61 protein-coding genes (1 of these 61 running past the window's edge) are annotated in these 57,671 nt (G+C 38.3%); 32 read left to right on the top strand and 29 right to left on the bottom strand.

Annotation, left to right across the window (positions count from 1 at the left end; all coding sequences use genetic code 11):
- The 10 genes from DBR40_RS24030 to DBR40_RS23985 all read right to left on the bottom strand — a co-directional run.
- Positions 1-32, bottom strand: partial view of a hypothetical protein gene (locus tag DBR40_RS24030; protein WP_124562274.1) — the 5' end (the start) only. The gene continues 541 nt to the left of window position 1, outside the view; only the first 32 of its 573 coding nucleotides appear in the window; the start codon lies at positions 30-32; its stop codon lies beyond the left edge, outside the window.
- A 39-nt stretch (positions 33-71) separates the two neighbouring features.
- Complete coding sequence (locus DBR40_RS24025; RefSeq protein ID WP_124562273.1) at positions 72-641, bottom strand: Maf family protein; 570 nt, start codon at positions 639-641, stop codon at positions 72-74.
- A gap of 69 nt (positions 642-710) precedes the next feature.
- On the bottom strand, positions 711-1,097 hold the full coding sequence (locus DBR40_RS24020) for a hypothetical protein (protein WP_124562272.1): 387 nt from the start codon (positions 1,095-1,097) through the stop codon (positions 711-713).
- Positions 1,098-1,197: 100 nt separating this feature from the next.
- The gene (locus DBR40_RS24015) at positions 1,198-2,028 is read right to left on the bottom strand and encodes a universal stress protein (protein WP_158674126.1); all 831 of its coding nucleotides are present in this window, start codon (positions 2,026-2,028) and stop codon (positions 1,198-1,200) included.
- A 616-nt stretch (positions 2,029-2,644) separates the two neighbouring features.
- Positions 2,645-3,172, bottom strand: coding sequence for a KdsC family phosphatase (locus DBR40_RS24010; RefSeq protein WP_124562270.1), 528 nt, complete (start codon positions 3,170-3,172; stop codon positions 2,645-2,647).
- A gap of 75 nt (positions 3,173-3,247) precedes the next feature.
- Positions 3,248-3,490 (bottom strand): Fe-S cluster assembly protein IscX, encoded by a 243-nt coding sequence (gene iscX / locus DBR40_RS24005; protein ID WP_124562269.1) that lies wholly within the window; start codon positions 3,488-3,490, stop codon positions 3,248-3,250.
- Between the two features lie 66 nt (positions 3,491-3,556).
- Positions 3,557-3,889, bottom strand: a complete 333-nt coding sequence (locus tag DBR40_RS24000) for a 2Fe-2S iron-sulfur cluster-binding protein (protein WP_124562268.1) — start codon at positions 3,887-3,889, stop codon at positions 3,557-3,559.
- Positions 3,890-3,929: 40 nt separating this feature from the next.
- Entirely contained in the window at positions 3,930-4,694 is a 765-nt protein-coding gene (locus DBR40_RS23995) for a Rossmann-like and DUF2520 domain-containing protein (protein ID WP_124562267.1), read from the bottom strand.
- A gap of 4 nt (positions 4,695-4,698) precedes the next feature.
- Positions 4,699-7,164 (bottom strand): heme lyase CcmF/NrfE family subunit, encoded by a 2,466-nt coding sequence (locus DBR40_RS23990; RefSeq protein WP_124562266.1) that lies wholly within the window; start codon positions 7,162-7,164, stop codon positions 4,699-4,701.
- Positions 7,165-7,169: 5 nt separating this feature from the next.
- Entirely contained in the window at positions 7,170-7,604 is a 435-nt protein-coding gene (locus DBR40_RS23985) for a cytochrome c maturation protein CcmE (protein ID WP_124562265.1), read from the bottom strand.
- A gap of 257 nt (positions 7,605-7,861) precedes the next feature.
- On the opposite strand from DBR40_RS23985, the gene DBR40_RS23980 reads away from it, so the two are divergent.
- The 3 genes from DBR40_RS23980 to DBR40_RS23970 all read left to right on the top strand — a co-directional run bounded on the left by DBR40_RS23980 (position 7,862) and on the right by DBR40_RS23970 (position 12,156).
- Entirely contained in the window at positions 7,862-8,542 is a 681-nt protein-coding gene (locus DBR40_RS23980) for a hypothetical protein (protein WP_124562264.1), read from the top strand.
- A 60-nt stretch (positions 8,543-8,602) separates the two neighbouring features.
- Entirely contained in the window at positions 8,603-10,600 is a 1,998-nt protein-coding gene (locus DBR40_RS23975; protein ID WP_124562263.1) for a hypothetical protein, read from the top strand.
- 155 nt (positions 10,601-10,755) lie between these two features.
- The gene (locus DBR40_RS23970) at positions 10,756-12,156 is read left to right on the top strand and encodes a hypothetical protein (protein WP_124562262.1); all 1,401 of its coding nucleotides are present in this window, start codon (positions 10,756-10,758) and stop codon (positions 12,154-12,156) included.
- A gap of 105 nt (positions 12,157-12,261) precedes the next feature.
- On the opposite strand, the gene DBR40_RS23965 is transcribed toward DBR40_RS23970, so the two are convergent.
- The 4 genes from DBR40_RS23965 to DBR40_RS23950 form a co-directional block, all read right to left on the bottom strand.
- Positions 12,262-13,683 (bottom strand): Glu/Leu/Phe/Val family dehydrogenase, encoded by a 1,422-nt coding sequence (locus DBR40_RS23965; RefSeq protein WP_124562261.1) that lies wholly within the window; start codon positions 13,681-13,683, stop codon positions 12,262-12,264.
- A gap of 629 nt (positions 13,684-14,312) precedes the next feature.
- Complete coding sequence (locus tag DBR40_RS23960) at positions 14,313-14,531, bottom strand: CcmD family protein (RefSeq protein ID WP_166210262.1); 219 nt, start codon at positions 14,529-14,531, stop codon at positions 14,313-14,315.
- Position 14,532: 1 nt separating this feature from the next.
- Positions 14,533-15,282: a cytochrome c biogenesis protein gene (locus DBR40_RS23955; RefSeq protein ID WP_233603976.1), complete on the bottom strand. Its 750-nt coding sequence runs from the start codon at positions 15,280-15,282 to the stop codon at positions 14,533-14,535.
- A 146-nt stretch (positions 15,283-15,428) separates the two neighbouring features.
- Complete coding sequence (locus tag DBR40_RS23950; RefSeq protein WP_108200712.1) at positions 15,429-16,094, bottom strand: heme exporter protein CcmB; 666 nt, start codon at positions 16,092-16,094, stop codon at positions 15,429-15,431.
- 241 nt (positions 16,095-16,335) lie between these two features.
- Here DBR40_RS23950 and DBR40_RS23945 point away from each other — a divergent pair, with 241 nt between their 5' ends.
- From DBR40_RS23945 to DBR40_RS23905, 10 genes are all read left to right on the top strand, one after another.
- Positions 16,336-16,815, top strand: a complete 480-nt coding sequence (locus DBR40_RS23945) for a methylated-DNA--[protein]-cysteine S-methyltransferase (protein WP_124562260.1) — start codon at positions 16,336-16,338, stop codon at positions 16,813-16,815.
- A gap of 21 nt (positions 16,816-16,836) precedes the next feature.
- Complete coding sequence (locus DBR40_RS23940; RefSeq protein ID WP_124562259.1) at positions 16,837-17,232, top strand: hypothetical protein; 396 nt, start codon at positions 16,837-16,839, stop codon at positions 17,230-17,232.
- 69 nt (positions 17,233-17,301) lie between these two features.
- Positions 17,302-17,655: an S-adenosylmethionine decarboxylase family protein gene (locus tag DBR40_RS23935; RefSeq protein WP_124562355.1), complete on the top strand. Its 354-nt coding sequence runs from the start codon at positions 17,302-17,304 to the stop codon at positions 17,653-17,655.
- 71 nt (positions 17,656-17,726) lie between these two features.
- On the top strand, positions 17,727-18,971 hold the full coding sequence (locus tag DBR40_RS23930; RefSeq protein ID WP_158674125.1) for a DUF4178 domain-containing protein: 1,245 nt from the start codon (positions 17,727-17,729) through the stop codon (positions 18,969-18,971).
- A complete protein-coding gene (locus DBR40_RS26780; RefSeq protein ID WP_158674124.1) occupies positions 18,972-19,145 on the top strand; it encodes a hypothetical protein in 174 nt (57 codons plus the stop codon).
- Positions 19,146-19,151: 6 nt separating this feature from the next.
- The gene (locus DBR40_RS23925) at positions 19,152-19,376 is read left to right on the top strand and encodes a DUF350 domain-containing protein (protein ID WP_090770053.1); all 225 of its coding nucleotides are present in this window, start codon (positions 19,152-19,154) and stop codon (positions 19,374-19,376) included.
- A 1-nt stretch (position 19,377) separates the two neighbouring features.
- Positions 19,378-20,889 (top strand): polyamine aminopropyltransferase, encoded by a 1,512-nt coding sequence (locus DBR40_RS23920; RefSeq protein WP_124562257.1) that lies wholly within the window; start codon positions 19,378-19,380, stop codon positions 20,887-20,889.
- The gene (locus DBR40_RS23915; RefSeq protein ID WP_124562256.1) at positions 20,867-22,522 is read left to right on the top strand and encodes an NAD(P)-binding protein; all 1,656 of its coding nucleotides are present in this window, start codon (positions 20,867-20,869) and stop codon (positions 22,520-22,522) included. The genes DBR40_RS23920 and DBR40_RS23915 overlap by 23 nt, the downstream gene beginning before the upstream one ends.
- Complete coding sequence (locus tag DBR40_RS23910; RefSeq protein ID WP_124562255.1) at positions 22,509-23,573, top strand: hypothetical protein; 1,065 nt, start codon at positions 22,509-22,511, stop codon at positions 23,571-23,573. Before DBR40_RS23915 ends, DBR40_RS23910 begins: the two co-directional genes overlap by 14 nt.
- A gap of 47 nt (positions 23,574-23,620) precedes the next feature.
- Positions 23,621-24,130: a lipocalin family protein gene (locus tag DBR40_RS23905; RefSeq protein ID WP_124562254.1), complete on the top strand. Its 510-nt coding sequence runs from the start codon at positions 23,621-23,623 to the stop codon at positions 24,128-24,130.
- A 9-nt stretch (positions 24,131-24,139) separates the two neighbouring features.
- On the opposite strand, the gene DBR40_RS23900 is transcribed toward DBR40_RS23905, so the two are convergent.
- Positions 24,140-24,880: a LytR/AlgR family response regulator transcription factor gene (locus tag DBR40_RS23900; RefSeq protein ID WP_124562253.1), complete on the bottom strand. Its 741-nt coding sequence runs from the start codon at positions 24,878-24,880 to the stop codon at positions 24,140-24,142.
- On the bottom strand, positions 24,877-26,817 hold the full coding sequence (locus DBR40_RS23895; RefSeq protein ID WP_124562252.1) for a sensor histidine kinase: 1,941 nt from the start codon (positions 26,815-26,817) through the stop codon (positions 24,877-24,879). Before DBR40_RS23895 ends, DBR40_RS23900 begins: the two co-directional genes overlap by 4 nt.
- Positions 26,818-27,157: 340 nt before the next feature.
- On the opposite strand from DBR40_RS23895, the gene DBR40_RS23890 reads away from it, so the two are divergent.
- Both DBR40_RS23890 and DBR40_RS23885 read left to right on the top strand, forming a co-directional pair.
- Positions 27,158-27,937: a hypothetical protein gene (locus tag DBR40_RS23890; protein ID WP_124562251.1), complete on the top strand. Its 780-nt coding sequence runs from the start codon at positions 27,158-27,160 to the stop codon at positions 27,935-27,937.
- 42 nt (positions 27,938-27,979) lie between these two features.
- Entirely contained in the window at positions 27,980-29,590 is a 1,611-nt protein-coding gene (locus DBR40_RS23885) for a hypothetical protein (RefSeq protein ID WP_124562250.1), read from the top strand.
- A 72-nt stretch (positions 29,591-29,662) separates the two neighbouring features.
- On the opposite strand, the gene DBR40_RS23880 is transcribed toward DBR40_RS23885, so the two are convergent.
- From DBR40_RS23880 to DBR40_RS23865, 4 genes are all read right to left on the bottom strand, one after another.
- On the bottom strand, positions 29,663-30,064 hold the full coding sequence (locus DBR40_RS23880; RefSeq protein ID WP_124562249.1) for a hypothetical protein: 402 nt from the start codon (positions 30,062-30,064) through the stop codon (positions 29,663-29,665).
- Positions 30,065-30,125: 61 nt separating this feature from the next.
- On the bottom strand, positions 30,126-30,461 hold the full coding sequence (gene gldC / locus DBR40_RS23875; protein WP_124562248.1) for a gliding motility protein GldC: 336 nt from the start codon (positions 30,459-30,461) through the stop codon (positions 30,126-30,128).
- A 96-nt stretch (positions 30,462-30,557) separates the two neighbouring features.
- Positions 30,558-30,827, bottom strand: a complete 270-nt coding sequence (locus DBR40_RS23870; RefSeq protein WP_124562247.1) for a hypothetical protein — start codon at positions 30,825-30,827, stop codon at positions 30,558-30,560.
- A complete protein-coding gene (locus tag DBR40_RS23865) occupies positions 30,827-32,173 on the bottom strand; it encodes a DEAD/DEAH box helicase (protein WP_124562246.1) in 1,347 nt (448 codons plus the stop codon). The genes DBR40_RS23870 and DBR40_RS23865 overlap by 1 nt, the downstream gene beginning before the upstream one ends.
- Positions 32,174-32,382: 209 nt before the next feature.
- Between DBR40_RS23865 and DBR40_RS23860 the strand changes: the two genes are divergently transcribed.
- The 4 genes from DBR40_RS23860 (at position 32,383) to DBR40_RS23845 (ending at position 35,584) form a co-directional block, all read left to right on the top strand.
- Positions 32,383-33,717 (top strand): dihydroorotase, encoded by a 1,335-nt coding sequence (locus DBR40_RS23860; protein ID WP_124562245.1) that lies wholly within the window; start codon positions 32,383-32,385, stop codon positions 33,715-33,717.
- Positions 33,718-33,751: 34 nt separating this feature from the next.
- A complete protein-coding gene (locus DBR40_RS23855) occupies positions 33,752-34,003 on the top strand; it encodes a hypothetical protein (protein WP_124562244.1) in 252 nt (83 codons plus the stop codon).
- The gene (locus DBR40_RS23850; RefSeq protein ID WP_124562243.1) at positions 33,988-34,380 is read left to right on the top strand and encodes a type II toxin-antitoxin system VapC family toxin; all 393 of its coding nucleotides are present in this window, start codon (positions 33,988-33,990) and stop codon (positions 34,378-34,380) included. Before DBR40_RS23855 ends, DBR40_RS23850 begins: the two co-directional genes overlap by 16 nt.
- 103 nt (positions 34,381-34,483) lie before the next feature.
- Positions 34,484-35,584, top strand: a complete 1,101-nt coding sequence (locus DBR40_RS23845) for a DUF3810 domain-containing protein (protein WP_124562242.1) — start codon at positions 34,484-34,486, stop codon at positions 35,582-35,584.
- Between the two features lie 57 nt (positions 35,585-35,641).
- On the opposite strand, the gene DBR40_RS23840 is transcribed toward DBR40_RS23845, so the two are convergent.
- Entirely contained in the window at positions 35,642-36,223 is a 582-nt protein-coding gene (locus DBR40_RS23840) for a tRNA-(ms[2]io[6]A)-hydroxylase (RefSeq protein ID WP_124562241.1), read from the bottom strand.
- 93 nt (positions 36,224-36,316) lie between these two features.
- Here DBR40_RS23840 and DBR40_RS23835 point away from each other — a divergent pair, with 93 nt between their 5' ends.
- The 5 genes from DBR40_RS23835 to DBR40_RS23815 all read left to right on the top strand — a co-directional run bounded on the left by DBR40_RS23835 (position 36,317) and on the right by DBR40_RS23815 (position 41,931).
- Positions 36,317-37,543, top strand: a complete 1,227-nt coding sequence (locus DBR40_RS23835; RefSeq protein ID WP_124562240.1) for a glycosyltransferase family 4 protein — start codon at positions 36,317-36,319, stop codon at positions 37,541-37,543.
- A gap of 145 nt (positions 37,544-37,688) precedes the next feature.
- Entirely contained in the window at positions 37,689-39,545 is a 1,857-nt protein-coding gene (gene dnaK, locus DBR40_RS23830; protein WP_124562239.1) for a molecular chaperone DnaK, read from the top strand.
- 154 nt (positions 39,546-39,699) lie between these two features.
- Positions 39,700-40,215, top strand: a complete 516-nt coding sequence (locus tag DBR40_RS23825; RefSeq protein ID WP_124562238.1) for a 2'-5' RNA ligase family protein — start codon at positions 39,700-39,702, stop codon at positions 40,213-40,215.
- 28 nt (positions 40,216-40,243) lie between these two features.
- The gene (locus DBR40_RS23820) at positions 40,244-40,690 is read left to right on the top strand and encodes a hypothetical protein (protein WP_124562237.1); all 447 of its coding nucleotides are present in this window, start codon (positions 40,244-40,246) and stop codon (positions 40,688-40,690) included.
- 209 nt (positions 40,691-40,899) lie between these two features.
- Positions 40,900-41,931 carry an LLM class flavin-dependent oxidoreductase gene (locus tag DBR40_RS23815; protein WP_124562236.1) on the top strand — a complete coding sequence of 344 codons (1,032 nt, stop codon included), beginning with the start codon at positions 40,900-40,902 and terminating at the stop codon, positions 41,929-41,931.
- A 1-nt stretch (position 41,932) separates the two neighbouring features.
- Here DBR40_RS23815 and DBR40_RS23810 read toward each other — a convergent pair whose 3' ends face one another.
- Positions 41,933-42,373 carry a DUF4395 domain-containing protein gene (locus DBR40_RS23810; protein WP_124562235.1) on the bottom strand — a complete coding sequence of 147 codons (441 nt, stop codon included), beginning with the start codon at positions 42,371-42,373 and terminating at the stop codon, positions 41,933-41,935.
- A gap of 140 nt (positions 42,374-42,513) precedes the next feature.
- On the opposite strand from DBR40_RS23810, the gene DBR40_RS23805 reads away from it, so the two are divergent.
- The 8 genes from DBR40_RS23805 (at position 42,514) to DBR40_RS23770 (ending at position 50,498) form a co-directional block, all read left to right on the top strand.
- Positions 42,514-43,434, top strand: a complete 921-nt coding sequence (locus DBR40_RS23805; protein WP_124562234.1) for a M28 family peptidase — start codon at positions 42,514-42,516, stop codon at positions 43,432-43,434.
- Positions 43,435-43,447: 13 nt separating this feature from the next.
- Positions 43,448-44,428: an alpha/beta hydrolase gene (locus DBR40_RS23800; protein ID WP_124562233.1), complete on the top strand. Its 981-nt coding sequence runs from the start codon at positions 43,448-43,450 to the stop codon at positions 44,426-44,428.
- Entirely contained in the window at positions 44,386-44,994 is a 609-nt protein-coding gene (locus tag DBR40_RS23795; protein ID WP_124562232.1) for a YdcF family protein, read from the top strand. Before DBR40_RS23800 ends, DBR40_RS23795 begins: the two co-directional genes overlap by 43 nt.
- A 73-nt stretch (positions 44,995-45,067) precedes the next feature.
- Complete coding sequence (locus DBR40_RS23790) at positions 45,068-47,437, top strand: DUF2339 domain-containing protein (RefSeq protein WP_124562231.1); 2,370 nt, start codon at positions 45,068-45,070, stop codon at positions 47,435-47,437.
- Positions 47,415-48,647 (top strand): DUF3999 family protein, encoded by a 1,233-nt coding sequence (locus DBR40_RS23785; protein ID WP_124562230.1) that lies wholly within the window; start codon positions 47,415-47,417, stop codon positions 48,645-48,647. The genes DBR40_RS23790 and DBR40_RS23785 overlap by 23 nt, the downstream gene beginning before the upstream one ends.
- Positions 48,648-48,710: 63 nt before the next feature.
- Positions 48,711-49,163: a DUF1569 domain-containing protein gene (locus tag DBR40_RS23780; RefSeq protein ID WP_124562229.1), complete on the top strand. Its 453-nt coding sequence runs from the start codon at positions 48,711-48,713 to the stop codon at positions 49,161-49,163.
- Between the two features lie 133 nt (positions 49,164-49,296).
- A complete protein-coding gene (locus tag DBR40_RS23775) occupies positions 49,297-49,722 on the top strand; it encodes a VOC family protein (protein ID WP_124562228.1) in 426 nt (141 codons plus the stop codon).
- Between the two features lie 89 nt (positions 49,723-49,811).
- The gene (locus DBR40_RS23770; RefSeq protein WP_233603975.1) at positions 49,812-50,498 is read left to right on the top strand and encodes a zinc dependent phospholipase C family protein; all 687 of its coding nucleotides are present in this window, start codon (positions 49,812-49,814) and stop codon (positions 50,496-50,498) included.
- Between the two features lie 432 nt (positions 50,499-50,930).
- On the opposite strand, the gene DBR40_RS23765 is transcribed toward DBR40_RS23770, so the two are convergent.
- From DBR40_RS23765 to DBR40_RS23735, 7 genes are all read right to left on the bottom strand, one after another.
- The gene (locus DBR40_RS23765; RefSeq protein ID WP_124562227.1) at positions 50,931-51,596 is read right to left on the bottom strand and encodes a DedA family protein; all 666 of its coding nucleotides are present in this window, start codon (positions 51,594-51,596) and stop codon (positions 50,931-50,933) included.
- Positions 51,597-51,661: 65 nt separating this feature from the next.
- Complete coding sequence (locus tag DBR40_RS23760) at positions 51,662-52,372, bottom strand: DUF4397 domain-containing protein (RefSeq protein ID WP_124562226.1); 711 nt, start codon at positions 52,370-52,372, stop codon at positions 51,662-51,664.
- A 60-nt stretch (positions 52,373-52,432) separates the two neighbouring features.
- A complete protein-coding gene (locus DBR40_RS23755; RefSeq protein WP_124562225.1) occupies positions 52,433-53,110 on the bottom strand; it encodes a DUF4397 domain-containing protein in 678 nt (225 codons plus the stop codon).
- 84 nt (positions 53,111-53,194) lie between these two features.
- Positions 53,195-54,319: a DNA polymerase III subunit beta gene (gene dnaN / locus DBR40_RS23750; RefSeq protein WP_039476649.1), complete on the bottom strand. Its 1,125-nt coding sequence runs from the start codon at positions 54,317-54,319 to the stop codon at positions 53,195-53,197.
- Positions 54,320-54,352: 33 nt separating this feature from the next.
- On the bottom strand, positions 54,353-56,038 hold the full coding sequence (gene gldG / locus DBR40_RS23745; RefSeq protein WP_124562224.1) for a gliding motility-associated ABC transporter substrate-binding protein GldG: 1,686 nt from the start codon (positions 56,036-56,038) through the stop codon (positions 54,353-54,355).
- Positions 56,038-56,763, bottom strand: coding sequence for a gliding motility-associated ABC transporter permease subunit GldF (gldF, locus tag DBR40_RS23740; RefSeq protein WP_124562223.1), 726 nt, complete (start codon positions 56,761-56,763; stop codon positions 56,038-56,040). Before gldF ends, gldG begins: the two co-directional genes overlap by 1 nt.
- A 171-nt stretch (positions 56,764-56,934) precedes the next feature.
- The gene (locus tag DBR40_RS23735) at positions 56,935-57,603 is read right to left on the bottom strand and encodes an outer membrane beta-barrel protein (RefSeq protein WP_158674123.1); all 669 of its coding nucleotides are present in this window, start codon (positions 57,601-57,603) and stop codon (positions 56,935-56,937) included.
- Between the last annotated feature and the right edge of the window lie 68 nt (positions 57,604-57,671).

Below are 57,671 nucleotides of genomic sequence, written 5' to 3'. Positions count from 1 at the left end.
ACTCCTCCCCAGAGTATAATTTTTTTTATCATTTTAAGCGTTAATTACACCGTCTAAATTAGAAAAACTGTTTAGATGATCAAACCTGTTAAATATGAATATAATTTTTCGGTGGGTAAACCCATGACATTGGTATATGAGCCCTCAATACGTTCTACTACAACAATTCCCCACCAATCTTGTACGCCATAGCTTCCAGCCTTATCAAAGGGCTTATAATTATCGATATAGAAATCAATTTCCGCTGCTGTAACAGCCTTACAGGTAACTTCAGTGCGATCGTAAAACGAAAACAGTTTATCGCCCTTAACCAACGTTACCCCGGTAAAAACCTCATGTTTACTACCAGATAGTTTTTTGAGCATTTCTTGTGCGTGTGTCCGGTCTTTAGGTTTGCCTAAAATTTCGCCGTTTAAGGCCACAATGGTATCCGCGGTAATAATGATTTCGCCATCTCCGGTAAATGCCCTTGCTTTTTTCTCTGAGATATAAATTGCAATCTCTGCCGGGCTAAGGCCTTCCGGATAACTTTCGTCCACATCTTTCAATTCAACCTTAAAATCGAGGCCCATCAGGCTTAGAAGTTCTTGCCTGCGCGGCGATTTAGAGGCTAAAATAATCGGTGGAAATTGAACAGGCATATCTTAATTTTCCGCTAAAATAAGAAAAGCGACCTAAAGCCGCTTTTCTTATTTCATATTTTTCAAAGATTAATTATTACCGCCCCCTTGTCTGCGTTTTTCCATTTCGGCACGTTGCTCTTTCTGCCAGGCTTCGTAAGTTTTTTTCTGATCGTCGGTTAATACTGCAGTAACTTTTGCATCGTTCTCTGCACGCATTTTTTGCATTTTCTCTCTCATTGCATCTCTATCGCCACCTTGCATTTCTTCGCGAAATTTTTTCATCGCTTCTGCCTGTTCGGTAAAAACAGTTGTAAGCTTTGTTTTTTGATCGTCAGAAAGTTTTAATTTTTCGTCTAATTGTTTTACGCGTTCTTCAGGTTTCATCATCATTCTACCTTGTCCACCACCTTGTTGTGCATTAGCGAAACCAGCTATACCTAGCATCAATCCGCAGATCATTAATAATTTTTTCATGTTTTTTGTTGTTTTTTGGTTGAAAATTGACTGGTTGGAGTCTAAAAAAAATTAATAGTTTAATGGCGAAATGTAACTTAGCTGTTGCACGTTATTACTTTTAATCCTTCAGCAGCAATACCGGTACATGCGATTTGATGGTTAGCTTCTGCGATACACTTTCATGCAGCAAACTCTCGAAAAAACTATATTTCTTGGGTAATGCGATAATGAGTTGTGCGGCCTCATTTTTGGCAAATTTCACAATTCCTTTAATGGTATCTGGATGGTCTGAATAATGGTAAGCCGGCGAAAAATCGCTTAACATATCATGCAGAAAATGTTCTTCCTCCCGATCGATATGATGCCCTGAATTGATATTGAGTACCAAAAGTTCGAGCGCGTGTTTGCTCAGGATATTTTTAAGGGCACGCATTGGGATGACTTCTTTAACTTTTTTAAAATCGCAGGCTAAAACTGCTTTCCTGATGGATTGGTAATCGGCCTTGGGCGGTACAACCAGCACGGGCACCGGACTCGATTTTGAGATTTTAATGGCGTTAGAACCGATATCGCTTTCATCTTTGGCTTTTTTTCCGTTGCTGCCAATAATAATCAGTTCTATTTCTTCCCGGTTTACACGATCAATTACCGATCTTAAAATAGTATCGCGGGTTAAATAAACTTCTACTTCTGCCTGAGGATTGATTTCGAGTAGTTTGGCCTTAAGTTTTTCTAAAGCAGCTAGCCTGTCCGAAATTTCGTCTGCAATGCGATCGTCAGTTGTTACCAGCATATCGGGTGTAGGCAGAATGCTTTCGTATTCTGAAACGTAATAAGCGTTGAGCAAAATTATTTTAGCATTGGTCATGGCGAAACTAAGCCTGGCCGCATATTTAGCAGCATGATCTGCTGTTTTGGAAAAATCTACAGGTACGAGGTATGTGCTCATATAATTAAAGTTAATGTTTTTTACATTCATAGTTTAATCAATCGATTGATTAAACTATGAATGTAAATTTCGTATATAATCCAGTTGATTGCAAATTTTGATGAACGAGAATTATAATGGGAAGGTCAATACTGATTGATGTACATATGATGTTGCACTGAATTAGATCTCCTATTGCCGTTTAGAATAATAGAAATACGTCATCTCGACTGGAGCGCAGCGAAATGGAGAGATCTCCTACCAGATTTAGTACACTGAGCATTACCTCATTCTCAGCTTCCTTACTCTTTGCTAAAAATGCTAGATGGCTTGATTATTCAAACAGATTTCTCGACTACGCTCGAAATGACGATTTGGGCTAATGGCGACCTAATAAGAATCGTCTTACTAATGAACAAGTTTGGAGTTGAGTGCTTGGAGTTGGGAGGAGTTTACCGAAGATAAAGTTTGCAATTGGCAGTTTGCAGTTACTAATGAAAGATTAAACAAGTTCAAAACTGGACAGTTAATCGGTTTAAACAATTAACCAATTACCAGCTGATGAACAAGTTTGGAGTTGGGCGTTTAGAGACAATTAACCAATTTAAACAGTTAACCGCTTAACCAACTAATAAACCTATACCCCCGAATCGGCGGCATTTGGGTTTTCATCGTGCCACTTGCCTTGTACTTTCATTACCTTTTCGATAATATCGCGTACAGCGGTTTTACCACCACTATAGGGCGAAATAAAAGTAGAAATGGCTTTAATTTCTTCAACGGCATCAGCCGGACAGGTTGGTAGCCCAACCAGTTTCATTACTTTTAAATCCGGAATATCATCGCCCATATAAAGCACTTCTCCGGCAGTAATATTTTTATTGGCTAAGTATTGGTTAAAAACCGCAACTTTATCGCCCGTCCCTAAAAAAACATCGGTTACACCCAGGTTAAAAAAACGTTTACCCATGGCAATCCCATCACCACCCGAAATGATGCAGATGTTGTAACCACGTTTAACGGCCAATTGCATGGCATAACCGTCCTTAATGTTAAAGGTGCGCAACGATTGACCATTATCAGTAACCTGAACAGATCCATCTGTTAATACACCATCAACATCAAAAATGAAAGTGGTAATCTCTTTTAGCTTCTGAAGAAACATTTTAGTCTGGCGTTTAGTGTTTGGCTAAGAGCGTTGGAGCCGCCTCAAGACTGAAGGCTCCGAACTCATGACTAATTACTGATTATCTCTCCACTCGTACACCCAGGCCGATTGGATTTGCTCTAAATGACCTTCGCTGCTTTCTTCGCGTGTTCCTTTAAAATTTGGCAATTCTAAAACCCAGTCGATCAATTCGGTAAAGCGGATGCGGTAAATTTTGGTTTCTGAAAAATCATCACCAAATTTCTCATATAAAGACATGGCAATATCCTCGTAGTCGTTCCAGTAAAAAGGTAAGGCAAATTTATCGTTGTTCATGTTTTGTTCTTTGTTGTAAAGTTGAAATGTTTTAATGTTGGAAAGTTTTCTAGCTAACTATCCAAATTAGTGTCCCATGAAGCCAGACTGATCCGGGATGGTAACTTCGATGTCGCCATCAATCACTATACACTGGCAGCCTAAGCGGGAAGTAATTTTCGGACGCACTGCCCTATCAATAAAATCTTCTTCTTTATCAGAAATCTCTTCGATATTATCCATACCCTTGGTTACGTACACATGGCAGGTACTGCAACCGCAAACACCACCACAATTGTGTTGTAATTCAATTCCGTTATCCAGACAAACATCTAAAACAGACTCACCAGCAGCAATAGGTAATTCTATTGGATCGTGATCTGCTTCTTCAAAATTTATTTTTAGTTTAAAAATGCTCATAATTATTTTGCAAAAGTAATAAGCAAAAGCCGTAAAAATGCTATTTCGGCATTAATTTTATGCTATCGCTTAATGTTTGATAAATTTCCTGCAACCCGGGCATATCGTTCAACATGCTTAGGTGCTTATTTATAGTGGTTTCGTCATCCCTAACCGCTGGTCCGGTCTGCACATTTTCGGGTAGGTTAGTCATTACCTTATCGGCAGTCTCGGCTATTAAAGGTCTGATGATTTCAAAATCCAGATCATTTTGCTGCAATACCCGGTTGGCTAGCGCATATAAATGGTTGGGGAAATTGCAGGCAAAAACAGCGGCCAGGTGTAAAATTTTTCTTTTATCGCCATCCAATTCGTAAACCTGCTGACTTAATTTCGATGCCAGTTGTTTTAAAACATCTAGTTCAACCGCACCTGTAGCTTCAATACAAAGTGGAATGCGATCGAAAGATACATCCTTCCTTTTAGAAAAAGTTTGCAATGGATAAAAAACACCTGCATGTTTTACCTGGCTCGATAATACTTTAATATCGGTTGTACCCGAGGTGTGCACCACTAAACCGCTTACCGCCTTTAACCCTTCGGCAATGCTTTCAATAGCATCATCTTTAACGGAAATGATATACAAATCAGCATCAACTTTAACCGCACTTAAATCACTTACTGCCTCAGCAGCTATGTTATCAGCTAATAACTTCGCATTAACCAGGTTTGGGCTGTACACCTGCACTACATCTTCGCCTTTGGCTTTTAAAGCTTTTGCTAAATGTGTAGCAACATTACCCGAACCTAATAAAACGATTTTCATGTGCTTATCCGATCCTGGCTTCTTTTCTTCTTCTAAAAATAGACAGCAAGAAACCAACCACCATTACAATGGTACCTGCCCAATATAAATTGATGAAAGGAAATTCGATTGCTTTGAAAACTACCCAGTCTTTAGCCTGTTGTGGCTTTTCGAAAATCTGCAATTCTACTTTTTTCTCATCTGGTAAAACTCTCGAGAAACGGAATTTCAGGTCCAGTTCATCTACTTTACGTGCGAAATCGAAAGTGTTGTTGCCTTTGATTAAGAAAATTGGTTCTGTGTTGTAAACTTTTCCGGCAGCATTAATTTCTAATGGTAAACCAACAGCATAATCGCCCTGTGCCAACGCTAAATCTTTGGCAGTAGGTTTTCTGTTTAAATCTTTAACCGTAACCACCCCACTCGAAGTATGAATGGTATCACCTACTGAAACTTTAACAATTCGCGGTGCTTTGTAATTTTCATCATCCGAATGGCCTTCATGATCCTCGTGCGATGATTGCTTAACTGCCGCACTGGTAATGTGCGTATACACATCGTAAGTAAGGTAGTGCTTCGTATCAGGAGAAGCAATTAAACCCATTTTCTCGTTATCCTGAGTGTGAGGGTGCAAATTGAAATCTTCTTTAACCTTACCCTCCTTATCTATAACCTTGAAGTTTAAGGTATAAAAGGTATTCGGAGCCTGAGTAGTATCGCTTACATAAGTTACCGTGTACTTGCCCATTTGCTTAGGCTCGTTTTTGTACAACATGATGTTTTCGCCAGGTTTCTCCGTTTTCTCAAAATCTTTAACCGGGATAAACTTATTCGCGTTTATAGAAATCGGTTTATTGGTAGCTGCAGAAATAAGTGCACCTAATACCAGGATAGCAAAGCCGATGTGCGCAATAGCCGACCCCGCCAGTTTAGCTTTACCACCGAAAGCCTGGTACAATACAGCCGCATTAGATAGCACTGCAAATAAACAGCTAAAAGTAATGAGGATATACATGGTATTGGTGTAAATTTCGGTTACATACACCAAGCCAGCAGTTAAAACAGCCGAGAAAATAACAGCAGATACTAAACTGCTATAGAATTTACGCGGATCGGTTCTTTTGTATTTTAAATATTGTGAAAATCCTGAAATCAAGGTAATTAGCACCGCAAAAGGGGCCTGCCACTGGTTGTAATATTTAATCGCATCAACAGGTGGTGAAAAATTGGTGCCGAATGCCTTGTTAAATACCGGAACTGAGGTAGAAAAGATTACCTGAATACAGGCAACGGTTACCACTAAAGCGCCAATAAACATCCAGAACTCGCGTGAATAAGTTTCTTCGTCTTTTGTGGTGATTGGCAATTCTTTCCATCGCTTAATAATCAAAGCAACAGCTAAAACAGCAAACACTACATTGTACAAAATCAGGTGACCAAACATCCCCATATCGGTAAAAGAGTGTACCGAAGTATCGCCCAAAATACCACTCCGGGTTAAGAACGATGCATAAAGCACCAACAAGAAGCTTAAAAACACGAGGGCAATTGCTGTAAAATAGGCATGACCGGTATTTTTATAGGCAATCATTACGTGTACTGCCCCGATTAAGGTTAACCACGGAATTAATGACGCATTTTCTACAGGGTCCCATGCCCAGAAACCACCAAAGTTTAATGCTTCGTAAGCCCAGAAAGAACCCATAATAATACCAGTTCCCAGAACCATTACCGCAAAAAGCGTCCATGGCATAGCTGGTTTAATCCACTCTTTATATCTTTTTTGCCATAGGCCCGCAATTCCATAAGCAAAAGGAACCACCATACTGGCGAAACCTAAAAACAATGTAGGCGGGTGAATCACCATCCAGTAGTTTTGCAACAATGGATTTAAGCCTTTACCATCAGTAATAAATTTCAGGTAGTTTTTATAATTTTCCGGATTGGCAAAAACCACAGGAGCCTGCGCTTTTAAATCCATCGCATCTCTTAGCAGGATAAATGGAGAGCTACCAATACGTTCGCCAAAAATTTCTACCCCCAACATCATCGAGGTTAAAAACACTTGCGAAAATGCAACGGTAGTCATTACCGGACGTTCCCAGGTTTTGGCTTTCCAGATTAACAATCCGCCTAAAAACGACTGCCAGAATGCCCAAAGCCAAAAACTACCTTCCTGCCCTTCCCAAAAAGCAGAGATGATGTAATAAACAGGAAGTTGTTTTGAAGAGTGCGATTGAACGTAATAATATTCAAAATAATGGCCAAAAATTAGGTAGAACAATACTGCTCCAACACCAATAATACTAGCCCAGTTAACCAGGAATCCAATTCTTCCGAGATTGCGCCATGATTTGTCTTCTAAATTTTTCTCTCGACTGGCATAAAAATAAGAGATTGTTGATAATAACGATGCACTAAACGCCAGTACAATAAAAAACTGTCCGATTTTACCCGGCAGCAGGTTTTCGCCTACAAATTGAATATCCATTAAAATTAGTTATATTTTTTTTCGCCGTATTTCCCTACGGTGTCTACCTTACCATCCTTATTTACCTCTACCAGGTTATCATTATATTTAGATGGGCATTTCATTAAAATTTTCGATGCGTAGAATTTGTCCTTATCCATTTTACCGATAAGTACGAGTTTTTCTGATTTCTCAAAATCCTGTGGTTTGGTTCCGTTATAAATTACTTGACGGATTTCACCCTTTTCATCTTTCATGTAAAAAGAAAAATGGTTGGCGTCTTTAACCGCATCGTAGTAGGTACCTTTTGATTTTTCCCAGTAGCCCATCACATGTTCTTCCTTGTTTGAAGAAGTTGCTTCTTTAAAATTAGAGTAGGTATCGGTATTGGCATTTAAGCTAAATAAAATCCCTACCGAAATGGCGATGGTAATCAATCCAATAATGGCACTTTTCTTCATGGTTATCTGTATTGTAAAAGCTGGCAACAAAGATAAAAAAATAGGCATAGCCAGCATTCTTTTACAGTTTTCTTGTCTTTATATTGACAATTAACTGATTTTTTGAAAGAAAATCTTTCAGAAGCCTGTACTATTTATATCGGTTCTTAAGTAATTCTGCTTTATCTGCCTCAGGAGATAAAATTTCATCACCTAAATTGTTAATTTTGACATCGGATAACTAATACTGATTAACGAACCCCTAACCTGCGATTGATATGCGTCTCAACCAATGCTATAAGCTTATATTTTTTATTGCGCTTTTACCTTTTTTAAGTTCTTGTTTTGAAGTAATTGAAGAAATTTCGATGAAAAACGATGGCACCGGCGATGTGGTACTGACAATAAACCTGAGCCAAAGTAAAACCAAAATAGCTTCGGTAATGCTGTTAGATAGTGTACAAGGCTATAAAGTACCGAGCAAACAGAAGATACAGCAAGAATTAAACGAGGCTGTTGCTTACCTAAAAAAATCGGAAGGGATAAGCAACGTAAAAAGCACGTCAGATTTCAACAATTTTATAGCTACCATTAGTTTTTCGTTTAAAGACGTTTCCAACATTAATAATATCACCAAAAACATCCTCGCCCAGCAAAAAATTAAGGCTACCAATACCTCATCTTACACTTACAACAAGACCACTAAAACCTTCAATAGAAAGTACCAGGCCATTGGCACCGCTAAAACCGAATTTAACAAATTAAAGCAGAAAGATAAGGCTGTTTTTAACGGTGCCACCTATACCAGCATCTACCGTTTCGAATCGCTTGTAACAAGTAGTACCAATCCGGCATCAAATGTATCGAAATCGAAAAAAGCAGTGATGCTAAAAAGCACCATTACCGATTTAATAAACGGAAAAATTAATGTATCCAATTCAATACAACTATCTAAATAACAAAAAGCAGCTTACCTGCAATTGTGTAGGTAGCATTGCTCACACAACAACAAATTACCAATGAAAAAAATTCTATTTTCTTTCTCCCTCCTGTTATTATTCAATTTGGCCAAAGCACAGGATTTGGTTAAAAAAATACCTGCGAATGCTTTTACCGTTGCGACCATTAAGGGCGACAATATTTTCAAGCAGATGTTTGTAAAAGATTTTAATGAATCGTTTGTGGGCAAGAAATTACTGGAAGGTACATCCAAATCGCTCGAGAAAAACTTTACCAACGTAGAGGATTTCGGGATTAACATCGAGAAAAACATGTACTACTTTAACCAGTTAACGGATAGCATTAGCTACAACTGCTTTCTGATCCCTTTAAAAGATGCTGCTAAATTTGAAAATCTGATTAACAACAAAGACGGTAAAATTAAAACCACAGGTGATGCCAAAACCATGGTGTTGCCCGATAGTACAAGCATCATTAAGTGGAATAACAATATGATGTACTTCGTAACCGGCAGCATTAAAGGCTCTTTCTTTGCAGATTCAGCCAAATCGGCCCGTTATGGCATTAAAGATATCAGGTTCCAGCAGGACGAAGCAACAACGGTTGATAGTGCTGCTGTTGCTGTAGATTCGACCTATGCAACCACAACCGATGAACCTGTTGTAGAAACTGTAATTGCACCGCCTGTTAAAGTTAAAGCGAAGCAAAAAACAGCCGCCAAAAAAGCCATTGGAAAGAAAAAGGCTACCAGGAAAAAAGTAGCAATAAAACCAAAGCAGGAAGCGGAAGAAGAAGTTATAGCTGATGTTGCCATGGATGCTGCCGAAGCGGTACCCGCAGCAGAAAAAGTAAACGCGGATTATGACCTTTATCAGCAGGAACGCGCCGAACAGGAAGCTAAGAAAAAAAGACTGGCCTTTACCTGGATGACCGCACAGGCAGAACAGATTTTTAATGGCAATTACGAATCGATAGAAAACAATAAATCGTACACAAACAGTTTAGATAGCAAAGCTATTGCCGAGCTTTGGGTTTCGAGCTTGCAGGATGTTTACAATGCTGTTGCACCCGAATTTGGCACTTATGGAAAAGCTGGCCTGATGAAAGGTTATGGTAGTTTAAATGCCAAACTGTTTATGGATAATAAGAGTTTCCGTATTTCTACAGGTTTAGAACTGGCACAGGAACAAGCCGATTCGTACAAAAAAATCATGAACAAAAAGCTGAACAAGAACTTTTTAAAGTACGTAAACAGCGATAAAGCAATTGGTTTTATGAGCTATGCCATTGATACCAAAGCCTACCTGGAAGAATTCCCGAAACTGATGAAACAAACCTATGGTTCATTCCTGGGTGCCCGTATGGATGAAGAAATGGACCTTGGTGCTGACCTGCTTTCTTTATTATTAGATGAGGAAGCAGTTAGTAAAGTTATTAAAGGCGATGCCTTATTTGTAATTAATGGACTGAATACGAAAGATGTAACTTACACTACGTACGATTACGACGATGATTACAAACAAAAGGAAGTGGTTAAAACCAAAAAAGAAACCTTGCCCGATTTCCTTTTCATGTTTTCATCTGACGATACCAGGCTTATTAACAAACTGATTAAGTATGGCGTAAACAAGAATTTTGTTAGCGCCGATGGCAACATTTATAAAATAATAGAAAAGAAAAGTCCGATTGATATTTATTTCCTGATTAAAGATGGTATTGTGTTTTTTGGAAACTCGTTAACCGAAATACAAGCCATAAATAGCAATCAGGTAAATAACACCATTAGCAAAACACACAAAAACCTGTTGAGCAAGAATAACTTCAGCTTTTTGTTTAATGCTAAAAACCTGGTAGGCAAAGTACCGGCTTCTGAAATTGGCGGCGAAGAAACAGCTAAGAAATTCAACAGCACTTTAGAGAAAATGGGTAATGTGTATATGAAATCTAACCCGATTAAAGGTAATCTGGTATCGGCCGATATCAGTGCTGAAATTCCAAACGGACATGAAAACGCCTTAAAATATTTGTTCAGTTTAATTGAAAATGCGGCTAAGTAATTTGCAGTTAGCAATGGGAACTTAGCAGTTAGCATTTCAAAGTTATCAACTTTAATAGCGCTGTTACCAGAAAGTTGACAACTTTAGAAACACTAATAGTTAACCAAGGAGCGATTGAACTAATAAACCCAATACAATTAACCGGTTAACCAATCATGGTAAAATTTTTAAAAATAACAGCAGCGATAGTTTTATTGCTGCTTGTTTTTTATTTCGGCTTTTTTAAATACAGGCAAATTCAGGCTAATAGAGTATTAATTCCGGTTACTACCCAGGCTTTGTTTAAAATAAATGTAGATGAACTATACAAAACCATTGCCGTTAGTTATGTGAAACATCCCAGCCAATATTCGGGCACAGATAAGAAAGGGATTGAAGAAAAGATAGCCGATCTAAATACAGGCTTAAAAATCCCTGCAAACATTTACATATATGGTTTAAAAGGGCAAGCTAAAAATACTTTTTTTTCGCGTTTAGAAATCGTTAATAGTTTAGCATTTAAGCGCTTTATACTGAAAAAACTTTCATTAATTAAAAAAGATACCAATTTCTTTCAATCTACAGATTCAACTTTTTGTCTACTGTTGAACAAAACAAGTGTAGCTATCGCATTTAGTCCCAAAAAGGTCGCGGTAAAAACTTTTTTGGCCAACATACTGAATCAGAAAAACATGGTTAAAATTGGCGATAGCAAATTTAACCAACTGGCCGATCTATCCGATCACATGTCTTATCAGGATGCAGAAAATTTAAGCAAGCTTAATTTCACCGATGGGAAAATTAATTTTAGCAATGAATTTGTAAATCGATGGCTTGAACCTGCTGCTCAACCAAAGCACCGTATTTTAAATCCGGAAAGTACGATAAGTATGTGGCTAAATGGAACCTTTAAGCCTGCATTGGTCAAAAAAAATACTGCGGTAAGTGCTGCTGTATTTTCCAAAAACAACTTTTTTAAGTTTTATAAAGGCTACCTGGATTTCGAATGGACCAACACCGTAAAGCAGATGGATACTGTTGTGAGTTATGAGTACAATGATGACTTTGAACAGGTAGAAAAAAAAGTGGCCAGAGCGCGCAACATTCCTGGCATCTCCATAAATATGAGTGCAAATGATCAGGAAGTAAGTAATTATCTTAAATCATCGGGTTCACTGGATCAATCGACAGGAAAAATTAGTAGTACTGTGATTCCGCTGTACCAGGTTTACTTTAAAGGTAACAATGGAAACATTCAATTAAGCACTTTGCCAAATGCCAAACCTGATTTTAAAATGGAATCAGCAGACGATTTCTTTTACTTCAAAGTAGATTTTAAAAAACTGTTTAAACAAATGTCATTTCTTACAGTTAGCGATAATCTGAATATCTTTAGTCAGCTGGAGATGCATGCAAAAAGCATAGGGAAAGATAAAATCAAGTTGGAATCGGAACTTTTGTTTGTAAACCAGGATGCCAATTCCCTGATTCAGTTATTGAAACAATTGAGAAACGGCTTAGGCAATTCACTGGAGCTTAATTTCAAGTACAATATTGATGTTCCGATAAGCAAGTAAGTTATTTTCTACAGATTCAAGATAATTTTATCCATAAAAAATCCTTGCAAATTTTACATCTGCAAGGATTTTCGTTTTAAGCCTTAACCTTTAAGTTTTGACCGCTTATGGCCAAACACCCAAATTCATGTAAGAAACAGCAATTTTATCAATCGAATTAACAAAAGCTGCAGTTCTTAAGGTTTGCGTACCTGGTTTGGTCTTTAAAGTTTCGCGTATTTCGTGGTACGAATGGATCATGGTGTCTTCTAAACCAGAGTTAACCAGTTCCATTTCAGATGCGCCTTTCACAATCATCAAACGGTGCTCAGGAAGAATGGTTTTCCCAGTTAGGTTTTCTAAAGTGTTGATCAGATTCGCATTTGAATTAGCTGCGTAACGGTTTTCCATACGGCCAAAAGCCACATGCGAAAGGTTTTTCAACCATTCGAAATAAGAAACAGTAACACCACCAGCATTACAATACATATCAGGAATAATGATACCACCCATTTCAGTAAAAATTGCTTCAGCTTCTGGCGTAGTTGGTCCATTTGCACCTTCAGCAATAATTTTAGCCTTGATGTTACGGATATTCTGCTCAGTGAACTGGTTTTCTAAAGCAGCAGGAACAATGATATCGCAATCCTGCTCCAAACCTTCCATTGAATTTTTGAAATCTTTAGCACCAGGGAAACCTAAAATTGAACCTGTGTTTTTACGGTGTGCAAAAACCTCATCAACATTTAAGCCGTTCGGGTTGTAAATGGCTCCTTCAAACTCGCAAAGCCCAACAATGGTTGCGCCAAATTCAGCAAGGAATTTAGCAGAATGGTAACCCACGTTACCTAAACCTTGTACAATTACCCTTTTATCGCCTAAACCAGCCTTAAAGCCGATTTTAGCCATATCTTCGGCAACTTCTACACACTCGCGTACAGCATAAGCCACACCACGTCCAGTAGCCTCTTTACGACCACGGATACCGTGCAAAGCAATTGGTTTACCGGTAACACAACCCAATGCATCTAACTGACCAGGGTTCATGGTCATATAAGTATCGGCAATCCAGCTCATTTCGCGTTCTCCCGATCCATAATCAGGTGCAGGAACGTCGATACCAGGACCAATAAAATTTTTCTTAATTAATTCTGTAGTATAACGGCGGGTAATGGTTTCTAACTCGGCAACGCTATATTGTTTGGTGTTAATTTTAATACCACCTTTTGCACCACCAAAGGGAACGTTAACAATGGCACATTTGTAAGTCATTAACGCCGCGAGCGCCATTACTTCATCTTCGTTAACCATTTCGCTATAACGAATACCCCCTTTTGTAGGGCTCATGTGGTGAGAGTGTTCTACGCGCCAGGCATCAATTACTTCAAAACCGTTTCCGCGGCGGATTGGGAACTGGAAACGATACACACTATTACATGTTTTAATCTGGTTCAATAAACCTTCAGGATGATTGGTGAATTGAGCCGCACTGTCAAAGTTCTTACAAACATCTGCAAAGAACTTGTTCTCGTCTGCTAGATTAGCCATTATTTATTTTTTTTATGAATAAGTTTTCGCTGCAAAATTGCCTAAAAAAACCGCACATATCCAAATGCAAAAATACTTAGTGTACAGCAAACACCACACTTGCTGTGCCGCTGGGGCACTTTAGACCGTTTTAAGTAAACTGTACAAAAACAATATTTAAACCTGTTTTGAGGCAGTTATGCCGTGCTTAAATCCGAAACAAAACGAAACATTTAAACCAGAAATGAAGCGTTAAACAAGTATAAAAAAAGTTAAAAAAATATTTCAACACCAATAAATATACTTAAAATAATCTGATTAACGGCACAATCAAGGCCATTTTAAAGGAAGTGGGATATAAAAAAAGTGATCAATATAAAATTGATCACCTCTTAAAGTTAATCTAAATCGTCCCGTTGATTTAATTTATAACTAATCAAACATCACCAATTAATAAGCAAGAAACAATACTATGTAGTAGGTAATTTACATATTTACTGTTTTGTATACTTAATTAGCGATTTTCAAAAACACAAAACCCTATATCACAATAAGATAATGGCAAAAAACATACTAACCAGCGAGTCGAAACATGATGTTTTTGCGATTTTTTGGTTAAAATAAGTTGTAAACTTATTGCCGGGGAACGCTTATTTTTCGTTGTTACCTTCTTTTTCTATTTTTTTCAATCTTTTATCAATTGCGAAAAGATATGCCAATAAGCCAAGCAGGATAATTACTATGCAGATTACAACAACATAAATCTTTCCATTGCTACGTAAACTATCGGCCATTTCTACGCCATTATCCTGTGCAAATAACTGCAGGGTAGCCATCATTAATATTAGGGAGAAAAGTATCTTCTTCATTTTAGTTGTGTTGTTGTTTGTTTTCGTTTGTTGTTGATTGATTTTCAGCGGTAACGAAGCTATCACTAACACCTTTTATTTCTTCTTGATTAGGCGTGTTCATGATGGTTTCTATTGAACGTATTCTGAAACGGATGGTATATACCCAGTAACCGATTAATATCCAGCCTAAACACGCCGGGTAAAATACCATGCGCATGCGGCTATCCAAATCATAGCTGTTAAAGCCAGGGTTACCTCCGTTGCCAGGATGTAAAGAATCTTTTAAACGTGGTAAAACGAAAAGTAAAACCACCATCATCGGAAATGCAAAGATGTTATAGATAGCCGAAATTTTGGCTCTTTTCTGCTCTTCATCGATGGCATTGCGGAGAATGAGGTAGGCGAAATAAAGCAATACTGAAATTGCCGCAAAATTCTGCTTCGGATCGAAGCTCCAGAACTGCCCCCAGGTATATTTTGCCCAAATGGCACCAGTTACTAAGCCCAGTAAACCGAAAATAATGCCAGCATTTACACTTTCAACAGCTTTTATATCATCAATTTCGCTCTTAGTACTTAAAGATTTTATGCTATAGAAAACAGAAATGGAAAAAAGAACAATCATGGCAAACCACATCGGTACGTGGAAATATAGATTGCGAATGGTCTCGTTTAAAATAGCCAATCGGGGTACGCCCAACAATAAACCTGCAATTGCAGTATAAACAACCAGCACCGAAGCTAAAATTTTCCACCAGTTTTTTTTCATACGTATATAACTATTGAGTTTTGAATTAATGAATGCTACTTTTCATGCTATCAATCAATCCTTCATTTAAATTTTAATTGTCAGATTTTGAATGATTGAATTCCTTCCCCATACTCTCATTCAATCCTTCTCCCATTCAATCATTTTTAATCGCGCCAAAGGTAAGGAAATAACAATAAAGACGTGGCCACCATTAGCACATTCACCACCAAAAGCATGGCAATTTCATCGTAACTGTTTTCCCAGGGCAAACCATCTACTGCATTTTTAGCCAGTTTAATCAACAAAATAAGCACTGGAATAATAATCGGGAAGCTTAAAATAGCCATTAGCATACCGCCGTTACCTGCTTTACTGGCAATAGCCGAAACCATGGTAAATACAGTTGAAAAACTGATACTGCCTAACACAACAGCTACATAATACATAACCAGATCAGGAGGCGTAAATGAATCGAAAACTAAGGTATAAAACCCTAAAGCAATTGTGGTAAGTACGAGCATGAGCAACGTATTGTACACTGTTTTGGAGATCAAAACCGCCGCTGGGCTTGCTAAGATATAACTGTAAAGCTGCTGTCCTTTGGTTTCCTGCAAAAAGCTTTTCGATACTCCATTGATGGAGGCAAAGAGCATAATAATCCAAAAAAGTGCATTCCAGGTTAGTTTATCGCCCAAACTTACAAACGATAAATAGCAGGTAAAAATGGTAGAAACCACGTATAACAGCACACCGTTTATGGTATATTTGGAGCGCCACTCTAACAATACTTCCTTGTGAATTAAATATTTAACCTCTTTGGCCAATTGCATAACCGCAAAGATACTTTTATTGATAAATATTGCACGCTTAAATTGTTGTATTGTTGTAATTTTGTTTGAGATGTTGGCTACTAATAATTTAGTCACGAGGCACGGAAAACAGAATTACACAGAAAAAATTAGAACCACAGATAAAAAGAAAAAACACAGATCGCTTTTGTTCGAAGCATATTATCAATAGTTAAAAAATCCGTGTCAATCCGCAAAATCTGTGGCAGAAAAAATGAAAAATATGAACTACGCATCAGTTATAGCATCGCCGGTTGGCCAAATTACTATCCTTGCCGATGAAGAATTTGTGTATGCCGTTACTTTTGCCGAAAAAGATATTACCGGATTACCAGAAAACCCGCTCACACAAAAGGTTGCCCAGCAATTAAAAGATTATTTTAATGGCAAACTACAGCATTTCAATTTCCCCATGAAACAGAAAGGGACTGAGTTTCAGCAGGACGTTTGGCTAAATTTATTGGCTATCCCTTATGGAGAAACCACATCCTATGCTAAATTTTCGGCACATCAGCCATTGGCTATCCGTGCCATTGCAGCCGCTAACGGTAAAAACAACATTGCCATTGTAGTACCTTGTCACCGGGTTATTGGCAGCAATGGTAAACTGGTGGGTTATGCAGGCGGCTTATGGCGTAAAAAATGGTTGTTGCAACACGAAAGTGAAGTAATGCAACGCGGACAAACAGAACTAAAATTTTAAACCAATACTTTTTATTTGCAGATGAATACAGCACTAGCCGATACCCCAAATTACCTTAAAGCCATCCGTTTAATTAATACAGAAAACGACAAATGCACTTTTGAAATAGGCAAGATTCCCATCCGCCAACACATTAATGCCGGTTATTTCTTTGCACAAACCGATGTTTCAACCCTGGAGAAAATCCCCCATCCTGCCCCATGCCGGCAATATGTACTTACACTGAAGGGTAAACTGCGTTTTACCGTGAGCAACGGCGAAACTTTTATTATTGAACCGGGTATTATCTTAATTGCAAACGACACAAAAGGAGTTGGGCACACCTGGGAAATTGTAGATGGCAATGAATGGGAAAGGATTTATATCCCGCTTGAAGAAGATGTAGAAGATCATTTTATTGCCGGAAAAAGCATATAAATTTAAATTCATGTTTCTAATGCTTACTTTGAAAATACTTTTCTAATTTTGAAAGATACCAAACGCTCAATGACCTACAATCCAGGATTACATATTTTAGCTGAGTTTTCTTCTGAAAAAGCCGAACAACTCTCTTCCTTTCAAGACTGTAAAGATCTTTTTAACGAACTAATTGCCGGTAAAAACCTTGAAAAAGTAGGAGAAGTTTATCACAACTTCCCTAATGGAGGTTTTACCGCTGTAATCTGCTTAACCGAATCTCATTTATCTATCCATACCTGGCCAGAGTTTAAACTGGCTACCTTCGATATCTTTCTATCGAATTACCAAAAAGATAATACCCAAAAGGTTAAGGATATTTACGATGCTGTATTGCACTTTTTTGAAGGTAAGGAAATGCAAAAAACTGAAATTGCGCGTTAATGGAAAATTCAGTTAAATCATTTTTTAGATTGTCGGAAACAATATCTTGTTCCAAGTGCAAACAAAATATTGTGCTCTACGAACCGGCTAAAAGTGAATACGTAGTTTGCCCCTTTTGTTTTTCTTACTTACATATTTTTACAAGGGCAGAAACAAGGCTGAACAGGAAATTAGAAAAACCTGAAAAATCTCCGGTTTTAAAATTAGGCTCAACAACAAACGTACATGGCATCGATTTAAAAATAATTGCCTACCTCGAAAAGAAAGAAGCAGGTACGAGTTACCACTGGAGGGAATATATTTTAACAAGCCATGATCAGGGCTATGTTACCTTATCCGAATTTAACGGACATTGGAATTTCATCGCAGGCGAAGACTTTCTCCCCGATTATAAACAACCTGTATCTTATGGTGTGAGTATTGGCTATAAAGACGTAGAATACAAACTTTTTAACAGGTACACACCAGTAGTTACGGCCATGCTTGGCGAAGTGGATTGGGACGTGGTGAATGAAAAGGTTAAAGCTACCGAGTATATCGCTCCCCCATTTATGGTTGTTAAAGAGGTGATTAATAAATCTGAACATCTTACTAACTACTACATAGGCGAATATCTCACCAGAGATGAAATTGCTAAGGCATTTAATCTGGATAAAAGCAGTCTTCCGGAGCAGATTGGCATTGGCGCCAATGAGCCATCTAAAGCTTTCGACAGGTGGACCTCCTCTTTAAAAATAACCGGCATAGCCATAATTGCAGTTTTGCTTTTGCATTTGCTTTTCAGTGCGGTTAAGCCGGAAAAAGAATTAATAAACGACGATTTTTTAATCACTTACGATGCCAAAGGAGGTGCCGATGCTTTCAAATCTTTTATCACCCCTTCCTTTGCTATTGATGATGAATCATCGAATATTGAGTTCGAAATTGCTTCGGGTGTTGACAATAACTGGCTCGAAACCACAATTGTACTGGTTAATGAAGCCGATAACCGAACCTGGGAAGTAAGTAAAGGCATAGAATATTACCATGGCGTAGAGGATGGCGAAAGCTGGTCGGAAGGCTCAACCAAAGAATCCGTTCTTTTATCAGATATACCAAAAGGCAAATACCACTTAAATGTATATCCATCATCCGGAGATGTTTACCGGAATAACCTTTACATCAGGGCCACAACGAATGTAAGCATGTTTCGCAACACACTGATTACCATACTGCTGCTTTGCATTTTCCCGGCCATTTGCTGGTATTTAATGCGCAATTACGAGAAAAGAAGATGGAACAACAGCGATTTTTCACCCTTTGTAGAAGGAGACTAAATGAATTTAAAACCGATTAAATATTACCTCATTGTACTCCTGATTATTTTAGGTTTTTATGGCTATAGCGGTCTCCGTGGTCATGCCTTTTACCAGGATAACGTAGAAAAAAACACTGATTTTAATGGAAGTAAAGGTCACAGTGGCCATGTAAACAGATTTTACCATAAATAAAAAATTATGAGCTTAAACGAACTAATCAACATCAAGTACATTATTGCATCACTGGTTTACTCTATATTGGGTATTGTTGTACTCTTTATTGCATTCTGGATTATCGAAAAAATTACGCCCGAAAACCTTTGGAAAGAAATACTCGAAAAGCAAAATTTAGCTTTAGCCATTGTTTTTGCAGCCTTTATTATTGCTATTGCAATTATTATAAGCTCAGCCATTCACAGTTAGCATGAACAAAAAGTTACCTGCACTTTTATTAATTTCAGTTTTTGTTGTTGCTACCTGTGGCTTAATTTACGAGTTAATTGCCGGCACCCTGGCTAGCTACCTGCTCGGCGATTCGGTTACCCAATTTTCGACTATCATTGGCGTTTACCTTTTTTCGATGGGCATAGGCTCGTGGGTATCTAAATATTTTGAGAAGAATATCCTGTCGTGGTTTATTCAAATTGAAATCCTGGTTGGGCTGGTTGGTGGCTTTAGCTCAACCGTATTGTTCCTCGTCTTCGAAAGCATTGCTTCCTTCAGGATAGTGCTGTATGGTTTTGTAAGTCTTACCGGTATTCTGGTTGGTTTAGAAATCCCATTACTCATGCGCATCCTTAAAGACCGCTATGAGTTTAAAGATCTGGTTTCGAAAGTTTTCACCTTCGATTATATTGGCGCACTACTGGCCTCGTTAATCTTCCCGCTGCTGCTAATCCCACATCTGGGTCTGGTAAAAACAGCCTATTTATTTGGGCTGTTGAACGTTGCCGTAGCATTGATTGTTTGCTTAAGTTTTAAAGCAGAAATCAGGGCTTCAAAATACCTGCAAAGCGCTTCTTTTATAAGTATTATAGCATTACTTGCCGGGTTCATTTATGCCGATAAAATAACCAGTTTTTCTGAAAGCCAGACTTATAGCGATACCATTATCTATTCGAAAAGCACTCCTTATCAGCGCATAATCTTAACCAAAAAAAACAAAGTTTTACGACTTTTCCTAAACGGCAACCTCCAATTCAGCTCTGACGATGAATACCGCTACCACGAGGCTTTAGTACACCCAGGCTTGCAGGCTTTACCTTTTGCCAAACATGTTTTGGTAATGGGTGGCGGCGATGGCCTTGCGGTTAGAGAGATTTTAAAATATCCAAATGTAGACTCGGTAACGTTGGTAGATTTAGATAAGGGAATGACAGGCCTCTTCCAGTCGAACAAAATTTTGCTTGGGCTTAATAAAAATGCGCTGCTATCGCCAAAAGTAAAAGTAATTAATGCCGATGCCTTTAGCTGGATTAAAGCACAGCACAGGAAATTCGATTTTATTGTGATCGATTTCCCCGATCCATCTAATTATGCCGTTGGAAAACTTTATACCAATGCATTTTACAAGCTGGTTAAGGGTATTATTGCCCCAAAAGGTTTGATGGTTATCCAGTCTACCTCGCCCTTTGTTGCGCCAAAATCTTTCTGGACGGTAAACAAAACTTTAGAAAGTGTTGGTTTAAAAACAATCCCTTATCACAATTATGTTCCATCATTTGGTGAGTGGGGCTACATTATGGCTACCGAACCCGATAATGTATATAAAAAACCGCAGCAATATTTACCGGGTTTAAAGTTCATATCGAAAGAAAGTTTAGATTTAATGCTCTATTTCCCTAAAGATATGGGCAAAGTAGAAACCGATGTAAATAAGCTTAACAACCAAATTTTAGTTAAGTACTTTGAAGATGAGTGGGCAAACGTTTTATAAGGATGAATTATCGGCCTATTTAAAGCGTCGCTCTTTTTTATTGAGGATTGGATTAATTACGGGCGGCATTTTTTTAAACGGCTGTTATAAAAAAATACGGTCGGCAGGCTACAATATTAAGGGAACCTTACAAGGTCCGGATGCGAAAGCTGGCCATATTTTGCGTGATAAAATAAAATTACCTGCAGTAAAAAAGACAAGGAAAGTAAAAACTCTCATTGTTGGAAGTGGTATTTCGGGCTTATCAGCCGGGCGATGGCTCAAAAAGAATGGCGAAACAAATTTCGAAATCCTGGAATTGGAAAAACATACAGGAGGAAATTCATATTATGGCACCAATAAAATAGCGGCTTATCCACTCGGTGCGCATTACATCACTGTAGCCAATAACGACGATGCTTTACTGATTGATTTTTTACAGGAAATTAATGTTATTACCCACTTTGAAGGTCAGCTACCCTACTACAACGATTACTATTTAACTTTCGATCCGGAAGAAAGGTTGTTAATAAACGGCGAATGGCAGGAAGGTTTAATTCCCGATTTTGGTGTGCCCATTGCAGACAAAAAGGAAATCAGACGCTTTTTATCAGAGGTTGATCAGCTTAAAAATACCAAAGGTAGCGATGGTAATTTTTTGTTTAATATCCCCTTAAGTACCTCATCGAATGATGAAAACTACAGAAAACTGGATAAGATTACTTTCGAGACTTACCTGAAAGAAAAGGGTTACCATTCTAAATACCTGCTTTGGTACCTAAACTATGCCTGTAAAGATGATTATGGCCAAAAGATAACGCATATATCGGCCTGGGCAGGCCTGCATTATTTCGCTGCACGCAGGGGCAGAGCCGCCAATGCAGAGCAAAACGCGATTTTAACCTGGCCCGAAGGCAATGGCTGGATTATGAAACAATTGGCCGGCCCGTTAAAAGATCACATTAAAACTTCTACACTGTGTTACGATTTAAAACCTATGGCCAATGGAAATACGCTGATAACTACATTTAATGCAAATACACAGGTTACCGAAAATTTAGAAGCCGAAAAAATTATACTATGCGCACCACAGTTTGTAAACGACCGTTTACTGAAAAATTTTGACCGCAATATAGATTATAAGGCTTTTAGCTATTCGCCATGGCTAATTGCCAACATTACCATCAACGAATTACCAGAATCGAAAGGGATAAACCTTTGCTGGGATAATGTAGCCTACAATACCCCATCCGTTGGCTACGTGAATTCGGCACAACAACATCTGAAACTTTCGGAAGATAAAAAAGTAATTACCTATTACCTCCCTCTCTGCGATTTCGAACCTGCAATTGCCCGTTTGGCTGCTTACTCCAGAAATTATGAGCAATGGCTGGATATCGTTATCCCCGAGCTTGAAATAATACATCCGGGCATTACCAAAGCAATTGAAAATATTGATTTTTGGGTTTGGGGTCACGGCATGATTGCACCTGCGAAGGATTTTATCTGGAGTGAAAATTTAGCAAAAGCAAAGACATCCATTGACGATAAAATTTTCTTTGCCCACAGTGATTTAAGCGGAGTTTCTATTTTTGAAGAAGCTTTTCATCAAGGTATAAATGCAGCAAAACAGGTACTGAATGGCAGATCTTAATTCAAATCAACCCTGGCTAAATTCGCGTGTAAGTGATGTTGTTTTCATCCTGTCGCCTCCGTTTTTTTCTTTGCTTCTGGTTTTACTTTTTCCTTCGCAATTTCAAAATTCTGCGGGTATTCCATTGGCTTATTGGGTATTTTTAATTGTTTTTATTGATGTCGCGCATGTGTACAGCACTTTATACCGTACCTATTTTAATCTTGGTAATTTTAAGAAACAATATACTTTGCTTGTTGCCATCCCGGTGGCCTGCTATGCTACAGGGGTAATGATTTACCATTTTGATGCTTTATGGTTTTGGAGAATCCTGGCTTACCTGGCGGTTTATCATTTCATCAGGCAGCAATATGGTTTTATGCGTTTGTATTCGCGCAATGAAAAAGCTTCGCCTGTTCAGCAGCTTATCGATAAAGTGGCCATTTATACCGCAACCCTGTATCCACTGCTTTTCTGGCACCTCAGTACGGCCAGGCATTTCAACTGGTTTATAGAAGGCGATTTCTTTTCCTTTAAAAACGATGCACTTTTAAAAGGTTCGGGAATGGTATACCTTGCCATTATTGCCATATACATCATAAAAGAGTTATCGGTGGTTATTAAACAGAAATGGGTTAATATTCCACGGAATTTAATCGTTGTCGGAACATTCCTGTCCTGGTATTTCGGAATCGTTTATTTTAACGGCGATATGGCTTTCACCACCTTGAATGTCGTTTCGCATGGCATTCCGTATATGGCCCTCATTTGGTTTTTCGAGAAGAAAAAATTAGATAAAACCACTGTTAAAAATAAAATCATAGCCCTTAGTTTTGGCAAATCGGGGATATTTTATTTCCTGTTCATTTTAATCCTCTTCGCCTACCTGGAAGAAGGTCTGTGGGATGGTTTGGTATGGAAAGAACACCAGGCAGTATTTAAACCTTTTACAACCTTACCGCAAATAACCAGCAGCGAACTGCTTTCGCTCCTCGTTCCGCTTTTGGCATTACCACAGGCCACGCATTATGTACTCGACGGCTTTATCTGGAAAGCTAAAAACAAATTCTAAGATCTGTTTTTTAACCGGTTTCGTAAATAATACCAAACTCTGGTATGATGAAAACGATTTGCTTATTACTGTTTGTGTTACTAGGTTATTCGCCCGTTGATAAAAATACACCTGTTGCAAAGCTGGATTTAAAGAAATATGCCGGAACCTGGTATTCTTTATATTCTATCCCAACTATTTTCGATAGAGGCAGCCGTGAAACCACTACTAAATATACCCTGAACAAAACCGGCTATTATGATGTGGTAACCACCTACAAAAAGCCCGGCGATGAAAAGATATATTCAAGAAATTCTAAAATATTCCCTTCTGCGGAGGGAGATAATGGTGAGCTCCAGGCACAGTTTATATGGCCCATAAAGGTTGATTACTGGATTATTGAACTGGCCAGCGATTATTCATACGTGGTTGTTGGTCACCCAGATCATAAATTCTTATTCATCATGAGTCGTAATGAGGTTATGCCGAAGAAAACCCACGACGAAATTGTTGCCCGGTGCAAGGCAAAAGGTTACGATGTAGATAAACTTACCTCCCAGCAACACGAAAGGGGCTAGCTTATGACCTTAAACCAGGCCAAATCTTTCGATTAGCTTATCTTTTTGAATTCGGGCTACCTGCAACTGTTTATTATTTTCCATGGTTAGCAGGCAATCGTTTTTATTGAAGTGTTTTACTTTATGGAGGTTGATGATGTATTGACGGTGAATACGAAAGAAGTTTCTGTTCTCCAGAATTCCCTGTACATCTTTCAATGTTTTAGAGATAATTACCTTTTCCCCATCCAATAGAACCAAAATAGAGTAATTACTGCTAGCCTCAACGTACAGAATGTCGTCAAGATTTACGAACGTAATGCCTGTTAAGGAGCTTACTGCTATTTTATTAATCCGTTCGAGATAAAATTGTTTCTGAAAAAGATCAAATTGTGCATCAGAAGGTTTAATGGTGTTAACAGCTTTATTTACCGCATCAATTAAATCGTTAATGTAAACCGGTTTCACCAAATAATCCAAAGCACTAAACCTGAATGCCCTTAAGGCAAATTCGTTATATGCAGTAATAAAAATTACACTAGAATTTATCGGTGTAAGTTTTTCTAAAAACTGGAAACCATTAAGTTCGGGCATTTCGATATCCAGGAAAAGCAGGTCGGGCTTTAACTGATCAATTTCCTGCAAGGCCTTTAACGGGCTGTTAAAAGTATGGATTTCGCCAATTTCGGGGCAATGCCTTTGAAGCTGGATGCGTAACAGATTAACGCTATCTTCCTCATCGTCGATAATAATGGTGTTTAAGCGCTTCATACCAGATGGAGGTTAATGGAAACTAGGGTACCCGCAGCTTCGTTGTTTTCGTTGTATAAATCTTGTATATGAACCTGGGTATTGGCATTAAATTTTTTATTAAAAACGGCTATACGCTCGCTCGTAATTAAAGTGCCGTACGATTTATCTTTTTCTGCAGCCTTGCTATTCAGCTCGCCCGCTTTTACCCGCCCTATTCCATTGTCTTCGATCGTTATATTTAAAGTTTGTGTGGTAAAATCCTGACTAATTTTAATGCTAATTTTTCCGCCCTGCTTTTTGTGCATTAGGCCATGCCAGATTGCGTTTTCGATATAAGGTTGTATTAGCATGGGTGGAATCTCGATAAAATCAGCATCAACGTTATCATCGATATCAAAAACATAGTTTAACTTACCTTTAAATCGCATACTTTCCATCTCGAGGTATAGCTTTAGCGTAATAATCTCTTCGGTGAGGACTACTTTTTCTTTCCGTGAATGTACCAGCGATAAGCGCATGAGTTGAGAGAATTTACTGAGATAATCGGAAGCTAAGGCACTATCATTTTGTTCGATATATAAATTAATTGAATTTAAGCAATTAAAAATAAAATGTGGGTTCATTTGCAAGCGTAAAATTTTATGCTCGTTTTCGGTATTTTTTATTTTCAGGTTAATCCGCTCCAGTTCATCAAGCCTGTCTTTATAAGCAAGCGCAGTTAAAAATAAAATGGTATCGACTACAAATGCCAGCGTTATTAAATCGTATTGCGCGTTTAAATGATGGTACCAGCCGGGCAAAGAGGCCAATGCAAACAACCACCTGGGCGCAACAACAAAAATAAATGCTACTGCGAGGGTAACCAGACCTATAAATGCAAATTTTAAATATCCCCTGTTGGGTTTTGGCCGGGTGTAATAACTTAACCAAATCAGTAATACCAAAAAGGGCAACGCATTGTATTTCCAAAATATCTTGGTTATGATACTTTGCTCTGGCCAAACAAAGTGAACGGGCATGATAATCAACATCAGTAACCATTGCAGCAGGCATATTTTCAGATATATATTTAGCCACTTATTTTGTTTAACCTGTAAAAATTCGCTCAAAAAGAGGATATAAAAAATACTTTGGGGGATAAAAGACAGCAGGAAAATAAAATCATTATTGAGCCAGGGCAACCAATCTGTTTCCATCACCAACGCATCAACCTGTAAAGAATATCTTAAAAAAAGTGAAATAGAGGCTAATGCACAATACAGGTAGGATTTAAGCCTGCGCTGCAAAAAAAACTTTAAGCAACAGTAAACAAATACAGCAAAATAAAAACCTGCCACCCACAATTTCAAGTTCCTAAAACTAGCCGGGGCACTGATTAGTTCTTCTACTTTCTCTTGGTATGCCGTATCAAAAGTTTCTAAATAAGGGTATTGGTGAGCAACATTGTATTGATACTTATTGATTAGGAGATAAAATTGCTGTACACTTTGTTTCTTAACCGGCACGTTTAATCGCCAATAATCACCTTTAACAGATAAATCGCTGATACGCGAGCCAAAACCGGTACGCCCAACCAGCACCAGTTGGTTTTGTTTAAGCTCATACAGCAGCGATTCTTCGTTTTTGTTGCCCAGTTTTAAAATCAGTGTGGTATCTTTCTCTAATGCGCTTATTGTGCTAAAATTTAGCCAGAATTGCCTTACGGTATCGGCAAACTCACCATCCTGCAAAGTGGTGTCCAGCAGATGCCATTTTAAGGTTTTAAGTTGATTTGGGGTTTTATATTCCTTTTTGGAAACAGCGTAAAAGGAATTATTGATCAGGCTGACCTTTTTTGTCTCGTACTTTACAATAACAGGTTTTACAACAGGCTGAGCCATTGAATAAAAGCTGTTACCTAAAATGGCAGAAACAAAAATGAAGAAAGTGATTAAAGAGCTGTTTTTTATAATCATCCTGCTAAAAAATCCTAAACGGATACCTAAATTTAAAGTTAATTAGAAAAACTACAATAAACATTATAAATGAGTGAGCTGTTATTTTAGTCTTGCGAAACCTGTCATTTTATGTTTAAATGTTATCATCAAACTCCTAAAAGCACTGCTGCCACAGCATTTTCTTACTACACATGGTATAATGCGTAGTTCACAATAAAAATCAGATACTTCACTCAATTGTAGGCTTAAGAGAAAATTGTTATCTTAAATTTGATTGTAAATTAAATCGTACAAAAAACAACTATTTTCAGTAACAGCATAGATTATGATTAACGCTTTGCCATAAAAACCAAGCAAAATGAAAAAGATCTTAATTAGCGCCCTCTTATTAAATCTGGCCATAATTACCGCATTTACGTTAAACTCCGATATTTCTTTTCGGTTGGGTACAAAAACCTGTGTAGCTAAATACAAAGAAAATAAAGCAGGTATTGCAACTCTCCTATCACTACACGACAATGAAAATACGGCAATTGATGCTTTTAACGATTTACCCAATGACACCAGCTTCAATCTTTTTGAGATACACCAGAATAATGTACGCGTCTTAACCTGTAACGTTAACAACAAAAATTATGACTTTGACCCCAATCGTATTTTTTCTGATATTGGGATTGACAGTACGCTGAAAAAGTATAATAGCGGAGTAACTAAATTTCCTGCAGCTGTTATTAAACAAATCAAAACTTTTTCTGCTGACCTTTTAAAAGCCTACGTTGCCCGAAATCAGAATACTTACATCATCTCCATACACAATAACACCAACGAGGGTGCGCTTTCATTAACCGACTACATCAAACCAAATAAATACCATCAGGAAGCCAAGGCTTTTTTCAAGGCCGAGGGCAAAGATTTAGATGATTTTTTTCTGGTAACAACGCTAAACGATTTCAATTATTTAAAAGGTTTAAACGAAAACGTGGTTTTGCAAAGCGACAATCCTACTGATGATGGCTCTTTATCGGTTTACTGTGCCAAAAACAAAATTCCTTATATCAATATCGAGGCGGAGAATGGCCATAAGGCCGAACAGCTAGCCATGCTCAAGGCTGTTTACTCGCTTTTAAAAATAAGATAGTACAATAACGTGTACGAGAACTATAATCAATTCATTAAAGCCATGAAAAGTTTAATTCTAAACGGCCTTACATTGTTGCTATTCTGCATAGTAACAGAGACCAGCGCCCAGGTAAAAAAAACAGTAATCCCTGTTAAAACCAAAAAAAACAATACGCCCCAGGTGGCGACCAAAAGTATAGCCATTGAGCTCCTTCGTGCCAATACGGAGCAGGCGAGCCGAATGATTAGCAACGAACTGAAAGCAATGGGTGTGCAGATGGAAAGTATTGAGGAAGAATCGATATACGATAACCGGAAAAATGGCGAACAAATAGGAAAACTGTTACAGGTGCGTACATCACTCATTTGCAGTCACAAGATACAGGTAGACATACGCGCCAATGCCAGCGACCAGGTACAGAGTATTGACTGGTACCTTAATGATGTTCCGAAAGAAGGTTTTCTCGCGCTTGAAAAGATGCTGGGATACCGTAAATGGCAGCCAATTAGCCCAAACCTATACTTAAACAACAATTTAATTGCCGATGTAGGCGAAATGGGAAGTAGCGGAGAAGATAACACAAAATTAACTTATGCAATTAACCTGAGTAAAACCGATTACTTTGTTTTACCCATCAGAACAAAGATATTTAATACCGATTCGTTAACCGTTCATAACAACCCCGAAGAAGCCGGACAAAGCGTGGTTCAATTTTTAAATGGCCAGGGCATGAAATTTCTTTATAAATCATCTAATACTATTTTATCCAGTTATCAAGGTAAAGGAATTTCGAACGTTAATGGCTATACCACAACTTACATGTTTGCTGAGGGCACCTCTATAACCGTTTCCAGCAACAAATACCAAAAACTGAATGCTATTGACTTTAGTTTTACCGATCCGCTGGTACACAACAAAATTAAAAAATGGTTCCGCCTAAATAATTGGACAGACGGCGGTGAAGGAGATGAAGAAGGTGATCTAATTTACAGTAAAAATAACCTGAAATGCACCAATAACGATAAAGAGAAATACATCAGGTTTACTGTTTCTCCTTACGTTACCGACATTGCTACCCGCTACCAAAATACCGACCCCATAGATGCATCTTCGTTGGTAGGCTACTACCTTAACATGGAAAAGGCAACATTAAAAACCTTCCTGGCCGAAAATTATCTGACTTCGATTAAGGTTGACTGGCCAAATAGAAATATGACTTATAATGCAGGGGCTTACCCTCACGATTTTTATTTCAAATCGCCAGCTGATTCTTTGTGTTATGTTAGCTACGAATACCAACTGAGTGATACCTGGTCGCGCATTATTTATTTCAGCACCGGTGATAAGGCTTATTACGAAAAATTGAAAGCTGATTTGTTAAAGAATGCAGAAGACCCTAAATCGAAAGTCATTGTAAATTATAGCGATAAGCAATTTGATAAATCGCGCATGTATTACATTTCAATCTACTCGAAAGAAAAGGACATTGAAAACAAACGCAAAAAACAGGAGGCATTGCTTGCACAGCAGCGACACGAAAAAGCGGAAGCTGAAGAACGGGCACGTTTAAAAGCCGAAAAAGATGCTAAAACCTCGGCCGATATCCAAAAGGTAGGCGATATACTCATACAAGGTTTGGAACAAATTAATAGAAAAAAAGGGAACAATTAATTATCCGGCACAACCTTGCGTTTCAAAAATAAATGCCGGTAACTTAATAATTATCGGCATTTTGCTTTGATATTATTTTACCTCCAGTCGCTCTTTTTTAACACTGGTGGCCAATAAAATTACGGCTACCAGTAATACAATCCAGCCCCATTGAAAATGGATGGTTTTAGACAGCACTTTATCAAAAAATTTAGATCCAAAGTAATTATGAACCTTAAACCAAACAGCTGCCGCCATTATGGCACTCCAAATTAACGCTACAATAGCCATTACCCTGAACATGCGTAAAGCCCTTACAAACAGGAACAAAGCCGTTAAAGCTAAAATCCCCAAAGAAATATAAAGCAAACGCGGGTCTGCCTGATATAAATTCCAATTACCCTTAACAGGCACCTTTAACATTGGAGCAATGGTTATGGCAATGCCCCCCAGAATTAAGCCGATATAGGCATTGATTTTTTTTACAACTAACATTTTATTGTTTGTGTTAATATATTTGGAACTGCTAACTGCTAACTGAAAACTGCCAACTAAACTATTGCCCTTCAATAATGCCCATTTTATCTGCAAAGTGAGCGCAATAGTCGCGCAAATCTTCTACAATCAGGGTTTCGCCGGTCGCTTTTAAAAAGCTATCGCCCATGGTTTGTAAAGTTTCGTAGAAAAAACGTTTCATTTCATCAACAGGCATATCTTTCGTCCAAAGGTCGATACGCATTGAGTTTTTATAATTATGATCCCAAAGGGCTAAAATCATCGATTTAACAGGCACCTGGTCTTTCGTTTGTGCATCGGTACTTTCCCAAAGAATATTCTCTGGCATATTGTTATCGTCTAACTCAACGGTAATTTTAATTTCTGCTTTTCTCATTTTAATATTGATTTCGCTGATAAATAGATTGCACAGATTTATCAGTATTTTATTCGGGGCAAAGATGATGAATTTACCAAATACTTCGCCTTTGTATTATAGTACTTTTTGTAATATTAGCATCAAGATTGCTGTAATCACAATAAAAATAGATTCGATTAGCCAGATCCGTTTAATATCTTTTAATGTAAAACGAAAAATAAGATCCGTAATAAAGGTAACAGCAACCAAACAGCCTAAAATAAGTTTATAAAATACTCTTACCTCAAAATCACGTCCAGGTGATTTTCCATCTAAAATAGCAAGTACTAAAAATGAAACTGCTGCAGCACTAACAATATTTAAGGGCGTAATTTTTAATTTCATTACTTTTTCTTATCAAAGCGTTTACCTTTTTTGAAGCTTTTAATTTCTTTACCAGCTTTTGCTTTTGCCTTATCCCTTGCTTTTTGTTCTATAGCCTTAGCATTTTTCTTTTCGTGAAAAGCACCTTTAAAATCAGGATCTTCTTTACGCTTTTGCAAATCGATCTCTTTGGCTATGTGCTGGCGTTCCTCATAAGCTGTTTCTTCAATAAAAACCCCATCTGGAATGGCTTCAACCGGAATAGACTGGCGAATTAACTTTTCTATTTTGCGGATGTAATATTTTTCTCCATCTGTAGCAAAAGTTATTGCATCACCTTTAGCAAAAGCCCTTCCTGTACGCCCAATCCTGTGTACATAATCTTCGATAATAATCGGCACATCGAAATTAATTACATGACTTACATCGCTCACATCAATCCCTCTGCTGGCCACATCTGTTGCTACTAAAACACGAATATTACCTTCCTTAAAACTGTTTATAGAGTTAATACGCGTATTCTGCCCCTTATTTGCATGTATTACCCGAACATTTTCTGCTCCATACCTGCGCTCAATGAAACTGAAAATGTTATCGGCAACAGTTTTGGTTTTACAGAAAATAATTAAGCGGTTAAACGCTTCGTCGTTCTTCAACAAGTTTTGCAGTAAATTTAATTTCGTTTTAAAATTCGGAACGTAATAAAGTGCTTGCGTTACATTTGCTGCAGGGGTTGCCTGTTGTGCAGTTTCAATAATGGTTGGATTTTTCAGGAAATCGCCGGCAATTTTCTGAACCAGATCGCTCATCGTTGCAGAAAACAATAAGTTTTGACGCTTACGCGGTACTATTTCCAAAATACGGTGTATAGAGCCAATAAAGCCCATATCCATCATTTTATCGGCCTCATCTAGCACCAAAAACTTTAAGCTTTGAGTATTAATATCGCCTGTTAAATATAAATCGAGGAAACGACCCGGTGTGGCAATCAGGATGTCGACACCTTTCGCCAGCTGCTCTTTCTGTGTTTTTGGCCCAATACCACCAAAAATTACCAGCGAGCGCAGGTCTGTATAAGTAGAAAATAGTTTTACCTGTTCTTCAATCTGCATGGCCAGTTCGCGGGTTGGCGATAATATCAACGCACGGATATTCTCGCCCTGCGCATATTTTAACTGCATTAAAATGGGCAATACAAAGGCAGCGGTTTTTCCGGTACCGGTTTCGGCAATACCAAAAATATCCTGTCCAGATAATATCGGTGCAATTGCTTTTTCCTGTATTGGTGTTGCAACGGTGTAACCGGCATCGGCCACAGCATTTAAAATTTGCCTGTTTAACTTAAAGTCTTCGAACGATTTTGCCATAGCGCACAAAGATAGTGATTAAGGTTGAGGGTTTGAAGGTATAAGGTGGAAGGTTTGATCCCAATCACCAATCTAAAGCCTTAAAAACTGGCAATGCAAACCAATCTATAGCTCCAAAACTCCTAACAGTAATTTTTCTTAAGCTTAAAATCTTGATACTTGTATCTTGATACTCGCAAAATAAACACCAAATTACTACCTTTGAAATCATGAATACTTACCTGATAAAAGCTGCTACAATTGTAAACGAGGGACAAAAAATTGTTGCCGATGTTTTAATTAAAGATGGATTTATTGCCAAAATAGGCCAAAACATTGCTGCACACGATGCACAGGAAATTAATGCCGAGGGCCAATATCTTTTACCAGGTATGATTGATGACCAGGTACATTTCCGTGAGCCGGGATTAACCCATAAAGCCGATATTTTCACAGAAAGTATGGCAGCCGTTGCCGGTGGGATTACTTCTTTTATGGAAATGCCTAACACCGTTCCAAATACTTTAACTCAAGAATTGCTTACAGATAAATACAATATTGCGGCGCAAACTTCATTAGCAAACTACTCGTTTTACATGGGGGCCAGTAACGATAATATTGAAGAGGTTTTAAAAACCGATCCGAAAAATGTTTGCGGAATTAAGGTCTTTATGGGTTCTTCAACCGGGAACATGCTGGTTGATAACGAAAAAACCTTAGAACACATTTTTAGCAAGGCACCTATCCTTGTTGCTACGCATTGCGAAGATGAAGCAACTATTCGCCATAACCTGGCCGAATTTAAAGCTAAATATGGCGACGATTTAACCATAGAAATGCATCCACTGATTCGCAGTACAGAGGCTTGTTATAAATCATCTTCTTTAGCGGTAGAGTTGGCCAAACGCTACCAAACACGCTTGCACATTCTCCACATTTCGACAGCTAAAGAAATTGCGCTGTTTGACAATACCATTCCTTTAAAAGACAAAAAAATTACCGCCGAGGCCTGTGTGCACCACCTTTGGTTTAACGATAAGGATTACGCCGAAAAAGGCAATTTTATTAAGTGGAACCCTGCCGTTAAAACCGAAACAGATCAGCAAGGCATTTTAGCTGGTGTTTTGAACGATAATATCGACGTAATTGCGACCGACCACGCACCACATACGCTGGCCGAAAAACAACAAGCTTACGCGCAGGCACCTTCAGGCGGTCCGCTGGTACAACATGCTTTACCTGCTTTACTGGAAATGCATTTGCAGGGCAAAATCTCGCTGGAAAAAATTGTTGAAAAAACAGCACATAACCTTGCCATTTGCTTCGATATCGAGAAACGGGGCTTTATCCGTGAAGGTTATTGGGCAGATTTAGTTTTGGTTGATTTAAACGACCCGTGGAAAGTAACCAAGTTGAACAATTTTTATAAATGCGGCTGGAGCCCTTTTGATGGAGATACTTTTAAGGCAAGTGTTACCCATACTTTTGTATCAGGAAACCTGGCTTATACTAAAGGAAAATTCACTACCGACCAGGTAGGTAAGCGGTTAACATTTACCAGATAGATTTGTTATATTTGTTTAGGTTAACAAATTTGCAATGACAGATGCACAATTATTTTCTGAAATTTCTGCACTTCCTTCTAACATGAAGCAGGAGGTTTGGGATTTTGTTGCCAGTTTAACAGAAAAATACAAACAGTTTAATGCAATAACTATGGCTGAAGAGCCGCTGGTTAAGTATGGAACAAAATTTTCAGATTCCCTGTTAAAAGGCCCCGTCTTTTCTGATGAGCAAATTCAAAAAATCGAGGAAACAAGAAAATCTATAAATGAATGGCGAACCAAATAACAATGGTCGACACCTCCATATTGATTGATTATTTTCGAAAAAAGACAAATCAAAAACAAGGTTATTTGCTTTATCTCAACAGTATGAAAACTTGTGCATTTCAAGCATTACAGAATTTGAAATTTACATGGGAGCTAAGGGCAAACAGCATATTTTTTTGGGAAACAATGCTCTCTAACTTTATCATATTCCCATTCGATAATGATGCCGCTTTAGCCGCTGTAGAAATTCAAAGTAATCTTAAAAAGGTACGCAAGAGCATCGATAAGGCGGATTTATTTATTGCTGCAACGGCCATTGCTCATAATTTATATTTCGATATGCTTAATCACAAGCATTTTGAAAATATTGAAAATGTTAAATTGATTGGCAATTAGACAACGTCAGGAAGATTTTTATATTTGTTTAGGAGAACAAATCCAGAGTTAACCAACGGTTTTATATTTATTTATCCCCTAAAAAAGTATTTATCAGTAAACAATGACTAAACGTGCTGTAATTATTAAATCAACGGTACTGCTTGGTTTAACTATCTTGATTTATGTTTTTGGCTTCTTTCCCTCTTCAGTTCAAAAATATTACTCAACTGGCTTTTACCCTTACATTTCATCTGCATTAAGGTATATATCTGGCATTTTTCCATTTGCCATTGGCGATATCATTTATGCCGTTCTGATTGGCTTTGTGTTGTACAAAATCTTCCGGTTTTATAAAAGGCGTCAATCTCTAAAAAAGAAAGATCGCATTATTATTCCTTTGCAGGTATTCAATTTCTTTTTGTTGCTGTATATCATCTTCAAAATAGTTTGGGGTTTAAACTATAATAGGCCAAGTGTTAGCGAAGAGCTGGGCATTGGTTATGAAAAATACACGGTAAAAGAACTGGTACAACTGGGTAATTATTTTGTAGATAAAACTAACGCATTAAAACTGAAGCAGACCAAAGTTCCCACTTATAAGATCGTCGATCTTGAAAAAACATCAGCTGAGGCCTACAATTTAATGGAAAAGAAAAACCCTTTGTTCAGGTATTCGAATCCTTGTTTAAAAGCAGTCTTAAGTCCTTGGGTTATTAGTAAAGTAGGCATCGAGGGGTATTACGCGCCATTATCGGGCGAGGCCAATATGAACACCAACCTGCCTGATTTTGTTAAACCATACGTTTCCTGCCATGAAATTGCGCATCAATTGGGTATTGCTTACGAAGATGAAGCCAACCTTTTAGGCTATTTAACGGCGAGCAACAGTCCTGATTTAAATTACCAGTACTCAGCTAATTACGAAATGCTCAAGTATATCCTTTTCGAAATCAGGATGAAAGCACCCGATGATTATAAAATACTCTATGACAAGCTATTGCCCCAGGTTATAGCCGATTTTAAAGCAGAAAAAGAGTTCTGGCGTAAATATAACGGACAAATGTTTGGCTATATGGATGCTGCTTTCGATCGTTTCCTAAAACTCAATAACCAGAAAAAAGGTATAGATAGCTACCAGGATATCGTTATCTGGCTGTGGAATATTTATAAGCCTCAGTTAGCAGTTAACAATACGCAGTTGCCAGTTAAGCATACAAATTGATTAGTTAACAGTTAACAATATACAGTTACCAGTTAAGTATGTAAACTGAAAACTGGTTTAACCGTGTATCGCTTCCTTCTTACCGAAACTCTGAATCAGTTCACCTTCAAAATCCAGCCATTCTTTCCAGCGTTTTTCAACATCAACATCGATGCTGTATTTACGGGCAAAATTTAAGAAAGTAGTGTAATGACCAGCTTCAGATACCATTAATTCGTGGTAGAATTTAGCTAGTTCCTTATCTTTAATGTTTAGAGAAAGTACGCGAAAACGTTCGCAGCTTCTGGCTTCGATCATCGCAGCAAACAAAAGTCTATCGATAAAAGCCTGGTTACGGCTACCATCTTTTTTGCTGAATTTTACCAACCTGCCAACGTAATCATCTTTACGCTCACGACTCAAAGTATATCCCCGATCCTTAATTATGTTAATCACCATCTGAAAATGCTGCATTTCTTCAATAGCAATAGCTGTTAACTCATCTACCAGATCTTGGTGCTCAGAGTTTTGCGTTATTAGGGTAATGGCGTTACTGGCTGCTTTTTGTTCGCACCAGGCATGGTCGGATAAAATTTCTTCTAAATTCGATTCAGCAATATTTGCCCAACGCGGGTCTGTCAACAATTTTAATCCTAGCATGTGGTTTCTCTCTTCGAACCGCAAAATTAGAAATAATCACCCGCATTTAAAATTGTGAGCTAAAAACAGTTTATTTTGCATAAATTTTAAAATATGAGTGCTAAGAAACTATTGATTATTGGATTGGTTTGGCCTGAGCCTGCTTCATCGGCAGCAGGAACCCGAATGATCCAGCTGGTTGATTTATTTCTGGCCAAAGGCTACCAGATCACCTTTGCTTCGGCAGCATCGAAAAGCGATTTCAGCTATGATTTCAGCAATACAAGTGTAATTGAGCAGGAAATTAAGTTAAACAACGAAAGTTTCAACAGCTTTTTAAAAGCACTTAACCCCGACATTGTGCTATTCGATCGCTTTATGATTGAAGAACAATACGGCTGGCGCGTACAACAGGAATGTCCCGATGCCCTACGAATTTTAGATACCGAAGATTTACATTTTCTTCGCCAGGCACGTCAGCAAAGTTCCAAAAAGCAGGAAACGCTAAACCTGTTTTCCGATACAGCCAAACGCGAAATTGCGGCCATCCTCCGCTGCGATCTTTCTTTGATTATCTCAGAAATAGAGATGAAGCTACTCGAAGAACAATTTAAAATTGATGCCAGCTTACTTTATTACCTGCCATTCTTAGAACAAGAAATTACTGCCACAACCATTCAAAATTGGATTCCCTTTACAGATAGAGCCGATTTTGTTTTCATTGGAAACTTTCTGCACGAACCCAACTGGCATACCGTTCAAACCCTGAAAACCAAAGTATGGCCCTTGCTACGCAAAAAACTTCCGGAAGCTAAATTGAATATTTATGGCGCCTACCCTTCTCAAAAAGTACTACAACTTGAAAATAAGGCTGAAAAATTTTTCATTAAGGGCCGAACTTTAAATGCGCAGGAAACCATAGCCCAACATAGAGTTTTACTTGCACCGATCCAGTTTGGCGCTGGCGTTAAGGGCAAGTTTATCGATGCCATGCAGGTAGGTACACCATCAGTAACCACAACAGTTGGCGCCGAAGCCATGAAAGGCAACCTTTCCTGGAATGGGATTGTTGAAGATGATTTAAGCACTTTCGCAGAACAGGCCTCACTCCTTTACCAAAACGAAGCCGAATGGAAGGAAGCACAAAAGCATGGTGTTCAAATCATCAACGAGCGTTACGCCTCCACGGCTTTTGCCGATGATTTTATGCAGAAGATAACTAAATTGCTGTTAAACTTACCTAAACACCGTCAGGCTAATTTTATGGGGCAGATCTTAAACCACCATACCCTTCAGAGCACAAAATACATGAGCCTTTGGATTGAGGAGAAGAATAAATAGTCAGGGGTCCGAAGATATACCTGTATAAAACTTCAAGGCAATAATACACCTAACTCCGGACTTCCGACTTCCAACCAAAAACTAATTGACTTTTAAAAAACATTCTGGTTCTGAAACCTAGGAACAATATTGTAAATTTGCGGCTATGGCAAAAATATCGATTAACCTTGCTACAGGTTCGTTTCAAAAGGAAGAAATTATCGTCGGAATTGATTTAGGTACAACCAACAGTTTGGTTGCATTTATTAACCCAGATAAAGACCCTCAGGTAATTAACGATTCGGGCAAGGGCGTTTTGGTGCCATCGGTAGTTTATTTCAACAGCCAGAACGAAGCCGTTGTAGGCAACGAGGCCAAAGAATTTTTAACCACCGACCCATCGAACACCATATTTTCGGTTAAACGATTATTGGGCCGCTCTTACAAAGATGTAGCCGATCATGCCGCTACATTTTCTTACAAAATTATTGACGATGATACCGATGCGCTGGTAAAAATCCATGCAGGCGATCGTTTCTATACCCCTATTGAGCTATCGGCCGAAATACTGAAAGAGCTTAAAGCAAGGGCCGAGCATGCGCTAAAAACACCCGTTAACCGTGCTGTAATTACTGTTCCAGCCTACTTTAACGATAGTCAACGCCAGGCTACCCGCGATGCCGGAAAACTGGCTGGCTTAGATGTAATGCGTATTGTAAACGAACCTACCGCAGCCAGTTTGGCTTATGGAATTGGTTTAGACCCTACGCAACAAAAAACCATTGCCGTGTACGATTTGGGCGGTGGTACTTTTGATGTTTCCATCCTGCAAATCCAGAACGGAATTTTTGAAGTATTGGCTACAAATGGAAATACTTATTTAGGTGGCGACGATTTTGACCGGGCAATTTTAGATTACTGGATTGCACAAAACAAACTTGATGTTACTACCCTGGCCAAGGATAATATTTTAATGCAAACGCTAAGGCTACAGGCTGAGGCTGCAAAAAAAGCACTATCAAGCCAGAATTTATTCAATGAGAAAGTTGGTGAAATCTGGTGCACACTCGATAAGCAAACATTCGAACAATTAATTGCAGCTAAGGTTGAAGAAACCATTACGGCATGCAAAAATGCCTTAAAAGATGCTGATTTAACAGCAGCTGATATTGATGAGGTGATTTTAGTAGGTGGTTCTACCCGCACACCATTTGTAAAACAGCAAGTCCAAAATTTCTTTGGTAAAACTCCGCAGGATAATATTAACCCGGATGAAGTAGTAGCTTTAGGTGCTGCCATCCAGGCTGATGTACTGGCCGGAAACCGCTCGGATATTTTATTGCTTGATGTAACCCCACTCTCATTGGGTATCGAAACCATGGGCGGTTTAATGGATGTAATTATTGCCCGCAACAGCAAGGTGCCAACCAAAGCCGGCAGGCAGTACACCACTTCTATTGATGGTCAGGTAAACATGAAAATATCGGTTTACCAGGGCGAGCGCGATCTGGTAAAAGAAAACCGTAAACTTGCTGAGTTTGATTTAAAAGGCATTCCGGCTATGCCGGCAGGTTTGCCCAAAGTAGATATCAACTTCTTGCTTAATGCTGATGGCATTTTAACCGTTCAGGCTATTGAGCTTCGATCGGGTGTTAAACAGGAGATTGAAATTACCCCAAGTTATGGCTTAAGCGACGATACAGTTGAAAAAATGCTTTTAGATAGTATTGAACACGCACAGAGCGATGTACAACAGCGCATGCTGATTGAAGCCCGAAGCGAAGGTGAACAATTGGTTTACACAGCTGAAGGTTTTATCAAAAAACATGCAGAACATTTATCTGAAACTGAAATTGCAGAAACCGTGGCACACATCGAGGCACTGAAAACCGCACTATCCACTCAAGAAAAAGATACCATTTTGAAAAAAGCCGATGAACTGAACGAGTTTACCCGTCCATTTGCAGAGCGTGTAATGGATGCGGCTATTTCGACAGCGATGAAAGGCAAGAAGATCGAATAGTTAACAGTTTTCAGTTGAATCGGTCGTCACCCTAAACCTGTTTCAGGGTCTCACAGAATTGCATAAGATTATTGCAGAGTTTTATTCGCATATAGCGAAAGTATGTTTGCTCAATTCCTTTAACAGGCTTTAAAAATAAAGCCTAACTTAGTTTATGCAACAAACCCGGCAACAGCTTACTCTATTTATTACCCACCAAACCGAAGTTATTGAGCAGGTTAGGGCACAGTTTAATCCTATTCAGCATAGTTTAATTCCTGCACATGTTACCCTGTGTCGGGAAGACGAAATTGAACAACTGGATCAAGTATTTGCCAACATCAAAAACATTAAACTAAACAGTCAAATTCAAATGACGTTTGGAGCTGTTGAACAATTTGAAAACGGGAAGGGTGTGTATATGCCTGCCAAAGCAGGTAACGATTCCTTTCAGCAGTTAAGGAAATTAATTTTGAAAGGAATAAACGACTCACCACGAGCTCTTCTACCACACATCACGCTCATGCATCCCAGAAATTCTACCTGTACCATAGAAATTTTTGAACAGATAAAATCTTATCCGCTCCCAACGGTACTAAGTTTTTACAAGATCAGCTTAATCACACAAATCAATGGTGGAAAATGGGAAATTATCAGGGAATTTGATTTTGTTGTTTCTAAAAAAGAATAGCTAAATTAACAGCTCAATCGCTCAAAAAATGGTTACATCTATTAAAGTAAAAGACAATAGTAACATTGGCTTTATTATCATTCCATTTTGTCTTTTTCCGATAGCATTTTTAGCAATAGCAGGAGCCTTTAACCTTAGCTATTTAATCACTTTCGCTATCATGTTCTGTCTTTACGTCCTTTATATGGTTTTCATTTTAAGAGTATTACAGAAAAACGAAGAGATTTACGCCATAGTAGCAAACGAAGAGGAAATTACATTTTTAGACCGCGGCACTTTTAAATGGGAAGAAATTAATACCATCAAATCAATTCATAATTATACTATCTTTCTCCAAAGACATCCTCATTATTTTATTGCTGTCTCGTTAAAAAACGGAAAAAAATTCGATATTGATGTTACCAATTTTGATTATCAGTTTGAAGAATTGGCTTCCATCTTAAATTCGCTGGGCAAGCTTGATTCAGGCCTGTAAAATCTAATTTCAAAAAAATATCCTTTCTTAACCTGCAGTTAACCAACTCGAATAATTAAACTACCAAAAAGCATAACGTTGTGTGCACGGGGATGGAGTTCAGTTAAACAATTAACCAGTTGATCGATTTAAATAGTTAACCATTTCTTACCATAGATCAAAACCCGGCAAACACAAAGCCATTACCTTTGTTAAAAATATTTTAACGTATGGAATTAGGTATTGGCATGTTTGGCGATTTGCAAATCAATGCAAATGGAGAAATTCAACCCGCACAACAAAGACTTCAGGAAATTATAGCAGAAATTAAACTCATGGATGAAGTGGGTTTGGATTTTTATGGCATTGGCGAGCACCACCGCCCGGATTATGCGGTATCGAGTCCTGAAATTATCCTGGCCGCTGCAGCAACCGTAACTAAAAACATTAAGCTAAGCAGTGCCGTTTCGGTTTTAAGTTCGTCTGACCCGGTAAAGCTGTACCAAAGTTTTGCCACAGTCGATTTAATTTCGAACGGCAGGGCCGAATTAATGGCTGGCCGCGGAAGTTTCATCGAATCATTCCCATTATTTGGCTACAACCTGCAAAATTACGATGAGCTTTACGAAGAAAAATTAGATCTACTGTTAAAAATCAATGCATCACCTAAAGTTAGTTGGAAAGGTAAATTCAGGCCAGAATTAAATAACCAGGAAGTTTTGCCACGTGCAGTAAACGATAGCTTAAAAATCTGGGTGGCCGTTGGTGGCACGCCCGAATCGGTAGAACGTGCCGGAAGACTGGGTTTATCGGTAATGTTTGCCATTATTGGTGGTCAGCCTGTACAGTTTAAGCCTCTGTTCGATTATTACAAAAAAGTATACCAGGCTTACGGTCACGATATGAACAAATTCGAGGTTGGCGTACACATGCACTCACTATTTGGCGAAAACACCAGCGAAATAGCAGATTACTATTACCCGCTCTATTCGGCACAGATGAACAGAATCGGTCGTACACGCGGCTGGGCACCCTACCAACGCAACCAGTTTGATGCTGGAATGAGCAAAAGCGGCGCATTAATTATTGGCGATGTAAACCAATCGGTAGATAAAATACTGGCTATGGAAGAAACTTTCGGGCTAACCCGTTTCTCGGCCCACATGGATGTTGGCGGACCATCACATGCCGCGATGATGAAATCGATAGAAATTTATGGAACCAGAATTGCGCCGGCAGTTAGAAAAGCTTTACAGCCATAAGTTAAGCTTTGTTTCCTTTAAAAAGCTGTAAAAAACTATAAACGTAACAGCCTACACATATTGCAAAAAGGCTTTCAAGCAAGGCGAAAACAAGCATTACTACTGTAAAAACCATTGCCAGAGTCGAAAAATCAAACAGGAACATCGCCGTAATCAGCAGGCAAAATACAAAACCTAAGGTTGCGGCGAATTTCTTTGGGGCCAAATCTTTCATTTGCTTTGGCAGTGTCAGTTTTTGGTTAATGCTTACAGCCACATATTTTAACACACTGAATTTTCCCGAAGTAAAGGCCCTGCTGCCAAAATCAAAAATCAAAAACACTATTGCCCAATAATTGCCAAAAATTAAGCAAACAGTAGCTACTACAGCTACCATAAAGGCAATTAAACGTACCACATTTTCATTTATTCTTTCGGCCGATATTGGGCAGGATAATTCCATCGTAACTATATTTTGCTGTAAATGTATTAAAAATCTCTATCGATCGGGTTTCAGTAAAGTCATTATCATTCAATAAAACAAGTTATTATGGCTGCTTGTAATTTTCGAATTTGTTATATTCGTATCACATAACTCAACAAATGACGCGCTCAAAAATCTTAATTTTAAGTTTATGCTTACTATCAGCAACCTGGTGTAAGGCGGCTACATTGCCTGATACAGTGGTGATAAAAGCACATTTGAAAACCCTAACCAAAACGCCCAGGTACCGCAGTCATCAAAATATCGATCAGCTAAACCAAACAGCCGATTATATCCGGTCGGTATTTAAGAAATATGCCGATAGTGTATACATTCAGGAATATACAGTAGATCAAAAGATCTATAAAAACGTAATCTGTTCTTTCGGTACCCAACATCAAAAACGGATAATTGCAGGTGCACATTACGATAGTTGCGGCGAGCAGGAAGGTGCAGATGATAATGCAAGCGGGGTAACAGGTCTTTTAGAACTGGCCAGGATGTTAAAAGGCCAAAAACTAAACCACCGGATAGATTTAGTAGCTTATACCTTAGAAGAGCCACCCTATTTCCGTACCGAACAGATGGGGAGTTATATCCACGCCAAATGGCTCAAAAGCAATAAAATTGAGGTATATGGTATGCTCTCTTTAGAAATGATCGGTTACTTTAAAACTGAAAAGAAATCACAATCATACCCACTGGGCATTTTATCGTGGTTTTATGGCAATAAGGGCGATTACATAACCGTGGTTAAAAAATTTAGTGCGGGCAAGTTTGCCAACAACTTTACTTCGGCTTTCAAAAAAGGGAATACCATTCTAACCAAAACCTTTAGTGGCCCAACGTCTTTGCCGGGTATCGATTTTTCAGACCACCTAAATTACTGGAAATTTGGCTACAGTGCCTTAATGATCACCGACACCTCTTTTTACCGGAATAAAAACTACCACCAGGTTACCGACACCATGGAAACACTCGATATTAACCGGATGGCCAAAGTAATTGATGGAGTATTTAAAACGTTGGTTAAAATTTAATTATAGCAGCCGCATGTACGTTAAATCACAAAAACGCGCCCCTAAGAAATCTTTACGGAACATAATTAAGATCCTGTTATGGGGGCTGGTAAGCCTGTTCGTACTGGCAAACATCATTGCCTATAACCAAGCTTATCAACTCACGCATTTTACTACACAAAAAGTAACCAAAACAGCTAAGCCAGAGCAACTCTCGCTGGCAGAGAAAATAAAGACGCTTTTTACAGGAGTATCAAACCCACGCCCGGCGAACCAAAGGCAACCAGATTTGCCCTACACCACCGTTAAGCTACAAAGTAATAAAAAATTAGAATGCTGGTTTATTAAACACCCTGAGGCAAAGGGAACTGTTATTATGTTTCATGGCTATAGCGCGTCAAAATCCGGGTTGATAAACAAGGCCAACATTTTCTACCAGTTGGGCTACAATACCATGCTGGTCGATTTTATGGGTTCGGGCGGCTCGGAAGGCAATGAAACTACCATTGGCTTTGCCGAAGCTGAGGAAGTTAAAACAGTTTACCAATACGTTAACCAAACTGAAAAAAAGCAAATTATTTTGTTTGGTACTTCTATGGGCGCTGTAGCTACTATGAAAGCACTGAACGCTTTTAAAATCAATCCTGCTGCGATTATCATCGAATGTCCTTATAGCAGCCTGTTAAAAACAACCCAGGCCAGGTTTAAAATTTTACATATCCCTACTTTCCCGCTCGCCAATATTCTGGTGTTTTGGGGAGGCTTTCAGCATCATTTTAATGGTTTTAAACTGCGTCCTGTTGATGATGCAAAAGGCATAAAATGCCCCACCTTGCTCTTATACGGAGAAAAGGACAACCGGGTTTCACGCAGTGAAATAAACGAAATTTTCAACAACCTGAAAGGAAGTAAAAGCCTTCGCACCTATCCTTTAGCCGGTCACGACAACTACCTAACCCAATATAAATCCGAATGGACACAAGACATCAGCCTGTTTTTAAAGGCCGTAAATTGAAAGTTAGCCCACTTACAAAAGCCTTTATTATCCTCATAGTACTTTGGTTTAGCATCCACACCAGTGTTATTATTATCGATGGGATGAACAACACCCCACAAAATGCCGATTTAGGTGTGGTGTTAGGCAATAAAGTAAACGAAGATGGCTCTTTATCACAAAGGTTGCAAAAAAGACTGGAACGTGCGCTTAGCCTGTATAAAAACGGACGGGTAAAAATGCTTTTTGTAAGTGGCGGGCATGGCCACGAAGGTTTTAATGAAGGTGATAAAATGCGTGATTTCCTGATCGGAAAGGGTGTTCCGGCTGCTTTAATTATTACCGATAACCAGGGCGATAACACTTTAAAAACGGTAAAAAACACTACAAAACTAAAAAGCAACTATCATATTGAAAGTATCATAGTGGTTTCGCAATATTACCACATTACCCGCACCAAAATGCTTTTCAGAAAAAATGGCTTCGATAAGGTTTTTGGAGCCAGTCCCGAATATTTGGAGTGGCGCGATGGTTATTCACTGATTCGCGAATTTGTAGCCTTTTATTCAGAACTGTTACCGACGTAGTGAATAATTTCCTAACCTGATAAAAATTCATTTCCTATATTTAATAAAATAAGTTACGCAAATCAGATATTGGATGGATAATTCGGAAAAATTAAACCTGCTGTTAGTTAAGCTAGAAAATTTATTGCTGAGGCAACAAGGTTTCGAAGCCGAAATTCAGGCATTAAGACAAGAAGTTAAAGCTTTACAATCGCCGGACTCAGCAAATGCACCTAAAGCTGCTGAACCTACTTTTATATCGCCTCCAAAAAATACACCACCAAATCCGGTAATACAACATGCAGCAACTCCCCAGCCGGTTCCTTCAGCTTTTCCTACTCCTCAAAATCCGTTACAGCCTAATTTTGCCGACCGCTTTAAGCGCGAAAATATAGTTAAATCAGATTTCGAAAAGTTCATTGGCGAGAATCTGATCAGTAAAATAGGTATCCTGATTTTAATCATCGGTGTAGCCATTGGCGCAAAATATGCCATCGATCACGATATGATTAGCCCTTTAACCCGTATTGTTTTGGGTTATGCAATGGGTGCAGGCTTAATGGGCTTTGCAATTAAATTAAAGGCTAAATACGAAAACTTTTCAGCAGTACTGGTTAGTGGTGCCATTGCCATCATGTATTTTATTACATATGCCGCTTACGATTTTTACGCCTTGATTCCGCAGGCACTTGCCTTCGGCCTGATGGTGATTTTCACCTCCTTCACTGTGGTTGCAGCAATTCAATACAATAAGCAGGTTATTGCCCATATTGGCCTGGTTGGTGCCTATGCTGTGCCGTTTTTACTGAGCGATGGCTCTGGCAAAGTAGGGGGTTTATTTAGCTATATAGCGATTATCAATATCGGTATTTTGGTATTGAGCTTTAAAAAATACTGGAAACCCTTATTTTATGTCTCCTTCGGATTAAGCTGGCTCATTTTTTCAGCCTGGCGCTTTGATTTAAGTAGTGAGAGCCAGTATTTTGTTCTCGCCCTCCTGTTTGCTTCGATATTCTTTATTACTTTTTACATCACTAACCTTGCTTATAAAGTCATTAAGAGAGAAGTATTCGGCTTAAGTGATGTAGTCATCACACTCTTAAATGCCTTCATTTTTTACTGCATGGGTTATTTAATTATAGCCGACAATAAAAATAGTGCAGAATTTTTAGGCTTATTTACCCTGGCCAACGGAATAATTCATTTTGTGGTAAGCTTAATTATTTACAAAAGGCAACTGGCCGATAAAAACCTGTTCTACCTTATCCTGGCTTTGGTTATTACCTTTATTACCATGGCTGTTCCGGTGCAGTTAGATGGCGGTTGGGTAACTATATTCTGGACTGTTGAGGCGGCCATACTCTTTTATCTGGGTAGGGTTAAACAAATTGCTATCTACGAAAAGCTTTCTTTTCCGCTTATCTTTCTTGCCTTTTTAAGCCTTTTAGAAGACTGGGCCAGTTATGCAAGTTACTATGGCAGTTATCAGGTTGTTAAACCGATATTTAATGTGGGTTTCTTAACGGCAGTTATTTTTATTGGCAGTTTTAGCTGGATGTTCAGCATCAGCAAAAAAGAAACCGAGAAACCTGCCGAATGGATCTGGATGCGCCAGATATTGAGTTACAGCATTCCTTCAATATTATTGTTTGTAGTGTATATTACTTTCTCACTGGAGATTTCGAAACATTTTAACAACCTTTTCGAAATCTCCAAAATAAACCCGCACCCAAAAACAAATACAGATTACAGCGGCTATACCTACAATTACAACTATGAAAAGTTAAAAATAGCCTGGATTTATATCTATACCCTATTTTTTGCCGCCGCATTGTCTTATTTTAATCTAAAAAAACTTAAAAGCAACGAGCTTGCAATTGCCTGTCTGGCTATTAACCTGTTGGTTATTGCCTTATTTTTAACCAATGGCCTTTATAATTTAAGCGAGCTTAGAGATGAATATTTATTCTCGGATAATAACTATTTCAAAATCGGCACCTTCAATATTGGCATCCGCTATGTTTCTATTGGCTTCTTTGCTTTGTTAATTATCATGTTCTACCAGTTAATCAATTACAGTCTGTTTAAAAGCAGCTTTAAAACACTGTTCGATTACCTGCTTTACATTTCCATTTTATGGGTAATTAGCAGCGAGCTGATTAACATTTTAGCCCTGGCAGGTTTAGATGGTAATTATAAATTAGGTTTGAGCATCCTTTGGGGGTCTTATTCGCTATTTTTGATCGGTATGGGCTTGGCCAAAAACAAAAAACACCTGCGTATTGGGGCAATGGTTTTGTTTGGTATTACGCTGATTAAACTTTTTGTTTACGACATTGCCTACCTCAGCACCATTTCAAAAACCATTGTATTCGTGTCGCTGGGCATATTGCTGCTAATCATTTCTTTCCTTTACAACAAGTACAAACATTTAATTATTGATGATGTGGAGACTAAAAACTAAGCTGCTTTTTTGGCTTTTACCTTGCGTATTAGCTGCAAACGCCCAAACTGCTCCCTACCGCTTAAAAAGGGAAATTACTGGTGTACAAGCTACCTGGCACAGTATGGTACTGCCCAACCCAATATATCAAAAGCTTAAGCCGGGTTTTGAAGACCTGCGTATTTTTGGCATTAAGGGTAAAGATACCGTTGAGATCCCTTATCTGTTAAAGCAACGCGATAATCAGATTAACACGAAGGAAATTGCTTTTAAACAGTTGAACCAAAGCTCAGCTAACAACACTTATTATTATACTTTTCGACCCGCGGTAAGCGGCGTAATTAACCAGATAAATCTCGATTTTAAGCAGGAAAATTTCGACTGGAAAGTTACGCTCGAAGGCAGTAACGATAACCAAAACTGGTTTACCATAGTAAAAGATTACCGGATTTTGTCGATCAAAAACCAGTTTACCGATTATCATTTTACCAGGATAAATTTCCCCGATGCAAAGTATGCCTATTTTCGGATTGCCATAAAAAATAGTGCCCAGATGGAGCTTTTAACCACAAAAATTTTAAAAACAGATACCATAAAAGGCATATTCCAGGATATTAAATATCAATCGTACAACATCAAAAACGATGCAGAACACAAAGAAACGGTTATCGACATCAATTTAACCGATCCGGTACCGGTATCGCAATTGAGTTTAAATGCCCAAAGCGATTTTGATTTTTACCGTCCGTTCAAAATTGATTATGCTACAGATAGTTTTAAAACCGATAAAGGTATAAAGTACAATTACATGGATCTTTACACGGGCACCGTTAGCTCTATAGAAAAACCTGTATTTAGCTTTCCAAATACCATTACTTCAAAACTGCGGATTACCATCCAAAACAATGATAATAAGCCACTACGTTTAAGTGGTTTGGCATTAAAAGGCTGTGTATATGAATTGATTGCCCGTTTTGATGATCCAAAACTGCGTTACGCTTTATATTATGGCAATAACAAAGCTGTAGTTCCCAGTTACGAGATCGAAAAATTTGAAAATAAAATACCTGCAAACTTAAGTTCACTCACCATCGGCGAAGAACAGCAAAACCCGGCCTACACGGCTAAAGTAACCAAGCCCCTATTCGAAAACAAAGCCTGGCTATGGATTTTAATGGCAGTAATTATTGTATTACTGGGTTGGTTTTCGTTTAAAATGTTGAGGAATTAGGCACAAGGAGTACACCATTGTAACTTTAAATAATATATTAACAAATATCGTCCAAATAAGATCATGAAGAACATCTTCCAACCCGCAGTAACTAGCGAAATTATTGAAAGAATTAACACGCTTAGTCCCACTACTCCACAGCTTTGGGGCAAAATGAATGTAGTACAAATGCTGGCGCATTGTAATGTAACCTACGAAATGATTTACGATGATATACACCCAAAACCTGGTTTGTTTATGAAATTTATTCTGAAAAACCTGGTTAAAAGTAAAGTGGTTAGTGAAAAGTCTTATCCAAAAAACAACCCAACGGCTCCACAATTCATCATTAAAGATGAAAGGGATTTTGAGAAAGAGAAAGCCAGGTTGATTGCCTACCTCAATAAAACACAGGAATTAGGTGAAAACCATTTCGATGGTAAAGAATCGCATTCTTTTGGCAAACTAAACAAAACCGAATGGAATAACATGTTTTATAAACATTTAGACCACCATCTTTCACAATTTGGCGCTTAGATTTTTGGTCTTTCCTCTTTAGTCTTTGAACTTTATATGGTCTTATTGCCCCCTTAAAAAGTCTCTTTTACGCCCCATATGCTGTTCATATCTTGCTTAACTTGTACTAACAAAAACTCAACAACAAAACAAAATGACAAAAGGACTTGTAACATGCCTTTGGTTTGACGGACAGGCCGAAGCAGCAGCAAATTATTACTGTACTGTTTTTAAAGATTCGAAAATTACCCAGGTTAGCCCAATGGTGGTTACTTTCGAAATTAACGGAAGTAAATTTATGGGACTAAATGGCGGACCGCAATTTAAGTTCGATGAAGCAGTTTCGTTTATGGTTAATTGCGATAGCCAGGAAGAAATAGATTACTACTGGGATACGCTGACCAAAGATGGCGGACAGGAAAGTATGTGCGGCTGGCTAAAAGATAAGTTTGGCCTTTCATGGCAAATTATTCCATCGAACATTGGCGAGTTAATGGCCGATCCCGAAAGAGCCCAAAGGGTAATGGCTGTAGTAATGCAGATGAAAAAATTAGATAAGAAAAAAATGGAAAATGCTTAAATTTTTCATAAATTGATTAAAAATCTATTGTGGTTGATATCTATACAGAACAATCATGATAGATTTTAATCATAAAACAATTTATACCAATGAAAAGATTAACGATTTTAATTGCGTTAATCATCCCTCCTATTTTTTGTATCTCCTGGGGTTTCTTTGCACATCAAAGAATCAATAACCTTGCTGTTTTTACACTTCCCGCTGATATGATCGGGTTTTACAAAAAGAATATAAAGTACATTACCGAGCATGCTGTAGATCCCGATAAGCGTAGGTATGCCGATACCTTAGAAGCCCCAAGACATTACCTGGATGTAGAAAACTACGAAAAAAACATTTACAGTATTCCGGAGAAGTGGAATGATGCCTTAACCAGTTATGGACTAAAGCAATTGAACGCCAACGGAATTTTACCCTGGCAAATTCAGCGTACCTATTACAGTTTGGCTAAAGCTTTTAAAACCCGCGATTCTGTCAGGATTTTAAAATACTCAGCTGATTTGAGCCACTATATTGGTGATGCGCATGTTCCTTTGCATACTACAGCCAACCACAACGGTCAGCTCACCAACCAGGTTGGTATCCATGCCTTTTGGGAAAGTCGCCTTCCTGAGCTTTTTTCTACCCGCTACAATTTTGTGGTAGGCAAGGCCAGTCATATCGAAAATCCACTAAAAGCAGCCTGGAAAGTAGTGAAACACACCCATAGCCTGGTTGATACTGTTTTAACCTTCGAAGCAGCCTTAAACGCCTCTTTTCCATCACATAAAATATAGTTTTGCTGAAAAAACAACACCGTTTTAAAGCAATATTCAATCGAATATGCCAAAAGCTACCACGACAAAATGAACAACATGGTAGAAAAGCAAATGCGCAGCGCCATACTCGAAATTGGCTCTTTCTGGCACTAGGTATGGATTGATGCCTGTCAGCCCGTACTTAAAAACCTGATTAAGCTAGAACCAACTCCAGATGAAAAGAAAGCCGAAACTGATACAGAACGAAAATTTGAGAAAGGTGTACCACTTGGCTGGGAGATTTAAGGCCTGATATTAAAAACATCCATAGAACTGTCATCCTGAGCCTGTTGAAGGACTACAAAAAACACAATAATTAATTTGAACTATTTATTTACTGTAAACCAGTTATAAACGAAAAAAGAGACCTTATTGCTAAAGTCTCTTCTTCTATCTCGTACTTAAAAAAAATTAAAGTACTTCTTCAGTCTTTTTTGATTGTAAACGGCTTCTAATGGCAGCCCAAATAGCAGGTACAAAGGTTACAACGGCAATAAAGATAATTACCAGTTCAAAGTTGTTTTTGATTACCGGAATCTGTCCCAGTAAATATCCACCAATTAACAAGGCAAAAATCCAGGTAATACCACCAATAATATTATAATAAGTAAACCTGCCAAAAGGCATTTTTGCAATACCCGCCACAAAAGGAGCAATAGTTCTGAAAATAGGTAAAAACCTGCTTAGCATAATGGCTTTACCACCGTGCTTTTCAAAAAATTCGTGCGATTGATGGTAGTATTTGAGTTTTAAGATTTTATTCTTTTCTTTAAATACTCCTGCACCTAAAACGCTTCCCAGTTTATAATTAACTGTGTTTCCTAAAATAGCAGCAGCGATCAAAATAATCATCATCACCCAGATATTTAAACCTGTTTCGTGCTCGCCGGCAATTAAAGCGCCCATTGCAAACAGCAACGAATCGCCCGGAAGAAATGGTGTTACCACAAAGCCGGTTTCAGCGAAGATGATCAGAAATAAAATAAGGTAAGTCCAGGTACGGTATTCGTTAACAATTTCGGCTAAATGGACATCGATGTGAAGGATAAAGTCTAAAAGCTGCTGTAGTAATTCCATTTATCTAATTTTGGGCAAAAGTATGAATATCGGAGGGAATAAATGCTAGTGAAATGCAATAATAATTAGTTGGTAGAAACCAGGCGCATTTGGAGTTCGTTCTTTTTTGTTCCATCGAGTAAAACCGTATAAACCAAGCCCTTTGTAATTGCGATTGATTTTGACGTAGTGGTTGGTAGCGAATCTAAGGCATTTACGGCTGGTTGGGTTGCGATAGGCGCTTCCAATGCAAAAGAAATCCTGGTGGCTTTAGTTAATTTGATTGTATGACTGAATCTATCACCATATTTCATGGTAAACTGAGGGAAAGCCCCCCCATCATCTTTCACAATCACATTAGAATTTAAAGTATAGCCCAGGTTTAAGAATGTTAGCTTTACAGAGTCTAAGTTTTGCTTTACATCATCCTTAAAAACTGTTAATTCAGGCTTGCTGGTAGCTGTTTTACGCGTATAGAAGATCGAATAATTAGCCCCGATATCAAATTTATTGGTTGTACTTGCAACATCGGTAGCGGTATTTATATTTCTGGAAGTAATGGTATAGCTCGAATCGCCAGCTACAACAATATAATTACTGTTTGAACCATAAGCTGTAGAAGCTCCGGACTGAATACCTCGTAAATAAAAATTTTGAATAGTATCTGTTACCGCCGAATGAAAATACCTGATCTTAGCATCTCCTTTGATGAAATTATCATTCTTGATGCAGGAAAAGATCATTAATACAGGCACAAAAAGGAACATTTTAGGCCATATTGAATTAGTATTTTTCATATAAAATTGCTGATGCTAATAAAACGTAAAGATAGCAGAAAGCTTATAAATTTACCGAAATTAATTATCTGAGATGATATGCGCTTCTAAGGTTGCTGCAGTTGTACCGCTAAACCAAATGGTGTAAATTTTTCCGCCTACAAAATTCGAATTATCAATCGTTTTAATATTGCCCGAACCTACAACTGAATATCTCAGATTCAATCCGCCATCAAGCGTAAAGTAATTCGAAGCCTCTTTAAAAGCCAGGCCATTAACAAATTGTAAACCAGCCTGTACGCTAACATTTATACCCGTAGCAAAATTCGGACTCAGGTTAATCAGTTTCACCTTAGCTTTATCCATTTCTGTATTGCTCAGATTATCCTCATAGTTTACAATCTCCCGTTCCGCATTTTTATTGGTAACCAAAAATGTGGTATAGGTAATAGAGGGGGTAAAATTAAAAGATGCATTGGTATTGGCATTATTCAGGCCTACATAAGCAACATTGCGGTTCCCAGAAGGTATTTTAACGTATTCGCTGGTTTCGCCAAAAGCTAGTGCCGTAGCAGTAAGTTTAGCATCATCTAAATAAACTTCCTGATGGATTTCTGTTAATGAGGCATTAACCACTTTAATTTTAGCTTCGCCCTTGACAACCACATCGGGATCATTTTTTTTACAGGCCGATAAAGCCAGGATAGGAATAGTGAAAAGCAGGAGGATTACCTTTGAGAGATTGGTATAGATTTTCATGGTTAGCTGTTATTTTGTTAGAAACAAGAATGGCTCGGTCAAAAACCAAGCCATTCTTTGTATAAAAACTAAAAAATTAGTAGACTAATAACTATTATTTAGCATAACCGGCATAACCAACATTAAAACATCTTCATTTTCATCATTGGTTTGCGGAATTAAAAGCCCTGCCCTGTTTGGAGTAGATAACTCTAAAGTAACTTCATCGCCGCTTAAATTGCTCAGCATTTCGATTAAGAAACGGGCATTAAAGCCAATTTCAAGGTCTTCACCATCATATTGGCAGCTTAAACGCTCGTGTGCCTCGTTGGCGAAGTCTAAATCTTCAGATGAAATATTCAACTCGCTGCCGCTGATTTTTAACCTCACCTGATGTGTGGTTTTATTGGCAAAAATTACAACCCTGCGTAGTGTATTTAAAAACAGAACCCTGTCGATAATTAATTTATTTGGGTTGTTTGTAGGTATTACTGCTTCATAATCTGGATAGCGTTCGTCTATTAAACGACACACTAAATTAATATTTTCGAACTTAAAGAAAGCACTTGTTGCATTATAATCTACCGATACATTAATATCGTTAGAAGGCAAGGCGCCTTTTAAAAGTGTTAAAGCTTTTTTAGGTAAGATAAACGAAGTTGCTTTATCAGCTTTGCTATCCATACGGCGGTAACGTACCAGCTTGTGTGCATCGGTAGCTACAAAAGTAATGTGCTGTGGTGATAACTGGCAAAATACACCTGTCATTGCCGGACGTAGCTCATCATTACTTACCGCAAAAATAGTTTTGGTAATCGCTTCAGTTAAAACTGATGCAGGCAAATTAACAGAAGAAGCGTTTTCTACAACCGGAATTTTTGGAAAATCGTCGCCATTTTCACCACTCAATTTATATTTACCATCACCTGCGCTAATTTCGATCGCAAAAGTACTGTCGTCTATATTAAATGCAATTGGCTGATCTGGTAAGGTTTTAAGTGTATCTAATAAAATTTTAGACGGAACCGCAACTTTACCTTCTTCTTTTGATTCTACAGCCAAAGCAGTTGTCATGCTCGTTTGTAAATCGGTAGCAGAGATAGTTAAGTTTCCATCTTTAATCTCGAAAAGGAAATTTTCTAATATGGGTAAAACTGTACTGCTGCTTGAAGCACCATTTACAGTTTGTAAGTGTTTTAACAGCGTTGATGTGGATACAATAAATCTCATGATATCTTTTAGTCTTCTTCAAAAATATAAAAATTATTTAGCGTACTTGTATTTGCGGTAATAATGTTGAAAAATTGCAAAGAATATTAACAATAGTATGGGCGCCGCAACATTAATGAGCTGCCATTTCGTTTTTTCGAGTTTAATTTTGCCTTTATCGAGCAATCTGATCTTTACTTCTTTACTACGCAAGGCAATTAAGTTGTCGTCATCAGTAAAATAATCGACAATATTTAACAATAAAGCTTTATTACCAAAAGTACGTTGCGAGTAACGGTCGTAACCTAACGGAAATGGAGTGCCATTCTGCGCTGAAACCTGGTTTTTAAAAATATCACCGTCGCCGATTACAATCATTTTTGCAGGCTTACCAACATTTTCAACGCTGTAAGGTTGTGTAATGCCTGCAGGCAATGGCCGGCCTGCAAAAACCGACGGAAAACTTCCTTCCAACATTAATCCCACATGTTGCGGGCGACTTTGAAAAGCCCTCGGATCTAAGTGTTCGCCAACCATTTGCAGGCTAAACAGTTTGGGTGCCTCAAAAACTTTATTAAAAGCTGAAGTAGTTAAAATATACGATTTTTTGATGTTTTTGGCTCCAATGGTATCTACAGTACTTGGAAATTCAGATTTTACGCCATCCAGTTTCTTCACCACACTTTCGGTGGTATCGGGCAGTAAAATGGGGTAATAAATCCAGGGCACCAATTGCATCTGGTTCTGACCGCCAACTACACCTGTTGAAACCGGAATTTCGGCACTGTTTGCCGGATCGGCAATGATGTTATAATTAATCCGGGCGCCGTACATAAAGAGCATATCATCCAGGTTCAGGTTACTGTTCGTAGCCATTTGTCCGCTTTGCCCTCTCAAACTATCCAATTCTGCACGCACCTGATCAATGCTCCAAAGCACCCTCCCGCCATTCATTACAAAATAATTGATCTTGTATTTTTCGGTCTCGGTAAAAGGTTTGGTTGGTTTGGCAATGACCAGCATTTTCAATTTATCAAGTCCGGCCTTATCAATAGTATTTAAATCCACGCGACCAACCAGATAACTGTTTGATAAACTATGCATGGCATCATTGAGCTGCTGATCAGATAATTCGCCATTCGACTCAGAGAAACCAATTCGGGGGTTGCTACCTGTAATCACCTTTTTTAAGCTCGAAGTAAAAATATACTCGAGGTTTTCAATAGCCCGGTTAATGTTATCTTCGTAACTCCCGCGGGTATCAAGGTTTTGAAAAAGCTTTACCGGAAACTGTTTCCCGTCACTTTCAATCATCGCCATCGGAAATACCAGTTTTTGCGTTAATCCGGCTTCGGTTTTCACACTTAAATTGGTGGCCTCAATCCCGCTTTCGTACAAATTATTCACCACTGTATCCTGATCAGCCTGGCTTAATCCAGCCAAAGGATCAACAAAAACTACCTTTACATCTGCTTTCGAATATGCCTGATAATCAGACAAAATATTACTTACAGCTCCTTGCAAACGCTTAAATGCGGGCGGCAATTCGCCATTTAAAAAAACGGTAATGATGATCGGTTTTTCATTCCTGGCCAGCAATGATTTTGTTTTCTCGCTCAGCGTAAACCTTTTATCTGCTGTAAAATCAAAACGCTTAAAAGCATACTGACCAATTATATTTAAAACAACCAGTGCTGTGATGAATAAAACCGCGGTGATCCATTTATTTTTAAGGTTCATTATCGCTTCCCTCCCATAGTTAACCTGGTAAAAAATAAAAACAAGGCGGAGAAGGTGATGAAGTAAATCAAATCTCTCGTATCTAAAACACCACGACTAATGGCGGTATAATGCTGGTTGATACCCAAATTGGTAATTGAGGTTTCGATGGATTTAAATAAACTAACCTGACTGGCATAATCGAAGCCGAGGAATGCAAATGCGCACAAAGCGGCGCAGATAACAAAAGCAATAACCTGGTTTTTGGTAAGTGCCGATGAAAAAATGCCAATGGCCGTAAATGCAGCTCCCAACAGAAATAAGCCAATGTACGATCCGATTACCGAACCAGAATCGATATTACCTTCGGGGAAACCCAGTTTGGCAACGCTGTAGTAGTAAATTATAGTCGGGATTAATGCAAAAAGAACCAGTACCAAACTAGAGAGGTATTTTGCAGCGATAATATGCCAGAGTTGAATGGGACGCGTAACCAAAAGCTCGTAAGTACCTTCTCTCCTCTCTTCGGCAAAGGCCCGCATGGTGATAGCCGGGATCAGGAACATGAACAAATAAGGAACAAGACTAAAAAAGCCGTTGAGTTCGGCATAGCCGTATTCGAGTACAGAAGTATCAGGAAATACCCAAAGTAAAAGTCCCGAAACCAATAAAAAAATGCCAATGGTGATGTAAGCCACCATTGAACTGAGGAAACTGAATAACTCGCGTTTAAAAACTGCGTACATAGTTAAATTTAAATGCCGAAGTTAAGGATTTTTTTTTCGTTGGCTTAGCCTGTTTATTGGTTTATAGTTTATGGCTTATGGATGATAGTTTATAGTTTGATCGCTCATAGTATTGTACGAAAAAAAGCCTCCGATTTTCATCAAGAGGCTTATCATTATTTTTTAAAGCACTTATAAAGAAAAACCCAATCCAACTGTAAATACCAGGTTTTTAGCATTCAAATAAACATCTTTCGAATTGGAAATTTTAGCTGCACTGGCACTAATACCAGCCTGTATATTTAGCCCATTGCGTAGTTGAAATCCTGCCAGTGCATTTCCTCCAAAATCGAGGCGTTTAAAATCTTTGTCAGAACCAAACCTAATATTTTCTTTATCTGGCTTTATAACATCATTATTTATCAATGTATACCTGGCTGTTCCGGATAACGCGACCCCCAAATACGGGCCTAAACCTAAAAATATCTTATTTTTTCCGACTGGAATATATTTAACTGCGTTGGCTGGTATCTCAAAATACAATAGGCTGATTTTACCAGATGAGTTGCTATTTCCCTTAAAGTTAACGTATGTTGCTTTGGTACCTTTACCTGTAACAGAAAAACCTGGTTGGAATACAATATTTTTGCCCAGGGCTATATCTACCGTAGCACCCAAATAGAAAGATGTATTAATATTGCTCCCATCAACGGCAGGACCATTTAACGGAGCAACATCTTTACGTGTTTTAATTTTCGGGAATGTGATACCAGCTTTTACCGAAATCGGTACTGGTTTCTCCTGCGCATATACCGTTAAGCCAAATGTTAATGCAAATAAGAATAAAGTTATTTTTTTCATGAGGTATAGATTGATGAAAGCTATCATTATGCAAAAAGCCTCCAAAATTAGACTGAACCCAAAAGTTT

This window comes from Pedobacter sp. KBW01, assembly GCF_003852395.1.
Lineage (GTDB): Bacteria > Bacteroidota > Bacteroidia > Sphingobacteriales > Sphingobacteriaceae > Pedobacter.
The sequence above is the reverse complement of the archived record's forward strand: the minus strand, read 5'-3'. Positions and strand labels throughout refer to the sequence as shown.

Coding starts and splice junctions, on each gene's coding strand:
- DBR40_RS23950 (WP_108200712.1), bottom strand. CDS start 16,094: ATGCAATTGGCCAAAGAGGTTAAATATTTAATTCACAAGGAAGTATTG.
- DBR40_RS23935 (WP_124562355.1), top strand. CDS start 17,302: ATGACCTACAATCCAGGATTACATATTTTAGCTGAGTTTTCTTCTGAA.
- DBR40_RS24010 (WP_124562270.1), bottom strand. CDS start 3,172: ATGTTTCTTCAGAAGCTAAAAGAGATTACCACTTTCATTTTTGATGTT.
- DBR40_RS24020 (WP_124562272.1), bottom strand. CDS start 1,097: ATGAAAAAATTATTAATGATCTGCGGATTGATGCTAGGTATAGCTGGT.
- DBR40_RS23885 (WP_124562250.1), top strand. CDS start 27,980: ATGAAAAGTTTAATTCTAAACGGCCTTACATTGTTGCTATTCTGCATA.
- DBR40_RS23880 (WP_124562249.1), bottom strand. CDS start 30,064: ATGTTAGTTGTAAAAAAAATCAATGCCTATATCGGCTTAATTCTGGGG.
- DBR40_RS23810 (WP_124562235.1), bottom strand. CDS start 42,373: ATGGAATTATCCTGCCCAATATCGGCCGAAAGAATAAATGAAAATGTG.
- DBR40_RS23855 (WP_124562244.1), top strand. CDS start 33,752: ATGACAGATGCACAATTATTTTCTGAAATTTCTGCACTTCCTTCTAAC.
- DBR40_RS23960 (WP_166210262.1), bottom strand. CDS start 14,531: ATGAAGAAGATACTTTTCTCCCTAATATTAATGATGGCTACCCTGCAG.
- DBR40_RS23765 (WP_124562227.1), bottom strand. CDS start 51,596: ATGGAATTACTACAGCAGCTTTTAGACTTTATCCTTCACATCGATGTC.
- DBR40_RS23975 (WP_124562263.1), top strand. CDS start 8,603: ATGAAAAAAATTCTATTTTCTTTCTCCCTCCTGTTATTATTCAATTTG.
- DBR40_RS23815 (WP_124562236.1), top strand. CDS start 40,900: ATGGAATTAGGTATTGGCATGTTTGGCGATTTGCAAATCAATGCAAAT.
- DBR40_RS23865 (WP_124562246.1), bottom strand. CDS start 32,173: ATGGCAAAATCGTTCGAAGACTTTAAGTTAAACAGGCAAATTTTAAAT.
- DBR40_RS23905 (WP_124562254.1), top strand. CDS start 23,621: ATGAAAACGATTTGCTTATTACTGTTTGTGTTACTAGGTTATTCGCCC.
- DBR40_RS24015 (WP_158674126.1), bottom strand. CDS start 2,028: ATGAGCACATACCTCGTACCTGTAGATTTTTCCAAAACAGCAGATCAT.
- DBR40_RS23910 (WP_124562255.1), top strand. CDS start 22,509: ATGGCAGATCTTAATTCAAATCAACCCTGGCTAAATTCGCGTGTAAGT.
- DBR40_RS23900 (WP_124562253.1), bottom strand. CDS start 24,880: ATGAAGCGCTTAAACACCATTATTATCGACGATGAGGAAGATAGCGTT.
- gldC (WP_124562248.1), bottom strand. CDS start 30,461: ATGAGAAAAGCAGAAATTAAAATTACCGTTGAGTTAGACGATAACAAT.
- DBR40_RS23805 (WP_124562234.1), top strand. CDS start 42,514: ATGACGCGCTCAAAAATCTTAATTTTAAGTTTATGCTTACTATCAGCA.
- DBR40_RS23965 (WP_124562261.1), bottom strand. CDS start 13,683: ATGGCTAATCTAGCAGACGAGAACAAGTTCTTTGCAGATGTTTGTAAG.
- DBR40_RS23985 (WP_124562265.1), bottom strand. CDS start 7,604: ATGAAGAAAAGTGCCATTATTGGATTGATTACCATCGCCATTTCGGTA.
- DBR40_RS23990 (WP_124562266.1), bottom strand. CDS start 7,164: ATGGATATTCAATTTGTAGGCGAAAACCTGCTGCCGGGTAAAATCGGA.
- DBR40_RS23970 (WP_124562262.1), top strand. CDS start 10,756: ATGGTAAAATTTTTAAAAATAACAGCAGCGATAGTTTTATTGCTGCTT.
- DBR40_RS23920 (WP_124562257.1), top strand. CDS start 19,378: ATGAACAAAAAGTTACCTGCACTTTTATTAATTTCAGTTTTTGTTGTT.
- DBR40_RS23870 (WP_124562247.1), bottom strand. CDS start 30,827: ATGAAATTAAAAATTACGCCCTTAAATATTGTTAGTGCTGCAGCAGTT.
- DBR40_RS24025 (WP_124562273.1), bottom strand. CDS start 641: ATGCCTGTTCAATTTCCACCGATTATTTTAGCCTCTAAATCGCCGCGC.
- DBR40_RS23925 (WP_090770053.1), top strand. CDS start 19,152: ATGAGCTTAAACGAACTAATCAACATCAAGTACATTATTGCATCACTG.
- DBR40_RS23755 (WP_124562225.1), bottom strand. CDS start 53,110: ATGAAAATCTATACCAATCTCTCAAAGGTAATCCTCCTGCTTTTCACT.
- DBR40_RS23955 (WP_233603976.1), bottom strand. CDS start 15,282: ATGAAAAAAAACTGGTGGAAAATTTTAGCTTCGGTGCTGGTTGTTTAT.
- DBR40_RS23760 (WP_124562226.1), bottom strand. CDS start 52,372: ATGAAAAATACTAATTCAATATGGCCTAAAATGTTCCTTTTTGTGCCT.
- DBR40_RS24000 (WP_124562268.1), bottom strand. CDS start 3,889: ATGAGCATTTTTAAACTAAAAATAAATTTTGAAGAAGCAGATCACGAT.
- gldG (WP_124562224.1), bottom strand. CDS start 56,038: ATGAACCTTAAAAATAAATGGATCACCGCGGTTTTATTCATCACAGCA.
- DBR40_RS23790 (WP_124562231.1), top strand. CDS start 45,068: ATGGATAATTCGGAAAAATTAAACCTGCTGTTAGTTAAGCTAGAAAAT.
- DBR40_RS26780 (WP_158674124.1), top strand. CDS start 18,972: ATGAATTTAAAACCGATTAAATATTACCTCATTGTACTCCTGATTATT.
- DBR40_RS23835 (WP_124562240.1), top strand. CDS start 36,317: ATGAGTGCTAAGAAACTATTGATTATTGGATTGGTTTGGCCTGAGCCT.
- DBR40_RS23820 (WP_124562237.1), top strand. CDS start 40,244: ATGGTTACATCTATTAAAGTAAAAGACAATAGTAACATTGGCTTTATT.
- DBR40_RS23735 (WP_158674123.1), bottom strand. CDS start 57,603: ATGAAAAAAATAACTTTATTCTTATTTGCATTAACATTTGGCTTAACG.
- DBR40_RS23890 (WP_124562251.1), top strand. CDS start 27,158: ATGAAAAAGATCTTAATTAGCGCCCTCTTATTAAATCTGGCCATAATT.
- DBR40_RS23980 (WP_124562264.1), top strand. CDS start 7,862: ATGCGTCTCAACCAATGCTATAAGCTTATATTTTTTATTGCGCTTTTA.
- DBR40_RS23860 (WP_124562245.1), top strand. CDS start 32,383: ATGAATACTTACCTGATAAAAGCTGCTACAATTGTAAACGAGGGACAA.
- DBR40_RS23785 (WP_124562230.1), top strand. CDS start 47,415: ATGATGTGGAGACTAAAAACTAAGCTGCTTTTTTGGCTTTTACCTTGC.
- DBR40_RS23895 (WP_124562252.1), bottom strand. CDS start 26,817: ATGATTATAAAAAACAGCTCTTTAATCACTTTCTTCATTTTTGTTTCT.
- gldF (WP_124562223.1), bottom strand. CDS start 56,763: ATGTACGCAGTTTTTAAACGCGAGTTATTCAGTTTCCTCAGTTCAATG.
- DBR40_RS23780 (WP_124562229.1), top strand. CDS start 48,711: ATGAAGAACATCTTCCAACCCGCAGTAACTAGCGAAATTATTGAAAGA.
- DBR40_RS23800 (WP_124562233.1), top strand. CDS start 43,448: ATGTACGTTAAATCACAAAAACGCGCCCCTAAGAAATCTTTACGGAAC.
- DBR40_RS23770 (WP_233603975.1), top strand. CDS start 49,812: ATGAAAAGATTAACGATTTTAATTGCGTTAATCATCCCTCCTATTTTT.
- DBR40_RS23825 (WP_124562238.1), top strand. CDS start 39,700: ATGCAACAAACCCGGCAACAGCTTACTCTATTTATTACCCACCAAACC.
- DBR40_RS23995 (WP_124562267.1), bottom strand. CDS start 4,694: ATGAAAATCGTTTTATTAGGTTCGGGTAATGTTGCTACACATTTAGCA.
- DBR40_RS23845 (WP_124562242.1), top strand. CDS start 34,484: ATGACTAAACGTGCTGTAATTATTAAATCAACGGTACTGCTTGGTTTA.
- DBR40_RS23775 (WP_124562228.1), top strand. CDS start 49,297: ATGACAAAAGGACTTGTAACATGCCTTTGGTTTGACGGACAGGCCGAA.
- dnaN (WP_039476649.1), bottom strand. CDS start 54,319: ATGAGATTTATTGTATCCACATCAACGCTGTTAAAACACTTACAAACT.
- iscX (WP_124562269.1), bottom strand. CDS start 3,490: ATGAACAACGATAAATTTGCCTTACCTTTTTACTGGAACGACTACGAG.
- DBR40_RS23840 (WP_124562241.1), bottom strand. CDS start 36,223: ATGCTAGGATTAAAATTGTTGACAGACCCGCGTTGGGCAAATATTGCT.
- DBR40_RS23940 (WP_124562259.1), top strand. CDS start 16,837: ATGAATACAGCACTAGCCGATACCCCAAATTACCTTAAAGCCATCCGT.
- DBR40_RS23850 (WP_124562243.1), top strand. CDS start 33,988: ATGGCGAACCAAATAACAATGGTCGACACCTCCATATTGATTGATTAT.
- dnaK (WP_124562239.1), top strand. CDS start 37,689: ATGGCAAAAATATCGATTAACCTTGCTACAGGTTCGTTTCAAAAGGAA.
- DBR40_RS23795 (WP_124562232.1), top strand. CDS start 44,386: ATGGACACAAGACATCAGCCTGTTTTTAAAGGCCGTAAATTGAAAGTT.
- DBR40_RS23915 (WP_124562256.1), top strand. CDS start 20,867: ATGAGTGGGCAAACGTTTTATAAGGATGAATTATCGGCCTATTTAAAG.
- DBR40_RS23945 (WP_124562260.1), top strand. CDS start 16,336: ATGAACTACGCATCAGTTATAGCATCGCCGGTTGGCCAAATTACTATC.